Source organism: Pseudomonas sp. TKO26, from assembly GCF_003225665.1.
In the GTDB taxonomy this organism is placed as follows: Bacteria; Pseudomonadota; Gammaproteobacteria; order Pseudomonadales; family Pseudomonadaceae; genus Aquipseudomonas; species Aquipseudomonas saponiphila.
On record NZ_QKLN01000012.1, the window covers coordinates 1 to 57,671 of the forward strand.

Consider the following 57,671-nt stretch of genomic DNA (forward strand, 5'->3'; position numbering starts at 1 on the left):
TCGAGGTAAGCCGAAGAAATTGGCGTTGGTTGCAGCCATGCGCAAGCTCATCACCATTTTGAACGCGCGAATGCGCGAAGCCTTACAGGCTTCGGCGCAAATCGCGTGAGGAACACAGTTGCTACAAGTGGCTGTTTTCCGGCAGCAGGGCCCCGCCATCCACCACCAGGGTCTGGCCGGTGATGTAGCTCGCGTGCCGGGACGCCAGGAACAGCATGGCCCAGGCGATGTCCTCCGGCGCGCCCAGGCGCTGCAGGGGGATGCCCCGGGACAGCGTCGAGCCATGCCCCAGGTTGGCCGTGGCCTGGGTGGCAATCAGCCCTGGTTCGACACCATTGACGGTGATGGCGTATTCCGCCAGTTCCAGTGCCGCGGCGCGGATGAAACCGTTGACCCCGGCCTTGGACGCGGCGTAATGGGCCAGCCCGGGAATCGCCGTATGGGGGCCGGTCACCGAGGAAGTCACGACAATCCGCGCCTGTTGGGCCCGGCGCAACGCCGGCAGGGCGGCTTGGGTCAGCCAGAAGCAGCTTTTCAGATTCACCGCCAGGGTGTGCTCCAGGGTCTGTTCCTCAAGCTCGGCCAGTTTCTGCATCGGGAAGACCCCGGCGTTGTGCAACAGCAGGTCCAGCCCGCCAAAGCTTTCCAGGGTGGCCGCCACGGCTTGTTCGGCCGCTGCGCGGCTGGCCAGGTCCAGCGTCAGCAACTCGGCGGTTCCACCGGCCTGGCGGATCAGGCGCAGGGTTTCGTTGCCGTTTTCAGCGCTGCGGGTCGCCAGCATGACCTTGGCGCCCTGGGCGGCAAATAGCTGGGCGATGGCCCGGCCAATGCCCTGGCCGGAGCCGGTGACCAGGGCGATGCGTCCGCGCTGCTCCAGGCTCATGACAGAGCACCTTGCAGGACCTGGCTCAGGCATTGATCCAGCAGCCGGTTGTGCAGGTCGACCTGTTCCTCGCTGGCGTCCGGGCAGAGCAGGGCCATGTTGTGGAATGGCGTCAGCAATACCCCGCGATTGAGCAGGTACAGGTGCAGATAGGCCTCGATCAGCCCGTGGCGGGCGTGATGGGCTTCGCCGCCGTTGCGCGGTGCCTGCTGCATGAACAGGTACTCGACCCGGGCGCCGATGCGGGTCACGTGCCAGGGCAGGCGGTGCTTGCCGATGATGGCTTCGACCCCGGCCCGCAGGCGTTCGGCCAGCTGGAACATGCGCGCGTAGTTCTGCGCGGTCATCACTTCGCTGAAGGTAGCGCGCATGGCGGCCATCTGCAGGGCGTTGCCGGCCAGGGTGCCGCCGAAGCCGAAGTGGTTGATGGCCTGGCCCGGCTGAAAATGCGGCAGCACCTGCCAGATCCGCTCGGCCATGGCCCGGCTGCTGCCCCACACGGCCGTGGGAATGCCCCCGGCGATGGACTTGCCGAGGACGAAGAAGTCCGGCTCCAACCCTTGTTCGCCGCAATAGCCTCCCGGTCCGCAGGACAGGGTATGGGTTTCGTCGATGATCAGTGGCACGTCGAAGCGCCGGGTCAATTCCCGCAGGCCATCATGAAAGCCCGCGGCCGGTGGCACCATGCCGACGTTGGTCATGAAGGGTTCGGTAAGGACTGCGGCCACGTCGCCATGGGCCAGGGCCGCTTCCAGGGCCGGCAGGTCATTGAACTCCACCAGCCGGGTGGTGGCCTGGTGCTGCAGGCCGTTGGCGTGCACGCCGTCGCGGGGAATCATCCGCCCCTGGGCGTCGAACTCCACCTGGGATTCGTCGACGCTGCCGTGGTAGTTGCAGTTGAACACCAGGACCTTCTGCCGCCCGGTGATCATCCGGCACAGGCGCAGAACAAAGCGGTTGGCGTCGGTGGCCGAGGTGGTGACCTGCCAGTAAGGCAGGCCAAAGCGCCGGCTCAGCTCCTTGCCGACCCACAGGCTGTCGGCCGTGGGCAGCATCAGGGTCGAGCCATGCAGCGCCTGTTCGGCGATGGCCGCGGCCACGGCCGGCTGGGCATGACCGAACATGGCGCCGGTGTCGCCCAGGGCAAAGTCCACGTATTCATGGCCGTCGCAGTCGGTCAGGGTGGCGCCCCGGGCATCGGCCACCATGATCGGGTAGGCGCCGGGCCATTGCTGCATCCAATGCAATGGCGCGCCGTACAGCCAATGCTGGAGGTTTTCCTGGTAGAAGGCGCCGCAGCGCGGGTGTTGTTCGGCAAACAGCTGCAGTTCGGACTGATAGCAGCTGGCGACACGTTGCAGGTCAAGGCCCAGAGTCATGGAAGTATCCTGTGAAAAGCGCTGCAGGCTGGCGCTAGGACAAGCCGGCAGCGGTGCGGGATCAGGGGTGCAGGGTTCGGTTGAGTACCTGGGCCAGAGCGCCCACCGGGAAATTGGCGGCATGGCTGAAGTCCGCACCCTGGTAGCCGAATATCTTGCCGTCGCTACGCCCGGCCTTGAGGTCGATCAGCACCAGGCCCAGGGTCGGGACGATCTTCTCGCGCCAGACAAACAGGTACAGCTGCTCGGCGATCTTGTAGTAGTGACAGCGGTCGGTGTCCGCCAGGCCTTGTTCGACCCCTCTGAGGCACTGCCAGCTGTAGAAGTTGGTATTCAGATAAATGTGCTCGTAGGCCTCGCTGGCGCTGTAGACATACTGGTTGCGCAGGCCGATCAGTTCGGTGGTGGGCGCATGTCGCGCGGTATCGGCCGCGGCCAAGGCATCGATTGCGCCGTGGAGAAACTGCGCCTTGACCGAGGTCAGCTCGCCGCCGGCCAGGGCCCGGCTGAACAGGTCGACAGCGCATTCGGCCTGGCTCGGCATCTGGCCGATCACGGCAGTGAAGCACTGCTGCTCCAGGTCGAGGATCAGGCTTACCGAGTGGGACTGGCCTTGCTCCTGCTTGAGAAAGTCCACCAGGTAGATACCGGGGCGTATCGAGGTCGCGCGATAGGGCAGGTCGTCACTGGCGGGCTGGCCGAGGCTGTTCCAGCGCAGGGTGTCGACAGCGAAGTGGTGTTCGATCTGCCAGCCGTTGTCGAAGTACAGGGTCAGGCTGCGGCCGGACAGATCATCCACTTTCGCAAGGATGTGATTGTCGTCTGCAAAACCGTCCGCCAGGGCGCCGACGGTGATCCACTCAGGTTGCTGATTCATGGCAAGGTCCTTGTCCAGGAAAGGAGAGCCCCATGTTCTGCCAGGGCCTCGGCGCTGCCCATCAACCGAATGGTTGAGGCTGTGGCCCGTTACAAGAACAGCGTGCTCACCAGTTCCGTGCGATTGCCCACCCCGACCTTGCGAAACAGGTTGATCAGGTGGGTCTTGACCGTGGGCAGCCCCAGGTCCAGGCGCCTGGCAATGCTTTTGTTGTCGGCACCATCGCGCAACAGCCAGGCGATCTCCCGTTCTCTGGGAGTGAGGTCGGCCAGACGTTCGTCGACCTGGGAGTAGGGGGCCAGGGCAGCGATCTCCAGCAGGCCCTGCAAGGCATGCAGGGTGCCCAGCTCATCGACGCTGAAATGCCCCATGACGCTGTCGCGCAACAGCGACAGGCCGGCGATGGGGCGTTCACCGTCACGGGCGAGAATCTCCACCACATCCAGTACCCCGTGACGTTGCAGGAATCCCTGGTAGACCTCGGTTGCGTGACGGCCCTGCTGGGCCATGCCCATGTGCAGCGACAGCACCGGGCGCCCGGCGGCGGCGCAGTTGCGTGGCTGCAACGGGTCATAGTGGCGGTAGCGTTGCAAGTAGGCCTGGTGCATCTGCTCGGGCATGCGGTACAGCGAGAAGTCCCGGGCCTGCAGGTTTGGATCGATGCGGTAGAAAGCGCAGAGGGTGGCGGGGATCACCCGGGTAAAGGCAGCGATGCAGCGTTGCCCCAGTTCATGGGCCCCGGGCAAGGAAGTGGGCGCAATCATTGGATAGCTCCTGGCTGCCGGTTGGGCAGTGGCTCGGGTGGTTGGGGGCTGCGACGGGTGGCGCTGTCCGTGTCAGGGCAAGTGAAAACCAGGAGCGAGGCGCCTGGCAAGCGGGGATGCAGCGCAGGCTGCGGTCGCTCGACCGCAGCCTGTCGCAACGATCAGCGGTGGGCCTTGCTCAGCCCCTGGGCGAGGGCTTCGACTATGGCATCCGCCTGTTGCTGCTGGATCACCAAAGGCGGTGAGAGAATGATCTTGGTGCCCACCGGGCGCACCATGACGCCGTTGTCCCGGGCAATCTGCGCCACCTGATTGGCGTAGCCGCTCATGGGGTCGATGGGCTCGCGGGTGGTCTTGTCCGCCACCAGGTCCAGGGCCAGCATCAGACCCTGACCGCGCACTTCGCCGACGCTTTCGAAGCGATCAACGAAGGGCCGCAACTTGCCGAGCATGTAGTCGCCCATTTTGGCCGCATTGGCCGGCAAGTCTTCCTTGACCACGATGTCCAGGCAGGCGAGGGCGGCGGCGCAGGCCACCGGGTGTCCGGAGTAGGTGTAGCCGTGCATGATCGCGCCGGTGAAGTTGGCGTTCTTCTCGAAGGCTGCCTCGATCCGGCGGTTGACCACGGTGGCGCCCAGCGGGATGTAGCCCGAGGTGATGCCCTTGGCCAGGCACATGATGTCGGGTTTGACGCCCCACAGGCGGCTGCCGAACATCGAGCCGCTGCGACCGAAACCGGTGACCACTTCATCGGCGATCAGCAGGACTCCGTACTTGTCGCAGACTTCGCGGATCAACGGCCAGTAGTTGGCCGGAGGCACTATGACGCCGCCCGCACCCTGGATGGGCTCGGCAATGAACGCCGCCACGGTGTCCGGGCTCTGGAACTGGATTTCCCGCTCCAGCAGGTCGGCGCAGATCCTGCCCAGCTCCTCCGGATCCTGGCTGTAGGGGTTGCGGTACAGCCAGGGCGTGTCGATGTGGTAGCAACCGGGCAGCAACGGCTCGTAGTTGCGCCGGAACACGGTGTTGCCGTTGACCGAGGCCCCCCCGAAATGGGTGCCGTGATAGCCCTGGCGCAGGGAGATGAACTTGGTGCGATCGGCCTGGCCTTCGAGCTTCCAGTACTGGCGGGCCAGCTTCAGCGCGCTCTCGATGGCGTCCGAGCCGCCGGAACTGAAGGACACCCGTGTCATGTCCTCGGGCTCCAGCAGGTTCATCACCACTCGGGACAGTTCCTCGGCCCGTGGGTGGCTGACCCCGTCGAACAGCTGGAAGTACTCCAGCTCATCGAGCTGCGCGGTGATGGCGGCTTTCACCTCCTGGCGGTTGTGGCCGACGTTGACGTTCCACAGCCCGGCTACGCCATCCACCAGCTGGTGGCCCTTGTCGTCATAGACATAGCAGCCATCGCCGCGAACGATGCGGATCGGCTCGCGTTGCTTCATTTCGTTGGGGTGCAGCATGGGGTGCCAGAAACGGCTTGCTTCGCTCACGTTGAGTCTCCTGAAATCGCACGGACAGCGTGGGGCTATTAGTGCGTCATTTGCCGGCTGCCGGCTTGCCTCTGTGTGCCAGGGCATTTGACCCAGGCTGCCAGTGGCGGTGCAGCCGGCGAGACTGGCAGCCAGGGCCAAGTTTTGCGGCAGCCAGGATCAAGACGGCATGCGGCTTTGGGCTCAAAGTCCAGGTCGAACCAGATCCAACTGCGAGGATTGAAGATGAGCGTTGCCATCGACCCACGTGTCGCTGCATTTATAGACAGTCAGCACGGTCTGCTGATTGACGGTCACAGCCAGCCGGCGCTCTCCGGGGCGCGGATGCCGGTGTACAACCCTGCCAGCGGCGAGCAGTTGACCCAGGTTGCCGCCGCCGACCAGGCCGATATCGATCTGGCGGTGGGCGCCGCGCGCCGGGCCTTCGAGGGCAGCTGGAAGGCGCTGCGCCCGGCGGATCGCGAACGCCTGCTGTTGAGGCTGGCGGACCTGCTGGAGAGCCATGGTGAGGAACTGGCCCAGCTGGAAACCCTCAACAACGGTCAGTCGATTCACCTGGCCCGGGCTCTGGAGGTGGGGGCGGCAGCGGAGTTCACCCGCTACATGGCCGGTTGGGCCACCAAGATCGAAGGCAAGAGCCTGGACGTTTCCATCGCCGCGGTGCCGGGGGCGCAGTACCGCGCCTACACGGTGCCGGAACCGGTGGGGGTGGTCGGTGCCATAGTGCCGTGGAACTTTCCGCTGCTGATGGCCATCTGGAAAATCGTTCCCGCCCTGGCCTGCGGTTGCACCGTGGTGCTCAAGCCTGCGGACGAAACCCCGCTGACCGCGCTGCGTCTGGGCCAGCTGTGCCTGGAGGCGGGGATCGCGCCCGGGGTGGTCAATGTGGTGACCGGCAGTGGCGCCCAGGCCGGTGCGGCGCTGGCCGCCCATCCGGGTATCGACAAGCTGGCGTTCACCGGCTCGACCCAGGTCGGCAAGCTGATTGGCCATGCCGCGGTGGACAACATGACGCGCTTCTCCCTGGAGCTGGGGGGCAAGTCGCCGGTGATCGTCCTTGACGACTGCGATCCGCAGACCGCCGCTGCCGGTGCTGCCGCGGCGATCTTCTTCAACCAGGGCCAGGTCTGCACCGCGGGGTCACGCTTGTACATCCAGCGCGGGATCTATCACGAGGTGCTGGAGCGGCTGGTGGGCATCGCCGACTCCCTGAGCATGGGGCCGGGGCTCGACGAGCAGGCGCAGATCAACCCGCTGATCTCCGCCAAGCAGCAGAAGCGCGTGCTGCAGATGGTCCGGCGCGGAGTCGAAGAGGGGGCCCGGCTGCTGTGTGGCGGTGTCGCCCATGGCGAGCAGGGCTTCTATGTCCGGCCCACGGTGGTCGCGGATGTGCGTGTCGACCAGCAACTGGTGCGCGAGGAGATCTTCGGCCCGGTGGTGGTGGCCACGCCGTTCGACACCCTGGATGAAGTGGTGGGGCTGGCCAACGACAACCAGTACGGGCTGGGGGCGAGCATCTGGTCCAACGACCTGGGGCGGGTCATGCAACTGATTCCGCAGATCAAGGCCGGCACCGTGTGGGTCAACACCCACAACATGCTGGACCCGTCGATGCCTTTCGGCGGCTACAAGCAGTCGGGCATCGGCCGCGAGATGGGCCATGCGGCCATCGAGGCCTACACCGAGAACAAGTCGGTGTGCATCGCCTATTGACATCGCCGCTGCAGGAGCCGGCTCGCTGGCGAACAGCCCCTCGAGTTTTACGTTGCCCTCGAGGATGCCTTCGCTGCCAAGCCCGCTCCCGCGGATCAGGCCGAACCTGTGCCGACAGCTGCGACAGACAGCCAAGCACTGCGCCATCAGGCGTGCCCTTGAAATGCCTAGAACAACAATCATCAACCCATGCTTTCGAGGTTTACCATCATGTCGCTCAACGACAGACTCAAGCGCCACCTGGATCAGGGGGTAGTCGGTTTTCCCACGGCACTGGCCAGCGCCGTGGGGCTGATCATGGCCAGCCCGGTGATCCTCACCGCCACCACTGGGTTCGGGATCGGCGGCGGCGCGTTTGCCGCGGCGATGCTGATCGCCTTGCTGATGATGCTGGCGCAATCCACCACCTTCGCCGAAGCGGCCTGCCTGCTGCCTACCAACGGTTCGGTCTATGACTACCTGGCCTGCGGGCTGGGGCGTTTCTTCGCCATCACCGGCACCTTATCCGCCTACCTGATCGTGCATGTGTTCGCCGGCACCGCGGAAACCATTCTCAGCGGCATCATGGCCCTGGTGAACTTCGAATCCCTCAATACCCTGCTGGAGCAGAGTGGCAGCGCCTGGCTGGTGGGCGTGGGGCTGGTGCTGTTCTTCGGCCTGCTCAACGCGGTGGGGATCACCGCTTTCAGTCGTGCTGAAGTGATCCTGACCTTCGGCATGTGGACCACCCTCATGGTCTTTGGCCTGCTGGGGGTGATCAAGGCGCCGGCGGTGGCGCTCGACGGCTGGTTCGGCGCCTCCATGGTGGGGACCGACCTGCCGACCATCCTGTCCCTGGTGGGCATGGCCATGTTCATGTTCGTCGGTTGCGAGTTCGTCACGCCCCTGACCCCGGATGTACGCAAGGCCGCCAGGACCATTCCCCGCGCCATGGCCCTGGGGCTGGTGGGGGTGGCGCTGTGCATGTTCATCTACGGCGCGGCCATGAAGCGCCAGGTGGAGAACATTGCCCTGAGCGAAGACGGCAGCGTGCACCTGCTGGACACGCCCATGGCCATTCCGCATTTCGCCGAACAGATCATGGGGCCGTTCGGCCGTATCTGGCTGGGTATTGGCCTGCTGTTTGCCGGCGCCGCCACCATCAACACCCTGATGGCCGGGCTGCCGCGAATCCTCTACGGCATGGCGCTGGATGGTGCCTTGCCCAAGGTCTTCACCTATCTGCACCCGCGCTTCAAGACCCCGTTGCTGTGCATCGCCGTGGCGGTGCTGATTCCCTGCCTGCACGCCTGGTGGCTGGGCGGCAGCACGGACAGCATCATGCACCTGGTGCTGGCGGCGGTCTGTGCCTGGAGCACTGCCTATCTGCTGGTGACCCTGTCGGTGGTGGTGCTGCGCATTCGCCGGCCGGATCTGCCCCGGGCCTACAAATCGCCCTGGTTTCCCCTGCCGCAGGTCCTGTCTTCAGTGGGGATCCTGCTGGGCATGTGGTTCATCACGCCACCGGGGATGAACCCGCGGGACATCTATGTGCCCTTCGGCAGCATGCTCGGCCTGACCGCCCTCTATGCCCTGGTCTGGACCCTGCTGGTGCAGAAGGTCAATCCGTTCCGGCCGGTGCCGGTGGAGGAAGTGCTGGAGCAGGCCCTGGGCCTTGCCGCGGATACCGACAACCGTCCTCGGGAGCCTGTGGCCGATGAGTCTTTCAAGCTGGCGACAAAACCTCTTTGATTGGTGGCACCAGGCCCCTTCGGGCTATTGCCCCGGGGTGACCCTGGGGCATTTGCGCAGGGATCTGGCGGGGCTCGACTGCAATCCTTGCGGCGCTGCCGGGGCGACCTTTCGCTGTCCGCAAAGCGGGCTGGAGTTCACCGTGCATGAGCGGGCGCTGGCGCAGTTCCTGATGCATATCGTGGTCTGTGAGTGGCGTTTGCGAATACCCGCCGCAGGAGCCGGGCAAGCGCGAATCAGTCTGCGCCATACCGGGGCGATTCGCCGTCAGGGTGTCGCCGCCCGTTTGCTGGCCGGCGAGGCTGGGCAGTGGACGTCCTTGCTGCAACGGCTGAGCAGTGACCGCAAGTTGCTCGAGAGCTTGCTGCCGCTGGACTTCAAGCGCCTGGAACTGTGGCGGGATGACCAGGGGTGGCAAGTGCGCCTGGAGCATTTCGCCGCCAGCGAGGTGGTCAACCGTTTGCCCGGGTTCCGACGCTATATTCGCTTGAGCGCCGAACAGCGGCAGGCGCTGTTGGGCAGCTTCACCGAGTTGTACAAGCTTCTGCGAGAATTCTGACCGACATAACCGCAAGTACTGGCATACACCCTGCTTAAGCCATAACAGACTATCCATGCTGTCAGGCGCCTTGCCTGGCAAATAGATAACATGTTAATGATATCGCCATAACAACAAAGGCGGTCTGAAACCGGCTTATGGAGGTGCACAGTGCTTGCTTCGCATAGTTTCAGTTCCTGGGTAGGCGCCTTGCAGGGTGTCTGCGGTCGATTCGAGGCCCGCCCGGCGCGCAACCCCGCCCTGTTCATCGGTGAAGTGGGGCTGCAGGATTACGCCGGGCTGGAAGTGGCGCAGATCCGCACCAACGCCGGGCTGATTTCCCGGCAGAGCACCAAGGTCGACCAGGAGGACGACCGTCATTGTTTCCTGATCATCCAGCGCAGTGGTCACGCCCGCCTGAGCCAGGGCGGCGAGAGTGTCGAGCTGGGGCCCGGCGACATGGCCCTGCTGGATTCCGCCGGAGCCTGCGAGATCGTGCCCCACGGTTTGATCGAACATGCTTCGTTCCATCTGTGCCGGGAGGAGGTCTACCGGCATCTGCCGGAGCAGCAACCCAAGTTCGGCAAGCTGTCACAGAACTGCGCCAGTGGTCGCTTGATGCGCTTGCTGGTGGAGCAGATTTGCGCCGGTGATCTGCAGGGGTGCGCCGCGCAGCAGGAGGGGCAGGCCTTGCAGGAAGCCCTGATTGCCTTGCTCGGGCCGACCTTGCGCCAGACCGCCAGCACCCTGGATGGCTTCGACCACGGCCTGCATGGCCAATGCCTGCGTGATCAGGCCCGCCAGCTGATCAATCAATCTCTCAACGAGCCGGGGCTGACCCCGGTATCCCTGGCGGCGCAGTTGAACATTTCGGTGCGCCAGCTGTACCGACTGTTTGAAGAGCAGGGCGATAGCGTGTGCCGATTCATCCAGCGCTCGCGACTCAAGCGCAGCGCCGCCGATCTGAGCAATCCGCAACTGCGCAATGAGTCGATCACCGACATTGCCTTCAAGTGGGGCTTCACGGATTCGGCGCATTTCAGCCGGACCTTCAAGAAGCATTTCGAACAATCGCCCCGCGACTTCCGCGCCCGCTCCCTGAACGCATAGGTCCATGAGCCTGACGCCTGCGCCCGACGCCTTCGCCGGCCCTGTAGGAGCCGGCTTGCCGGCGAAGAGTCCCTTGAATGCTGCAACGCCCTTGAGAACGCCTTCGCTGGCAAGCCAGCTCCTACGGCAGGTAACAAAGCGAGCAGGCATCACTCCAGCCCCCCGAAAACACCGGCAACCGCAACCCCCGCAGGGGCTTCAGGGATTTTCCAGGTCGTGGCCCAGGGATTGGATGAACAACGAAAACAGCTCCGGCTGGCTGGAGATGTCCAGCTTGGCGTACAGGTGGCGGCGGTGGACCTTGATGGTCTCCGGCGAGATCTTCAGGCGCTCGGCCATGGCCTTGGAGGAAAAACCGCGCAGGATCAGGCGGGCGATCTCCAGCTCGCGATCCGACAGCACGGCGCTGCCGAAATGACTCAGGGCGTCGCGAATCTGGCTGGCCATTTCTTCGGCGGCCGGCACCTGAGGGCGCAGCTGGCTGTGCTGCCAGTGCTGCTGCATCAGCGGCAGCACCCAGGCGGCAAAGGTGGTGAGCTGGCCGATTTCCTCGCGGTTGAACACGCGCTGACTGCCCAGTGACAGGGACAGGGTGCCGGTATCGGGCAGTTGCAGGATGAACTGCACTTCGTCTTCCAGAACGTTGTCGTGGAAGTAGCTGAGAAAGTACTCGCTCTGGCGAAAGTGGTCCGGGGCCACTTCTTCCAGGCGATACAGGCCGCTGGGATAGCCCTCGCGGCAGGCCTGGAAGAACGGATCGAGCAGGTACAGGCCGTTCAGGTAGGTGAGCATCGAGGCCGGCTTGCTGCTGGGTTCGGCGTCATATTCCTCCAGTGCCTGGGGCGGGCCTTCTCGCGGGTAGAAGATCGCCAGGGCGTTGTCGAACGGCGTGGCCTGGTGCAGCAGCAACACCAGCTGTTTCCAGAAACGTGGGTTGCCGATCAGCGTGATAGTGCGACCCAGGCCGGCATGCAGGCCGACTTCCCTGAACAGATTACTCAAAGGCCTTGCTCCACTGATTCGGCGAAAATGTCGTGGCAGGGTTTCGTCGATTTGTCGGTCGCCGTCAAGGGGAGTACTCCAATAGGGGAATTGGGCGAGGCGCTGCAACTGCCTAGAGTAGCTGCCACCAAGCGCGTCCCAGAATGCGCCCGCCCGATGGATTTCGTTTCTGCCTCAGACCAACAATAAACACGAGGATAACGATATGAGCTCTCCCGCTGCGCCTGACGGCGCGCTGAAACCAACCTTGAGTGTGTTCGATGTGGTGGCCATCACCGTGTCCGGTGTGACGCCCGCCAGTTCAGTGTTCGTGATTGCGCCCTTTGCCATCCATCAGGCCGGCAGCGGGGTGTTCCTGGCGTTCGTCCTGGCCGGGTTGCTGGCGCTGATGTTTGCCTTCTGCTACGCCGAGCTGGGCCGCGCCCATAACAGCGCGGGGGGCGAATACGTGTATGCCAAGCGGGTATTTGGTGGCATGGCCGGCTATGCCACCTTCCTCACGGTACTGGTGATGCTGCTGTTCATCCCGCCGGTACTGGCCACAGGTGCTGCCACGTACCTGAACAACGCCCTGGGCACGAACTTCGATTCCCAGAGCGTGGCCCTGGTGATCGTGGTCTGCAGTTATCTGCTGGGCATTCTCAATATCAAGCTCAATGCCTGGATTACCGGCACTTGCCTGCTGCTGGAAGTGGCGGCCTTGCTGGTCATCGTCTGGCTGGGCTTTGGCAACGCCTCGCAGCCGCTGGGCATCCTGCTGCAACCGCAGATCGTCGACCATGGCGTGCTGCAGATGGCGCCCTGGGCCCTGGTGATCGGGGCGGTGGGCATCGGCCTGTTTTCCTACAACGGCTACGGACCGGCGGTGCTGCTGGCCGAAGACATGAAGTGCAAGGGGCGCGGCGTGCACAAGGCGGTGCTCTGGTCCCTGGTGCTGGTGGTGATCATCGAGTTGGTGCCGCTCACCGCCTTGCTGATTGGCGCACCGTCCCTGAGCGCGATGCTGGCCAGCCCCGATCCCATCGGCTACATGCTTACCAGCCATGGCAATGAAACCCTCGCCAGGGTGGTCAGTGGCGGGATCTTCCTGTCGGTGTTCAATGCCATCGTCGCCATCGTTATCCAGATCGGCCGCGTGGTGTTCAGCAGCGGCCGGGACGCCCTGTGGACGCCCGGCATCAACCGCCTGTTCACACGGATCCACCCGCGCTGGGACTCGCCATGGCTGGCTACGCTGTTCCTGGCAATACCTTCGGCGGTACTCAGCTTTAGCTCGAATCTGGCGGACCTCACGTCCTTCAGCGTGCTGTTGATCATGCTGGTGTACCTGATCGTCGCCCTCAGCGCATTGGTCAGCCGGGTGCGCCTGCGCAATCGCGAGCATCCCTACCGCATGCCGCTGTGGCCGCTGCCGGCGCTGCTGGCGGTGCTCGGTGCCGGGTACCTGCTGATCACACTGTTGCTTGAGGCATCCCTGCGGGACCTCATGGTGATCATCGGCCTGCTGGCGCTGTCGGTAATTCTCTATGGCACTAATGGCCGGTACAGCCCGGCGTTCCAGAAATTGTAAGGAGTGGATATGCGAGCACGTGAGTTGGGCATCAAGCTGGGGTTGGGGGTGCCGGGGCCGTTCAATGCGATCACCGACGTACCCGGAGTACGGGTAGGGCACAGCACCCTGAAAGCCACCGTGGGTGGCAAACAGGTGCGCACCGGGGTCACGCTGATCCAGCCCCGGGCCGGGCATGCACGGCAACAGCCCTGTTTCGCCGGTTGCCATGTACTCAACGGCAATGGCGACGCCACGGGCCTGGAATGGATTCGCGAGGCGGGCACCCTGACCACGCCGCTGGCCATTACCAATACCCACAGCGTCGGCGTAGTCCGCGACACCCTGATCGCCCTGGAGCGCGAAGCCCTGGCGGACCCGGCCGTGTACTGGTGCATGCCGGTGGTGATGGAAACCTACGACGGCCTGCTCAACGACATCTGGGGTCAGCACGTGGGCCCGCAACAGGTGCGCGAGGCCATGGCCTGCGCCGAATCCGGGCCGGTGGCCGAAGGTGCGGTAGGCGGCGGCACCGGGATGATCTGCCACGAGTTCAAGGGCGGGATCGGCACTGCGTCGCGGCGGCTGACGGCAGAGCAGGGCGGCTACACCGTCGGCGCCCTGGTCCAGGCCAACCACGGCAAGCGTGAAGAACTGCGGGTGGACGGCTACCCGGTGGGGCGGCATCTGGGAGGGATTGCCTCACCTTTTGCCGAGCGCGGCACCCCGGGCATGGGCTCGATCGTGGTGATCCTGGCCACTGATGCGCCGCTGCTGCCCCATCAGTGCCAGCGCTTGGCCCAGCGTGCTTCCATCGGCATTGCCCGCACCGGTGGCGGCACCGAAGATTCCAGTGGCGATATCTTCCTGGCCTTTGCCACGGGAAACCGGGACTTGCCCGCTGCGGATTATGGACGCAAGGACCTGGCGCTCACTGCACCGCTGGCGATGCTCAACAACGATCACATCTCGCCGCTGTTCAGCGCAGCGGCCGAGGCGGTGGAGGAGGCCATCATCAACGCCATGCTGGCAGCCGAGCCAATGACCAGTGCTGACGGGGTACAGGTGCCGGCGCTGACCCCGCAAGTATTGGGCGAAGCATTGGAACTAACTGGTTGGAACATGAAATAACCGACTAAGAAGTGCGAAGCAATCGGCATATTTTTCTACATGGATATTTAATAATTAAATTGTAGATTGTCGGACAATGTCTGCCGCTAATCGGCTGGAAAAGAATCTTTTAACTGCACGGTCATTGTTTGCGGGAGTTTGTCGGAACAGTGGAATTTGACGTCAAAAAAGTAGTGGACGCCTGATTTCAAATTGTGTCAGCTTGCTTTCGCCTGCTTAGGGCGAGTGATAGGACGATCTCGCCAGGGATTGTCGCTATCTGACAAAAACTGTTCCATTGATTACAAGGAAGTGTGTTTATGTCGAAAGTAACAGAGAACGCTATTGCATCTGCTGAACAGCAACTCGTGCCATTGGCCGCAGCAAGTTCGGCGTATAACCAGATCAATAGCTTCAGTCACCAATACGATCGTGGCGGCAATCTCACGCTCAATGGCAAACCTTCGTTTTCGGTCGATCAGGCCGCCACGCAACTGCTGCGTGACGGCGCTGCCTACAAGGACCTGAACGGTAACGGCAAGATCGACCTGACCTATACCTTCCTGACCTCGGCCTCCTCGAGCACCATGAACAAGCATGGCATCACCGGGTTCAGCCAGTTCAGCGCGCAACAGAAGGCCCAGGCGGTGCTGGCCATGCAGTCGTGGGCCGATGTGGCCAACGTGGTATTCACCGAGAAAGCCTCGGGTGGCGATGGTCACATGACCTTCGGCAACTACAGCGGCGGCCAGGACGGCGCGGCGGCCTTCGCCTACCTGCCGGGCACCGGTGCTGGCTACGACGGCACCTCGTGGTACCTGATCAACAGCGGCTACACCCAGAACAAGAACCCCGACCTGAACAACTATGGCCGTCAGACCCTGACCCATGAGATCGGTCACACCCTGGGCCTGGCTCACCCTGGCGACTACAACGCCGGCGAAGGCAACCCAAGCTACAAGGACGCCAGCTACGGCCAGGACACCCGTGGCTACAGCGTCATGAGCTACTGGAGTGAAAGCAACACCGGCCAGAACTTCAGCAAGGGCGGGGTCGAAGCCTATTCGTCCGGTCCGCTGATGGACGACATCGCCGCCATCCAGAAACTCTACGGAGCCAACTACAGCACCCGTGCCGGTGATACCACCTACGGTTTCAACTCCAATACCGGGCGCGATTTCTACAGCGCCAGTTCCTCCGCCGACAAGCTGGTGTTCTCGGTGTGGGACGGTGGCGGCAACGACACCCTGGATTTCTCCGGTTTTACCCAGAACCAGAAGATCAACCTCAATGCCGGGTCGTTCTCCGACGTTGGCGGCATGGTGGGCAACGTTTCCATCGCCCAGGGCGTGACTGTGGAAAACGCCTTCGGTGGCTCGGGCAACGACCTGCTGATCGGTAACGATGCGGCCAACGTGCTCAAGGGCGGTGCCGGCAACGACATCATCTACGGCGCCGGTGGTGCGGATCAGCTATGGGGCGGTGCGGGTGCGGACACCTTCGTGTTCGGCGCCAGCAGCGATTCCAAGCCGGGTGCGGCCGACCAGATCATGGATTTTGTCAGCGGCCTGGACAAGATCGACCTGACCGGGATCACCAAGGGCGCGGGCCTGCACTTCGTCAATGCCTTCACCGGCGCGGCGGGTGACGCGATCCTCAGCACTTCCGGCGGGATCAGCACCTTGTCCGTGGACTTCTCCGGGCATGGCGTGGCGGACTTCCTGGTCAGCACCGTGGGCCAGGCAGCGGTCAGCGATATCATCGCCTGATTGAAACAGGCGCAAGGCAGCGCCCAAGCGCTGCCTTGCGTTGTTGCATTGGGCCCGGGGCTGAGCGAGTCTACCGGGCGGACGGAGCATCCCCCATGACCCCACATAGCTTGAGTCGCAAGGCGGCCACCTGGCTGCTGGCGACGCTGACGATCTTCTACGGAGCAATAACCATGGCAAGCAGCCTGCGCTTGGCGGACCCCTCGGAACTGGTTGGACACTGGCAGTTGCAGCAACAGAGCGAACCTGGCGCCGCCTGCGCCCTGGACCTGTTGCAGAACGCCGCCCTGGGAGACGGCGCCGAGTGCCTGTCGAAGTGGCTCGGCGAGGCGGCGGTAGGCTGGTTTCCTGAGCCTGACGGTATTGCCATCACCGGGCGCGAAGGTTCAAGAATCATCTTTTTCAGTCGACAGAGAGAAGGCCTGTACGAAGCGCGCCTCAAAGGCGACGGTTTGATCGTATTGCAGCGTGCTGGCTAATTAATGCGGCAGGTTGTTCGTTTAATTCTAGGTGGCTTTAATTTCGTCACTCTTTTAATCGACAGGTTTATAACCGGATAGCTATTAAACCAGCTGTCCGGTTCGGGTGTGTCCGCAGAATTCGAGACTAAGGGACGCACATCTTTAGTTGCGCCGTATATGAGGTACTCGCGTTCGGCGCGCAGGGTCGACTCAGGGAAAATGTTGAAGATGCTGAACAATAGTCATCCTGCACCACTGTTTAAGGCATTGGGCGAATATAAGGGCATTCTGATCAGTGTCGGCTGTTTTACCGCCTTGATTAATGTGCTGATGCTGGTGCCTTCCATCTATATGTTGCAGGTCTACGACCGGGTGCTGTCTTCACAGAACGAAACCACCCTGGTGATGCTGTCGCTGATGGTGGTGGGCTTCTTCGTGTTTATCGGGCTCCTGGAAGTGGTGCGCAGCTTTATCGTCATTCGCATCGGCAGCCAGCTGGAGCGGCGTTTCAACCTGCGGGTCTACCAGGCCGCCTTCGAACGCAACCTGGCCCGTGGCGAAGGCCATGCCGGGCAGTCCCTGGGGGACCTGACCCACATTCGCCAGTTCCTCACTGGACCGGCACTGTTCGCCTTCTTCGATGCGCCCTGGTTTCCCATCTATCTGCTGGTGATCTACGCCTTCAACGTCTGGCTCGGCGTGTTCGCCACCGCCGGTGCCTTGTTGCTGATCGCGCTGGCCTGCTTCAACGAAGCCATGACCAAGAAGCCCCTGGCCGAGGCCAGCGGCTATTCGCAGAAATCCACCCAACTGGCCACCAGTCATCTGCACAACGCTGAAACCATCCAGGCCATGGGCATGCTCGGGGCCTTGCGCAAACGCTGGTTCGGGGTGCATTCGCGGTTTCTCGGCAGGCAGAACCAGGCCAGCGACACCGGTTCGGTGATCAGTTCCCTGAGCAAGACCCTGCGCCTGTGCCTGCAATCGCTGGTGCTGGGCCTGGGTGCCTTGCTGGTGATCAAGGGCGACATGACCGCGGGAATGATGATCGCCGGGTCGATCCTCATGGGCCGGGTGCTGAGCCCTATCGACCAGTTGATCGCGGTGTGGAAACAGTGGAGTTCGGCCAAGCTGGCCTACCGACGCCTGGATGCGCTGCTGCGCGAGTTCGCGCCTGGCGACAGCGCCATGTCGCTGCCGCCGCCCAAGGGCCAGGTGAGCTTCGAACAAGTCAGCGCGGGGCCGCCCGGGCGGCGCATGGCCACCCTGCAGCAGGTGACCTTCAACCTCAATGCCGGTGAAGTGCTGGGCGTGCTGGGGGCTTCCGGTTCCGGCAAGTCGACCCTGGCCCGGGTGCTGGTGGGGGTCTGGCCGACCCTGGGCGGCACGGTGCGCCTGGACGGTGCCGACATTCACCGCTGGAATCGCGATGAGCTGGGGCCCTACATCGGTTACTTGCCCCAGGACATCGAACTGTTCAGCGGCAGCATCGCCGAGAACATTGCGCGCTTTCGCGAGGCCGACCCGGAGCAGGTGGTCCAGGCCGCCCAACTGGCCGGGGTGCATGAGCTGATCCTGCGCCTGCCCCAGGGCTACGACACCGTGCTCGGGGACGACGGCAGCGGCCTGTCCGGCGGGCAGAAACAGCGGGTGGCCCTGGCCCGGGCGCTGTATGGCAACCCGAGTCTGGTGGTGCTCGACGAACCCAACTCCAACCTCGACACCGTGGGCGAAAGCGCCCTGGCGGCGGCCATTGCCCAGCTCAAGGCCCGGGGCGCCAGCGTGGTGCTGGTGACCCACCGCTCGTCGGTGCTGGCCCTGGCCGACAAGCTATTGGTGCTCAACGAGGGACGCTTGCAGGCCTTCGGTCCCAGCCAGGAGGTGCTCAAGGCGTTGTCCAGCGGCCAGTCGCCAGCCCCCCAGGAAAGCCCCAAGCCGGTGGCGGCCGCCCCCGGGGGCTTGAGCATGAGCCGCCAGTATCAGGCTCCGACACGGAATAAAGGCGCATGAGCAAGGACCGCGACATGATGATCGAACAGGATTACGCCCCCGAGCGCGTGGAACGCGACGCCGGCTTTTTCGCCCGCCTGGGCTGGCTTCTGGCCCTGGCGGGGGCCGGCAGTTTCTTTGTCTGGGCCGCTCTGGCGCCCCTGGATCAGGGCATCCCGGTGCAGGGCACGGTGGTGGTGTCCGGCAAGCGCAAGGCGGTGCAGTCCATGAGCAGTGGGGTGGTCAGCCGCATCCTGGTGCGTGAAGGCGAAAGCGTGAAACAGGGCCAGCCGCTGTTTCGGCTCGACCAGACCCAGGTGGCGGCGGATGTGCAATCCCTGCAGGCCCAGTACCGCATGGCGGTGGCCAGCCTGGCGCGCTGGCGCAGCGAGCGCGACAACCTCAAGCAGGTGGACTTCCCGTCGCAGCTGAGCAGCAGTGACGACCCGCGCCTGGCCCTGGTGCTGGAAGGTCAGCGCCAGTTGTTCAGCAGTCGGCGCGAGGCATTCTTGCGCGAGCAGGCGGGCATCCGCGCCAACATCGAAGGCGCCACCGCGCAACTGGCGGGCATGCGGCGTGCGCGCACCGACCTGAGCAATCAGGCCGAGTCCCTGCGCCAGCAACTGAGCAACCTGCAGCCTTTGGCGGACAACGGCTATATCCCGCGCAACCGCCTGCTGGAATACCAGCGCCAACTGTCCCAGGTGCAGCAGGAACTGGCACAGAACACCGGCGAAAGCGGGCGCATCGAGCAGGGCATTCTCGAATCCCGGCTCAAGCTGCAGCAGCACAGCGAGGAATATCAGAAAGAGGTGCGCAGCCAGCTGGCCGAGGCCCAGCTCAAGACCCAGACCCTGGAACAGCAGCTGACCTCGGCCGGTTTCGACTTGCAGCACAGCGAGATCATCGCCACCGCCGACGGCATCGCGGTCAACCTCGGGGTGCACACCGAAGGCGCGGTGGTGCGCCAGGGTGAAACCCTGCTGGAAATCGTGCCCCAGGGCACGCACCTGGAAGTGGAAGGGCGCCTGCCGGTGAACCTGGTGGACAAGGTCGGCCCCCATCTGCCGGTGGACATCCTGTTCACCGCCTTCAACCAGAGCCGCACGCCCAGGGTGTCCGGCGAGGTCAGCCTGGTGTCCGCCGACCAGATGGTCGACGAGAAAACCGGCATGCCGTACTACGTGCTGCGCAGCAGCGTCAGCGACCAGGCCATGGAGAAGCTCAACGGGCTGGTGATCAAGCCCGGGATGCCGGCGGAGATGTTCGTGCGCACCGGCGAGCGCTCACTGCTCAATTACCTGTTCAAGCCTCTGCTCGATCGGGCCGGCTCCGCACTGACCGAAGAATAAGGATGTCGCGTCGTATGAGTAAGCTTTCCATTGTCGCGGCGGCCCTGGCGCTGTTCGCCTGCCAGACGGCCCAGGCCGTGGGCCCGTTCCAGATCTACGAACAGGCACTGCGCAACGATCCGGTGTTCCTCGGCGCCATCAAGGAGCGCGACGCCGGCCTGGAGAACCGCGCCATCGGCCGCGCCGGGCTGCTGCCCAAGGTCGGTTACAGCTACAACAAGGGCCACAACAACTCCAAGGTCAGCTACCTGGACACCGTGCGCGGCACCGTCACCGAAAAGCGCAACTACGACAGCTACGGTTCGTCCCTGACCGTGCAGCAGCCGCTGATCGACTATGAGGCCTACGCCAATTACCGCAAGGGCGTGGCCCAGGCCCTGTTCGCCGACGAGAACTTTCGTGGCAAGAGCCAGGAGTTGCTGGTGCGAGTGCTCAGCTACTACACCAAGGCGCTGTTCGCCCAGGACCAGATCGACATTGCCCAGGCCAAGAAAAAGGCCTTCGAGCAGCAGTTCCAGCAGAACCGGCACATGTTCCAGCAGGGCGAGGGCACCCGTACCGACATCCTCGAAGCCGAGTCACGCTATGAACTGGCCACCGCCGAGGAGATCGAGGCCCGCGACGAGCAGGACGCGGCCCTGCGCGAGCTGGGGGCGCTGATTGGCGAACCGACGCTCGATGTGCGCGACCTTGACCCGTTGCAGGAGAACTTCCAGTCGTTCTCCCTGACGCCTGCCAACTACGACACCTGGCACGAGCTGGCCCTGAGCAACAACCCGTTGCTGGCGTCCCAGCGCCAGCGGGTCGAAGTGGCGCGCTACGAGGTGGAGCGTAACCGCGCCGGGCACCTGCCCAAGCTCAACGCCTACGCCACCATGCGCCAGAACGAATCGGAAAGCGGCAACACCTACAACCAGCGCTACGACACCAACACCATTGGCATCGAGGTCAGCCTGCCGCTGTACGCCGGTGGCGGGGTGTCGGCCTCGACCCGCCAGGCCAGCCGCGCCATGGAGCAGGCCGAATACGAACTGGACGGCAAGACTCGGGAAACCCTGATTGAACTTCGCCGACAGTTCAGTGCCTGTCTTTCGGGAGTGAACAAGTTGCGCGCGTACCAGAAGGCCCTGGCCTCGGCCGAGGCCCTGGTGGTGTCGACCAAGCAGAGCATTCTCGGCGGTGAGCGGGTCAACCTCGATGCACTGAATGCCGAGCAGCAGCTGTACACCACGCGCCGCGACCTGGCTCAGGCCCGCTATGACTACTTGATGGCCTGGACCAAATTGCACTACTACGCGGGAACTTTGCGCGAAGAGGATCTGGCCAGGGTCGACGAAGCCTTCGCCGAGCGCGCAAGGCCCTAGGCTGCGTTGCGCAGCCCAGGTACAAGGACAATAAAAAAGAGGAAGGAACATGAGCATCTTCGATTACAAGAATGCCCTTGGCGGTGACGGCAAGACCCTCTATAGCGAGGCCATTACCTTGGCCCTGTACGCCTCCACGCCCACCGGCGAGGCCCTGCCGGGCACTGCCTGGCGGCCGATCAGCGCGAGCCAGCTGGGCTACCAGGGCAATGTCAGCGCCCAGGGCACGATTTCTGGCGAGCAGGCGATCGTCAGCGACGCCCAGGTCGAGGTGCTGGGCAAGTACGACGCCAGTGGCCAGTTGCTTTCCATCGGCATCAGCTTTCGCGGTACCGACAGCCTCAAGGACGGTATCAACGACCTGCAGGCGGCCTTTGTCTCGGGGTTTGCCGACAACTACAGTCGCCTGGCCTTCGACAACCTGCTGGGCAAGGTCGCGGCGTTCGCCACGGCCCGGGGCCTGAGCGGCAGCGATGTGCTGGTCACCGGGCACAGCCTGGGCGGGCTGGGGGTCAACAGCCTGGCGACCATGAGCACGGAGCACTGGGGCGGTTTCTACCAGGACGCCAACTACGTGGCCTTTGCCTCGCCGACCCAGAGCGCCGGCGACAAGGTGCTGAACATCGGCTATGAAAACGACCCGGTGTTCCGCGTTCTGGACGGCACCCACTTCAACGCGTCATCCCTGGGCACCCACGACAAGCCCCAGGAGTCGGCGACCGACAACATCGTCAGCTTCACCGATCACTATTCGTCATTCCTTGGCCAACTGATTCCCCAGAGCATTCTCAACCCCAAGTCCTGGTCGGCCCACAGCGCGGTGGATTATGCCGCCGGCCTCAACCGCCTGATCGGCTCGGACTTCTATGACCTGACCAGCCGCGATTCGACGGTGGTGATCTCCAACCTGTCCGAGGGCCAGCGTGATCAGGTGTGGGTCAAGGATCTCAACCTGTACGCGGAGCAACACACCGGCAGCACCTTGATCATCGGCACCCAGAGCAACGACCTGCTGCACGGCGGCAAGGGCAATGACTACCTGGACGGCGGCGCCGGCGATGACCGTTTCCGCGACGACGGCGGCTACAACATCATCCATGGCGGCCAGGGGCATAACGTCCTGGAGCTGCAACAGCCGCTGCGCAACTTCTCCATTGCCAACGATGGCGACGGCACCCTGTATATCCGCGATGCCTACGGCGGCATCAGCATGACCCGGGATATCGGCGCCCTGGTCAGTCACGAGGCCGGGAGCTGGTGGCAACTGTTCGGCAAGGACGTCAGCTACAACGTGACCGCCGAGGGCCTGCAGCACGGCAACCAGTGGACCGCCTACAACCACTCCCTCAACGGCGATGCCTATGGCAACGCGCTGGTGGCCAGCGTCGACGGCGACTGGCTGTTCGGCCATGGCGGCGACGACCTGCTGAGCAGTGACAAGGCCGACGTGACCTTCGTCGGCGGCGCCGGCAACGACGTCATGCATTCCACCGGGGGCGGCGGCAATACCTTTCTGTTCAGCGGTAATTTCGGGCTCGACCTGATCCAGGGCTACCAGTACAGCGACAAGCTGGTGTTCATGGGCGTGCCCGGCATCGACAGCCAGTACGACTATCGCCAGCACCTGTCCCAGAGCGGCAACGACACCCTGCTCAAGGTGGGCGAGCACTCGGTGACCCTGGTGGGGGTCGGCATGGACGGGTTGAACGGCTCGGGCATCGTGTTCGCCTGATCCGCTTGCGCTCCGGGGCGTGCGCAGGAGGCGCCGCCCCGGGTTCGCAGCCGCCTGAACCGCTGCCTGGCGCCAAGCCGGTGGCGCGTCAGGGCCGGCAGTCGCCCATCAGCGGCGGCCCGCTACAGGACATTTCGCAACACAACTAAGGAAGGTCGTGTGAAACAAAGCAAACGCAAGGATCGCGTTGTGCCAGCGTGTGGCTGGTTCCCTCTGGCTACGGCGCTGTTGGGTTGGGTGGCGCTGCTGGGCTCGGCCCAGGCGGCGCCCTATGTGGAAACCGGCCGCCGGGGCGATGCGGCGAGCTGGCGCAGCAGCGAGTTCAAGGCCGATTGGGGCCTGGGGGCGATACACGCCGACAGCGCCTATGCCGAAGGTTTCAGTGGCAAGGGCATCAAGCTGGGGATCTTCGATCAGCCGGTGTATGCCCTGCATCCGGAGTTCGCCAGCCCGGGCAAGGTGCTGACCCTGGTCACCAGCGGCATTCGCCAATACACCGATCCCTATATCCCGGTGAAGGCCGGCGATGCCTTCGTCTATGACGGCCGACCTTCGGTGGGCTCGGACGGCAAGCTGGGTTCTCACGGTACTCACGTTGGCGGGATCGCCGCCGGCAACCGTGATGGCGGGGCGATGCACGGGGTGGCCTTCGATGCCCAGATCATCAGTGCCGACAACGGCGACCCGGGCCCCGAGGACGGCATCATCCTCGGTAACGATGGCGCGGTGTACAAGGCCGGCTGGGACGGCCTGGTGGCCAGCGGCGCGCGGATCATCAACAACAGCTGGGGCATCGGCATTACCGACCGCTTCAGCAAGGGCGGGCGCGATCCGGCGTTCCCGCACTTCACCCTGGACGATGCCCGGGCGCAGTTCGCGCAGATCCAGCCGTTGCGGGGCAGCTTGCCGGGCGGCGCCTACGATGGCGCCATCGCCGCGGCCCGCAGCGGGGTGCTGACCCTGTTCGCGGCCGGTAACGACTACAACCTGAACAACCCCGACGCGATCGCCGGACTGGCCTACTTCGTACCGGAGATCGCCCCCAACTGGTTGACTGTGGCGGCCTTGCAACAGAACCCCGATACCGCCAGTGCCGACCCCTATGTCATCAGTACCTTCTCTTCACGTTGCGGCTACACCGCGAGCTTTTGCGTGTCGGCCCCCGGCACCCGGATCTACAGCTCGGTGATCGGCGGCACCCGCCTGGAGAACATGACCCTGGGCTATGCCAACAAGAACGGCACCTCCATGGCCGCGCCCCATGCGGCCGGTGCCGCGGCGGTGCTGATGGAGCGCTTTCCCTACATGAGCGCGGCCCAGGTCGCCAGCGTCTTGCGCACCACCGCCACCGACCTCGGCGCGCCGGGCGTGGATGAGCTGTACGGCTGGGGGATGATCAACCTGGACAAGGGCATTCGCGGGCCGGGGATGCTGGTGACCGAGGCGGACATCCCCGAGGCGCTGCGTGTCCAGGGCGGCTACGGCTCGTCCCAGTTCGTCGCCGACCTGCCGGGCTATGGTGCATTGCTCGATGCCGGCAAGCCGACCGAGCGCCGCTGCAATGACCTGGGGTGCGTGCTGGATCTGTGGAGCAACGACATCAGTGGCCACGGCGGCCTGACCAAGCAGGGCGTCGGCACCCTGGTGCTCAGCGGCGCCAATACCTACACCGGGCCGACCCTGGTCAACCAGGGCCGGCTGGCGGTCAATGGCTCGCTGGCGTCGGCGGTGACGGTCAACGATGGCGGCATTCTCGGCGGCACCGGGCGGATTGCCGGGCTCACCGCCAACGCCGGCGCGGTGGTGGCTCCGGGCAACTCCATCGGCACCTTGCACGTCGGCTCGGATGTGACCTTTTTGCCGGGGTCGACCTATGCGGTGGAGGTGTCCCCCAGCGGCAGCGACCGGATTGTCAGCGATGGCCAGGCAAGCCTCGGCGGCGCCGCTCTGGCCCTGGAGCTGGAGAACCCGGGGCTGACCCTCGATGGACAACGGGTGGCCAGCCTGCTGGGGCAACAGCTGGACATTCTGCAGGCGGCCAACGGTATCCAGGGCCGCTTTGGCTCGGTGCTGTCCAACTCGCTGTTCCTCGGCGGCAACCTGGATTACCGCGCCAGCGGGGTGCAACTGACGGTGGCGCGCAATGCTACCTCGTTCAGCAGCATCGGGCAGACCCCCAACCAGCGTTCGGTGGCGGCTGCCGCCGAGCAGCTGGGGGCGGGCAACCCGGTGTACGAAAGCCTGCTGCTGGCCCCCGGCGCAGCCAGTGCGCAAGAGGCCTTCGAGCAACTGTCCGGGGAAATTCATCCGGCTGTTGGCAGTCTGCTGCTCAATGACAGCCGCTACCTGCGCGACGCCGTGGGCGAGCGCCTGCGTCAGCCGGCCCTGGTGGCCGCGCCGGAGCTTGAAGGTCAGGAGCGGGGCCTGTGGTTCAAGACCCTGGGTGCCTGGGGCAAGGCCGATGGCGGCCATGAACGGGCCGGCTACAGCACTTCGGTCGGCGGTCTGCTGGTCGGTGTCGATGGTGTTGCGCAGGATGGCACGCGCCTGGGGCTGTTCACCGGCTACAGCGACAGTTCGTTGAGCATGGGGGATGGGCGCCATTCTTCGGCCAGTGTCGACAGCTACCACCTGGGCGCCTATGCCGCCCGGGAACAGGACGCCATGCGCCTGAGCCTGGGCGGTGCCTACAGCTGGCACCGCATCAGCACCCGGCGCGAACTGCACTATGAGCTGTTTGCCGACCGCCAGAAGAGCAAGCGCGATGCGCAAAGCCTGCAATTGTTCGGCGAGGCGGCCTGGCAGTTGCCATTGCCGGCCCTGACCCTGGAACCCTTTGCCGGGCTGGCCTACGTGCACCTGGGCAGCGAGCGCTTCAAGGAGCAGGGGGGCGCCACTTCACTCAGGGGCGGGGCCGACAATCGCGAGGCCTGGCTCTCGACCCTGGGCATGCGCGCCGGCAAGCAACTGCAGTTCTCGTCCGGGCCGGCGCTGGATCTGTCCGCCAGCCTCGGCTGGCAACACAACCTGCGTACCACGACGGCCGAGCAGCATCTGGCGTTCGTCGCGGGTGAGCAAGACTACAAGGTGCAGAGCCTGTCCCTGGACCGCGATGCCGCGGTGGTCGGGGCGCGGGCGGGCATGACCCTGGGGCGACAGACCCGGGTCAATCTGGATTACCACGGGCTGCTGGGGGGGCGGGAGCGCAATCAGGGGGTCGGCTTGACCCTGGACTGGTCCTTCTAAGACCCAGGCAACGGATGTGCAAGGTGTTGTACAGGTCCTCCGCGAATGTTCTCGGAGGGCTTGAGCTTTCTCTGACAATTCCAACAAAAGAGAGGCAATACCATGGGTGTCTTTGACTACAAGCATTTCGCCGCAGCCGATTCCAAGGCGCTGTTTTCCGATGCGCTGGCGATCACGCTGTACTCCTATCACAACCTCGACAACGGTTTTGCCGTGGGTTACCAGCACAACGGCTTCGGCCTGGGCCTGCCGGCTACCCTGGTCAGCGCCTTGATCGGCAGCAGCGATTCCCAGGGGGTGATCCCCGGCATTCCCTGGAATCCCGACTCGGAAAAGGCCGCCAAGGACGCCTTGCACCAGGCCGGCTGGTCCACCCTTGGCGCCCAGCAACTGGGCTACGGCGGCAAGGTCGACGCCCGTGGCACCTTCTTCGGCGAGAAGGATGGCTACCGCACGGCCCAGGTGGAAATCCTCGGCAAATACGATGCCCAGGGGCATTTGAGCAGCATCGGCATCGCCTTTCGCGGCACCAGCGGGCCACGGGAGTCGCTGATCGGCGACACCCTCGGCGATGTGCTCAACGACCTGCTGGCGGCCCTCGGGCCCAAGGACTATGCCAAGAACTACGCCGGCGAGGCGTTCGGCCAGTTGCTGGGCAAGGTCGCGGCCTTTGCCCAGGCCAATGGCCTGTCCGGCAAGGACATCCTGGTCAGCGGTCACAGCCTCGGCGGGCTCGCAGTCAACAGCCTGGCGGACCTGAGCGGCGAACGCTGGTCCGGGTTCTACAAGGACTCCAACTACATCGCCTATGCCTCGCCGACCCAGAGCGCCAGCGACAAGGTGCTGAACATCGGCTATGAGAACGACCCGGTGTTCCGCGCCCTGGACGGCTCCAGTTTCAACCTGTCGTCCCTCGGCGTGCACGACGCCCACCAGGATTCGGCCACCAACAACATCGTCAACTTCAACGACCACTACGCCTCGTCGCTGTGGAACGTGCTGCCGTTCTCGATCCTCAACATCCCCACCTGGATCTCCCACCTGCCCACCGGCTACGGCGATGGCCTGACCCGGGTCCTGCAATCGCAGTTCTACGACTTCACCAGCAAGGACTCGACCATTGTCGTGGCCAACCTGTCGGACCCGGCCCGGGGCAGCACCTGGGTCCAGGACCTGAACCGCAACGCCGAAACCCACAAGGGCAGCACCTTCATCATCGGCAGCGACGGCAACGACCTGATCCAGGGCGGCCGCGGAAACGATTACCTGGAAGGCCGCGACGGCAATGACACCTTTCGCGACGATGGCGGCTACAACATCATCCTGGGCGGCAAGGGCAGCAACATTCTGGACTTGCAGCATTCGATCAGCGACTACAGCTTCGCCAGCGATGGCGCCGGGACCCTGTACGTGCGCGATGCCAACGGCGGGATCAGCATCACCCGTGACATCGGCGCGATCCAGAGCAAGGAGCCGGGGTTTCTCTGGGGCCTGTTCAAGGACGACGTGCTGCATCAGGTGACCGCCCAGGGCTTGCAGGTGGGGGGGCAACTGACTCACTACGCCTCGTCGGTGAAGGGCGATGCCGGGGACAACCTGCTCAAGGCCGGTGCCGGCGGCGACTGGCTGTTCGGCCTGGACGGCAACGATCACCTGATCGGCGGTCGGGGCAACGACGTGTTTGTCGGCGGCGCCGGCAATGACCTGATGGAGTCGGGAGGGGGCAACGACACCTTCCTGTTCAGCGGTCATTTCGGCCAGGACCGCATCCTCGGCTACCAGAGCGGCGACAAGCTGGTGTTCATGGGGGTGAGCGGGGTGTTGCCGGGCCAGGACTACCGGGCCCACGCCAGCAGCAATGGCCATGACACGCTGCTGACCTTCGGCCAGGACTCGGTGACCCTGGTGGGCGTCAGCCTTGAGCAGCTAAACGGCTCTGGCATCACCATCGCCTGATGCATCCGCGGCGCGGGGTCCGGCATGGGCCCTGCGCTGTCCGGGTGTGACAAAAGTGACCCACAGGTCAAGCGACGACTCCAATACCCATTAAAGCCGCCGCCGGCTGAACCGTTATTTAGAGCAGCCCAAGGTTGTTGGCGGGCCGGACAGCGACGTATTGAGGGCAATGGCAGGAGAGTTTTGACCGTGAGCTACAGCAAGAGATGGGCGAGTGCCGGGGTGCTGATGGCCCTGTGGACGGGGCTGGTCGCCGCCGAGGAGTTGCCTCGCAGCTCGATTCTGCAACGTTACGGGGTGAGCGTGGAGCAGTTGCCGGCCGGTCAGCCGGCGCCTGCCCAGTCGCAGCCGGCGCCTGCCAGCCGCTTCAACCTGCAGCCGGACTCTCCGACGATCAATCTGCGCCTGGGGGATGGCACGGCGCCGCCGAGCACCGGCAACATCAGCATCGACAACGCCGAGGCGCGCGAGCGCGAACGCTGCCAGCAAATGCGTGACCAGTTGTCCAAGCGCGGCAAGCCCCTGGGGATTAGCTGCGCGCGAGGGCAGGGCCCGTTGCCCTGGTCGCCCTGAAGCGCGGGAGCTGCATCATTTTTCCTGGCGGACCGTGGCCACATCGTCCGCCTTGACCCGCACTGTCTTGCCGGAAATGTCCTGGAATTCATAGAAACCATCGGCGGTCTTGGTCTTGGGCTGGTCCCGAGTCAGGTACTGGGTACCGTTCTGCAGGGTCACCACTGTGGGCGAGGCGCAGCCGGCCAGGTTCAGGGCGCCGACGGCGATCAACAGCAATCCCAGGTGCTTCACATTCATACAGACCTCTCATTAGGGGACGTCCCCGTTGTGGCGGACACTATAGTCATGGCCCCTTGGTGTAGTGAAGACGACGAAAGTTCGCCGGGTCATTGGAAAAATCTTCGTCCCGCCATTTATCCAATAGTGTTTGCCAGAGCGGGGCGCTGGCTGTTATCTGTACGCATAACCAGTGTCGATCCAGCCGTGGCGTGTTTGTTCTGTGACTTCCAACCCCCTCGAAAACCCCCTCTATTACCTGTGCAACTTCCAGCAAGTGCTGAGCTGGCTGGAGCAGCGCTATGCCGATGTGCTGAGCCCCGAGGAGCAGCGCTTCATCAGCGATTTCGCCGTCCTGGCCGAGCCGTCCCAGGCTTTGCTGGTGCGCATGGTGATGCGCAAGGGCCGGCATTTTCGCCTGAGCAAGCTGAGCTACCCGGAAATCGCCGACAGCGCCGAGGCCCTGGTGCCGTTACTGGCGCTGGGCTGGGTCGACGAGCAGGCACCACTGAGCCTGGATGAGCTGTTCGGCCTGCTGCAAAAGGCCGAAATTCTGCAGAGCTTCAGCCAGTGGGAATTGCCGGCCAAGGCCAAGAAGGGCCAGTGGCTGGAGGCGCTGCAGGGGTTGGATTCGCAGCCTCAGGCTTTCGGCCAATGGTGCCCGGCATTGGCCGACCGGCTCCTGAGCCTGACGGTCATGCCCTTGTGCGATCGGTTGCGGCTGATGTTCTTCGGCAACCTCTATCAGGACTGGTCGGAGTTCGTGCTCGCGGACCTGGGGATCTACAGCTACGAGAAAGTCGAGATCAGCGCCGATGCCCGGGGCCTGCGCAGTCGCGACGACGTCGACGGCTTCATCTACCTGCAGCAATGCCAAGAGGCCTTCGAGGCCGGCGAGCCGGTGCCTGAGGTGCTGCCGCGCATCGTCGCGTTCAGCAGCGCCAACGCCTGGCTGCAGAAGCGCCGCGCCAAGCTGCTGTTCCAGCTGGGGCAGTATTGCGAACGCCTGGCCGACTGGCCGCTGGCACGGCAGATCTACCAGCAGTGCAGCTACCCCGGGGCGCGCCTGCGGCTGATCCGGGTTCTGGAACTGAGCGCCGAATATCCGGCGGCCCTGACCCTGGCCGAGCAGGCCGCGGCGGCGCCCCAGAGCGCCGCCGAGGCCCAGCAGCTGCTACGGGTGATGCCACGCTTGCGGCGCAAGCTGGGCGGACCGCCAGCGTCCCGGGCGGTCAGCCGCGAGGTGGCGCGACTGGACCTGAGCCTGCCCCGGGACCCCGCCGGGCTGACGGTGGAGCTGCAGGTCCAGGCTCATCTGCATCAGCCCCAGGCACCGGTGCATTACGTGGAAAACAGCCTGATCAACTCGCTGTTCGGGCTGTTGTGCTGGCCGGCGATCTTCGCGCCCTTGCCGGGGGCGTTCTTCCACCCGTTCCAGCGTGGGCCGGTGGATCTGTTGAGCGAGGACTTCCACCCGAGGCGCAGCGAGCTGTTCCAGGCCTGCCTGGAGGAGCTGGAAGATGGCCGCTACCGGGACAGCATTCGTCAGCGCTTCGTCGCCAAATGGGGCCTGCAATCGCCCTTCGTGTTCTGGGGCGCCTTGACTCGGGAACTGCTGGAGCTGGCCCTGGACTGCCTGCCGGCTGAACACCTGAAGCACTGGTTCCAGCGGCTGCTGCTGGACATCAAGGCCAACCGCGCCGGCATGCCGGACCTGATCCAGTTCTGGCCCGAGGAAAAACGCTACCGGATGATCGAGGTCAAGGGCCCGGGGGATCGCCTGCAGGACAACCAGTTGCGCTGGCTGGACTTCTGCGAGGAACACCACATGCCGGTGGTGGTGTGTTACGTGCAATGGCAGGCCCCGTCCTCGTGAGCTATCGCGTCGCGGTGCGTGCCCTGTGTGAGTTCAGTGCCAAGACCGGCGACCTGGATCTGCGCTTCACCCCGTCGCCCAGTGCGCTTGAGGGCATGCTCGGGCACCGTACCGTGGCGGCCCGGCGCAATCCCGACTACCAGAGCGAAGTGCCCCTGGAGGGCCGCTACGGCGAGCTGCTGGTCAAGGGGCGGGCAGACGGCTACGACCCGGCGCAGAACCTGCTGGAAGAGATCAAGACCTACCGTGGCGATCTGGCGCGCATGCCGGACAACCACCGGCAGCTGCATTGGGCCCAGGCCAGGGTCTATGGCTGGCTGTTGTGCCAGAGCCTGCAGTTGCCGAGCCTGCGGGTGTCGCTGGTGTATTTCGACGTGGCCAGCGAACAGGAAACCGCCCTGGTGGAGGAGCACAGTGCCGCGGCACTGGAGGCGTTCTTCGAGCGTCAATGCGCGGTGTTTCTGCAGTGGGCACAGCAGGAGCTGGCCCATCGCCAAGCCCGTGACCAGGCGACCCGCGCCCTGAACTTTCCCCACGCGACTTTTCGCCAGGGCCAGCGGCACCTGGCCGAATCGGTGTACAAGGCGGTCAGCACCGGCCGCTGCCTGCTGGCCCAGGCCCCCACCGGCATCGGCAAGACCCTGGGCACGATCTTTCCCATGCTCAAGGCCATGGCCCCGCAGCAGTTGGACAAGCTGCTGTTTCTCACCGCCAAGACCCCGGGACGGCAGTTGGCCCTGGATGCGGCGCGGGTGCTGTTCGCCGGGCAGGCCGGGCTGGCGCTGCGGGTCCTGGAACTGGTGGCCCGGGACAAGGCTTGCGAACACCCGGACAAAGCCTGTCATGGTGAGTCCTGTCCCTTGGCCAAGGGCTTCTACCAGCGTCTGCCGGCGGCGCGCCAGGCGGCCAGCCGGGTGCCGATGCTCGACCGCCAGGCGCTGCGCCAGGTGGCCCTGGAGCATCAGGTCTGTCCGTACTACCTGAGTCAGGAAATGGCCCGCTGGAGCGATCTGCTGGTGGCCGACTACAACTACTACTTCGACTTCAGCGCCTTGCTGTTCGGCCTGGCCCAGGCCAATCAGTGGCAGCTGGCGGTGCTGGTGGACGAGGCGCACAACCTGGTGGAGCGCGGGCGCGGCATGTACAGCGCGAGCCTGGATCAGCAACAGCTGGCCAGCGTGCGCCAGACTGCGCCCCAGGTGCTGAAGAGTTCCTTGCAACGTCTGAATCGAGAATGGAATGCCCTGCACAAGGAACAACTCGCGCCCTATCAGGCCTATGCCCAGTTACCCACGGCGCTGCTCAAGGCCCTGGCCCTGTGCGTCGCGGCCCTGGGCGCCTATTTCAACGAGCAGCCCCAGGGCCTGGATGCCGGCCTGCAGGGGCTGTACTTCGAGTTGCTGCAATTTGCCCGGGTGGCGGAGCTGTTCGATGAGCGGCAGTTCATCTTTGACATCAGCAAGCGCGCCCTGGGCGCCAAGCGCAGCCTGTCGCGGCTGTGCCTGCGCAATGTGGTGCCGGCGGCGTTGCTTGGCCCGCGACTGAGCGCGGCCCGCAGCACGGTGCTGTTTTCCGCCACCCTCAATCCCGAGCGTTACTACCGTGACTTGCTGGGGCTGCCGGACAACGCGGTGTGGCTGGAGGTGGAGTCACCCTTTGCCGCCGCCCAGTTGCAGGTGCAGATCGTCAGCCGCATCTCCACCCGCTATGTGCACCGGCAGGCGTCGCTGGCACCGATCGTCGAGTTGCTGGCCCGTCAGTTCGCGGCGCGACCGGGCAACTACCTGGCGTTCTTCAGCAGTTTCGATTATCTGCAGCAGGTGGCCGAGCTGCTGGCCCGGGAACACCGGCACATTCCCCTGTGGTTGCAGTCCCGGGGCATGGATGAAGCCTCGCGCCAGGACTTTCTCCAGCAGTTTCGTGCCGAGGGGCAGGGCATCGGTTTTGCCGTTCTGGGCGGGGCGTTCGGGGAAGGCATCGATCTGCCGGGGACCAAGCTGATCGGTGCCTTTGTCGCCACCCTGGGGCTGCCCCAGCTCAACCCGCTGAACGAGCAGATGAAACAGCGTATGGCGGCGTTGTTCGGTTCCGGCTACGACTACACCTACCTGTATCCGGGCTTGCAGAAGGTGGTGCAGGCGGCGGGGCGGGTGATTCGTAGTCAGACTGATCGTGGCGTGCTGATGCTGATTGACGACCGTTTTGCCGAGTCCCGGGTGCGGCAGTTGTTGCCGGGTTGGTGGGCGATCCAGGCCGAGGCGGGTGGGCCGGCCGACGCGGAGCCGGCGGCCGGGTTTGGCGGGGATTGACGATCAGCGACTGGGGCGCGCGTTCACCGGCCCTGGTGGGCGCGGACAAAGCGGCGCAGGGTCTGGCCCGGCCCGGTGCTGAAACGGGTGGGCCGCGGTTGCCCCTCGTCGGCGGCGATGAACACGAACTCATCGGCGCTCAGTTGGTAGCTGGCCGGCAAAGGCTTGCCGGCGTCGGCTCCGATGGAATCGACCCAGGTGATCGACTTGGGCCGGGTGCTGCTGTCGAGGCTGAAGCTCCCCGCCAGCAGGGTATCCCCGGCCACCGTCACCACCCGAAAGCGGTTGCCTTCGATCAGGGTCAGGGCGCCTGGCGCGCTGTGTTCGTCCGGTGGGTCGAGCACGCCGCTGTCTTCCATTGAGATCTGTTCCCAGGCGCCTTGCAGCGCCTTGAGTTCCAGCAGGTCGGCGTGCTTTCGAGGCGACGAACTATCCATTTTCAGGTGCTTCCTTATGACGATCAGTTGAAGATATTGCGGCCAATGCAGTAGGTCAGCAGGTCCTGGTCGCTCTGCACGTCCAGCTTGCGCATGGCGGAGATCTTCTGCGCACTGATGGTTTTGGAGCTGCGGTTCTGGCTGCGGGCAATGTCGCTGACGCTCTTGCCGGAGACGAACAGGCGCAGTATTTCAAATTCCTTGGGCGACAGTGTGGAGATTCGCTCGTCGATCGCCACATTGGATTCCATCACCGAATGGGAGGCCGGCTCCAGGCTGCGGTACACGCCTTTTTGCGCGATGGCCTTGAGGGCGGTCTGGATCTCCTCGTGCAACTGGCTTTTCTGGATCACGCCCACCACCCCCAATTCGCGCAAGCGGGTGAGGATCAGTTGATTGGAAATCATGGTCAGGATCAGGATCTGCAAGTGCGGGAAGTTGCGCTTGAGGTACTCCACCAGCTTCAGGCCGTCGCCGTAAGGCGAGTCTCCGGGCATGTTGTAGTCGGTGATGACAATGTCCACCGGCCTGGATTCCAGCTGCTGGATCAGGCCTTTGGAACATACCGCTTCACCGACAATTTCGAAGCGGTCGTCGCGCTCCATGAGCTCGCGCACGCCGAGCAAAACAATAGGGTGATCGTCAGCAATGACTACTTTCAGTTTTTCCATGGCAAACACACCCGTGTAATACGCAATTTAGTAAAGAAACATAAGACTGACGGTACATTAAACCCTGCCACCCATTATTCAAGGGGCAGCAGAAGTTCAGACAAGTGCTGCATCAGTTGCCTGACTTGGCCCTCCAGAGTCGGGTTCAACGTGTTTTCCAGTAATTGGCACTCCAGTTCGGCGCAGGCCTTGGCGAGGATCCCGGCCTGCACCGCGCCCATGGCCCCGGCAATGCTGTGCAGGCGCTCGGCGGCGGTCTGGCCCGAGCCGGTATCCAGCGCCTTGGCCAGGCGTTGCAGGTCGTCATGCATGGTGCTCAGGAACAGTGGTCGCATTTTCTCCGACACCTGTATGCGCTGCTCGGCTGGCGCCGGCTGGCGGGGCTGGACCGGCACCGCCGGCCTGATGGCCACCGGCGCTGCGGTCCGGGTGTCAGGCTCCGGGCAGAGTTTTTCCAGTTGCCCGCGCAGGGTCTGCAGGGCCATGGGCTTGACGATCCAGGCGCTCATGCCGGCGGCCAGGCAACGGTTGCCTTCCTCGCGCAGGGCATTGGCGGTAACGCCGATGATCGGCAGATTCGGCTCCCGTCGACGCAACTCCCGGGCCAGATCGTAGCCGTTCATGAGCGGCATGTTGACGTCGGTGACGGCAATGTCGAACAGCTGGGGCTGCCATTGTTCCAGGGCCTGTTCGCCGTTGGACGCCAGGGTCACCTGGCAACCCAGGGCTTCGAGTTGCTCCCTGATGATCGTCCGATTGAGCGGGTTGTCTTCCGCCACCAGGACATTGAGCGCCAGGCGGCGCAAGGTGTCGGGGGGGCGTTGCAGCAGATCCAGGGGTTGTCCTTGACGGGCCAGCGCCGCGGCTTGGGCGATGGTGCGGATATCGTGGGCGTCGACCGTCCACTGCGCCAGCCGGTGGTCCCGGTGGCTCACCGCACCGGCAGTGACACAGGGGCCGGGCCAGCCGGGCTGGCTGTCACGGGGCAGCATGTCGATCAACACCGTATTGCGTGGTTTGTCGTCCGCGCCCAGGGGCATCGGATAGGCTTGCAGGCCGAGGCGGTTGAGCCATTCGCAGGTGTTTTTCTGCAGCTCCGGTACCGGTGCCCGGACATACACCGGAGGCCCCTCGGGCACCGGCATGGCGCCGGGCAGGGCTCCCGCCAGGCACTGCAGGTTCAGGCGCAGGGAGAAACTGCTGCCCAGCCCCGGTTCGCTGATCACCTGTATTTGTCCCCCCATCATCTCGCCGAGACGCTGACAGATCGCCAGCCCAAGCCCGGCACCGGCCTCATTGGAGGCATCGCGGACCTGATAGAAAGGAGCGAACAACTGGGGTTGTTGCGACGGCGAGATGCCGATCCCGGTGTCGGTGACCTGCCATTCGATGCTGGCCTGGCTATCCTGCTGCGCCAGCACCCGGACCCGTAGCACCACCCGGCCGCTGTCGGTGAACTTGATGGCGTTGCTCAGCAGGTTGTTGAGGATCTGCCGGATGCGCCCGGCATCCCCGCGCATCAGGTTTGGCAGGCTCGGGTCGATGCAAGCGTAGAGCAGCAGCCCGCGGCGCTCGGCGAAGGCCGCATAGCTGCGCAGCGCCTCTTCCACCATGTCCAGTGGACAGAACTCCACGGGCTCGATATTCATCTGGCCCGACTCGATCTTGGACACGTCGAGCACGTCACTGATCAGTTGGAACAAGTTGCTGGAGGAGCGCTGGATGGTTTGCAGGTATTCGTTCTGGCGCGCGTCGAGCGAGGTCAGGCCCAACAGTTCCAGGGTACCGAGCACGCCATACAGTGGGGTGCGGATCTCGTGGCTCATGGTGGCCAGGAACAGGGTCTTGGCCTGGTTGGCCGCGTCTGCCGCGAGCCGGGCCTGTTCCAGCAGTTGCGCGTCCTGCACGTGGGCGGTGATGTCATTGAAGGTACACAGCAGAACGTCCTGTCCCTGGTAGCGGGTCGCGACCAGTCCCACTTGCAAGTGGCGACCTTCGATCTCCAGGCAGGTTTGGCTGCTGTCGCTCAAGGGCAGGTCGCGCTGCAGCAAGCTCAGCAGTTGGCTGGTGCCTGGCCACTGCACGGCCTGGCGATTTTCCATCAGCACCTTGAAGTCCTCACGGCGCACCACGCACAGTCCGGTGGGCGCGGTATCGAGCACCACGCGGCTGAAGGCCTCGCTCTCGGCAAGGGTCTGGTGCGCCAGCTGCGCCGGTGCCACTACCCGGTCGCGGTACCAGCGGCTGGCGATCCAGCCACAGGCGATCGCGCCCATGGCCAGCGCCAGGAGGCTGAGCAGCAACCACAGGGCATAACCCAGATAACTTCTGTAGCTGATGCTGTAGAGCCCGGTCCAGAGCGCCGGAGTGGGGCTGGTGACCTTGAAGACCATGCCCCGCAAGCCAAAATTCGGTCCTTCGCGCAATGCCTTGGCCGCAGGCGGGGAGCCGCTGAGAACGCTGCCGGAGGGTTCGATGAGGGTGAAGTCGTCATAGAGCGACCTTTCCATGAGGCGCTCGATGTCATTGATCTTGTCCAGATCCAGCAGCGACGCCACCATCATCCAGCTGTTGGCGCCGTGCAGCTGCAACTGCTGCGGTCCGAGGTGCAGATTGATGTAGGCCAGCAGCTTGGGCGCGATGTCCAGTGACGCCGGGAGCCTGTAGGTTTGCCAATGGACCTGTGGGGCCCGCGAGCCGTTGTTCTTCACCCTCAGTTGTTGCAGCACCTGTTCCAACTCGCTGTCATGGGAGCCGTTGCCTTGCCACGGATTGCCTCGCGCGTGGCGTGCCGCCGGCAGGCTGATGTCGTAGTTGCCGAAGCTGTTGAGCAGGAAGGAGCGTGGTGCGTGATAGGGCGACATGGACCAGAAGGCGTTGTAGAAGGTCGACAGCTGCAGGCCCAGGGCGAAGGTCTTGGGCAACACGTCGGTGGCCTGCGGTTGGGCGCCGAAGCTCAGGCCCAGGGGCGTCAGCAGCAACTGCAAGTGGTTCTGGGAGACGTCACTGACGTCACGGCGCGCGGGGAGGGCGGCCGCCAGCAGCGCTGCGCTCGATTGACGGGAGGCCAGCTTCTGCAGAAACCGTTCCTGCTCCTGGATGTTTTCCATCAGCCGCGTGAAGTGCAGCCTGACCTTGTTGTTCTGCTCATCGATCAGGCGCTGGGTGGTCCAGAACAGTATGGCGAACAGCAGCAGCACAAGGCCCGCCAGAATCAGCAGGCCCCTGTTCAGGTGAATCGAACTGCGAGTCAGATTCTCCATCAAGGTATTGCGGTATTTCATCACTGAATTCCCTGATACGTAGAAGGGCCCTGCGTTCGAGATTCCTCTCTCGGAAGCAAGGCGGTCAGCGATGAGTGGCTGTTGCGGAGCAGGGCAATGGATTCATCGGCTAGTACACCGTCGCCGGTCCATCCTGGGCCAGCAGTTGCTGAAACTGTTGCGAAGACACCGCGTGGGATATCAGGAAGCCCTGCACCTGGGTGCAGTCGATCTTTCTCAGCAAGGCCAGCTCCTGAGCGCTTTCCACGCCCTCGGCGACCACCGTCAGGCCCAACTGCCGGCCCAGCGCGATGATGCTGGTCAGGGCCTGGGCCAGCTCTTCGTTGGCGTGGCAGCCCTGGACCAGGGCCCGGTCGATCTTCAGTTCGGTGAAGGGTGTGGACACCAGGTTCATGTAGGAGCTGTAGCCTTTGCCGAAATCGTCCTGGGACAGGCCGAAACCCTTGATGCGCAGGCGGCAGGCCCCCGCGTAGAAGTTGCTGATGTGTTCCGGGGTCGAGCATTCCATGAGTTCGAAGCAGATCTTTCCCGGTATGCCTTTGCGCTGGATCACGAAGTCATACAGGCGGTCGGCCAGGTCGGCGCTGTTGAGCAGGTGGGTCGGCAGATTGATCGATACCGGGATGTCATAACCGTCCTCGCGCCAGCACACCTGGGCTGCCAGGGCCTGATCGAGGATCAGCCACAGCAGTTCTTCCTCCAGGCCGGCATCGGTGAGCTCCGGCAAAAAGTCGCAAGGCAGCAACATGCCGTGCTGCGGGTGCATCCAGCGCACCAGGGCCTCGGCGGCAACAATGCGCCCGTTGTTCAGGGCCTTCTTGGGTTGAAACCAGGCTTGAATCTGCGCATCGCGCAGGGCGTGCTGGAGGGTTTCACGGCTGCACTCGACCCACACCGCCGGCGTCGGTTCGCCGCTGGCCAGCCCCGGCAGTTGCGCCGTGATGCTGCGCAGGGCGGCCAGGTTGACCGGTTTGGAGATCAGCCCGACCACTCGCAGGCCCAGGTTGCGGGCCACCAGGCTGGCGCCCATCAGCATGCGCCGCGAAGAGGCGCTCATGATTGCCAGGGCCGGGCGCACACGATGGGTGGCCAGGCCCTGGATGAACTGCACACCGTCCATGCCGGGCATCAGCAGATCCGTCAGAACCAGATCGAAATGCCGCTGCTTGAGACGCTCCAGGGCCTCCCTGCCGTTGCTTGCGACCTCAAGCTGGTACGGACCCAGCTCGTTGAACAAGTGTTGCAGGTACATGTACTGAAACGGCTGATCTTCAACGATCAAAATGCTACAGGACTTCATGAGGGGCTCTTTCATAGGGCGCCAGATAGTTGAACAACGCTCTTAATGCAAACGGCTTGACCAGGCAGTGGTTCATCCCGGCTGCAAGACAGAGCTCTTCTTCTCCGCGCATTGCATTGGCCGTCGCCCCGATGATCGGGATCGAACAGCCCTGACGCCGAAGCTCTTTGGCCAGTTCATAGCCATTGAGCTTGGGCATGTTGACATCGGTCAGGATCACGTCGAAGTGCCCGGCCCTCCAGATGCAGAGGGCCTCTTCGCCGTTTGACGCCAATTCCACGCTACAACCCAGCTCTTCCAGCTGATCCTTGAGAATCAACTGGTTGATCACGTTGTCCTCGGCCACCAGGACATGCAGGCTGAGTTTTTTCAGTTCACGGCTGTCGGGGTGCTCCTCGCTCGCGACCACCCAGACGCCCTGTGCCTGGCTGACGGCCTGGTGAATGGCTCGCAGGTTGTTGGTGTTGACATGCCAGCTGCCGCCGCGAATCCGCGGTTCGTTGTGGCCGTCGCCGCTGGCCAGCACCAGGGGGCCTTGCCAATCCGGCTCCAGGCGCTGCTCCATGGTGCCGGGATGCAATTCGATCAGTACATGGCCGCGGTTGCGATCCGCCTGGGTCGGCAGGCTGAACTGGGCCCGGGCACCCCAGCGGCGCAACCAGCCGGCCACGGATTCCGCCAGTTCGCGCACGGGCGACACCACGTAGATCATCTCCGGCAGCAGCGGGCTGATCAGTGGCGCACTGGCCCCCAGGGAGGAGGCCTCCAGCGGCAGGGTCAGGGTGAAACTGCTGCCCAGGCCGAGCTCGCTGACCATGCGGATGTTGCCGTTCATCAACTGCGTCAGGCGCTGGCAGATCGGCAGGCCCAGCCCGGTGCCGGCGATCACGTTGGTGTTGCCCTCGGTCTGGTAGAAGGGTTCGAAGATCAGGGCCTGGTCGTCCTGGGCAATACCGCGGCCGGTGTCGGAAACCTGCCAGAGGATATTGCTGCGCTCGCCGTCCCGGCTGTCCACCCGGACCCGCAGGACGATGCGCCCGGAGTCGGTGAACTTGACCGCGTTGTTCAGCAGGTTGCTGAGGATCTGGCGGATGCGCGTGACGTCGCCGAGCAGCACTTCGGGCAGCTGCGGATCCACGCACGCGTAGAACTGCAAGCCCTTGGCCTGGGCCGCGGCGGCATAACCCTGAATGATCTCGTGCACCAGATCCAGGGAGGAGAATTCGCTGAGTTCCAGGGCCAGTTGGCCCGCCTCGATCTTGGATACATCCAGCACGTCACAAATCAATTGCAGCAGGGTGCCGGACGAGCCCTCGATGGCCCGCAGGTAGTCTTTCTGCTGGTTGTCCAGTTGGGTACGCGAGAGCAGCTCCAGGGTGCCGAGCACGCCGTACAGTGGTGTGCGGATTTCATGGCTCATGGTGGCCAGGAACAGGGTCTTGGCTTCGTTGGCGGTATCGGCCAGGCGCTTGGCTTCCTCCAGCGCCGCTTCGATCTGCTTGCGCGCGCTGATGTCGCTGAAGGCACAGAACAGCACGTCCTCGCCGTTGTAGCGGGTCGGCGCCGAACTGAGGTACAGATGGCGTCCGGCTGCGGTTTCGAAGTAGTCCGAGCTGTTGGGACGGTTGGGGTCGAAAGCCTGCTCGATCCAGCCGGCACACAGCTGGTCGCGTTCGGTGCCGTTGCCCAGCCACTGCTGGGACAGGGTATTTTCCAGCACCACCCGGCCATCGCTGCGGCGCAGCACGCAGAGCGCCACCGGGGCGATCTGGATCACGTCGCGGCTGAACGCCTCGCTCTCGATCAGGGCCTGGATCCGGTGTAGCGCCGGAGCGATCAGGCGCACCTCGACCCAGTGGCTCAGGAAGCCGATCAGGGCCATGCCGAACAGGCTGATCAGCAAGGCCGCAAGCAATTGCGGCCAGAGGCTCTTGAGCAGATTGTGCAAATCGAAGGCATAGGCCAGTTGCCAGTCCGATGACCCCAGCTGTTTGCGGATCACCAGGTGATCGGGCCACCAGCGGCCGCCGAGAAACCCGAAGAAGCTGTCGCCCTGGACTTGCCGGAGCTCCTCGCTCAACTGGGCGCTGGGAGCGCTGCTGAAGATCAGTCCACCCTGGGAGTTGAACATCATGAAGTCCCCGGCGCTCTGATCGCTGAGGGCCGCGGATACGCTCTGGCCTTCCATTTCCAGGCCCAGCCAGCCGGAATTTAGGTAGCGTTCGTCGAGGCGAGTGAAAATGTACAGGCGGGCGTTGCTCGAGGAGTGATCCATCAACCACAGTTGCTGTCCCGTCGGGATCTGCGAGGGGTTCAGGCTGGCCAGCTTGGCCAGCATCAGTGCGGGCAGGTAGGCGGCTTCGGGCTGGGTGCTGAACAGACGTTGTACAAGTGGTTGCTCGCCGTCGTGGATGTAGAGCAGGTTCAGCTGCTTGCTTTTCAGGTAGTCGCGCATGCGCTGGGTGAGCCAGACCCCCCATTGATGCTCTCCGGGGGCGCCCAGTTGCAGGTGGATTTCCTCCTCTGGGTCGCTGTTGGGTTGAAAGTTGGGGTTTTGCCGGGATTTGTGCACGGCCGACAGGCTCAGGCTTTCCAGCAAGGCTTCGCGACTGGTGAAGAACGTCTGCGCTTCGGCAATGGCGCTGCTCATGTAACTGCGGCGTTGCGACAGTTCGTTGTTGATGCTTGAACGCAGGAAGTTGTAGACCGCGCCGAGCAGGCCGATCAAGAAAATCAGCGCGACGACACGAAGCAGCCGACGGGCTGCTTCAGGACTGGAAAAAAGGGGATTGATCTGATGCAGGTAGCTTTTTAATCTCATCCGCCAACTGTAATTGGGGGCATGCCAAGCAGGGATCAGACAATTCTTAAATGGCTGGGTGCAAAGGATTTTTATAACGTTGATACTTTTCCGAGCACTTAGTTAATTGTCTGAAAGAGCAACTTTTGCTTGTCGTCAATTTCTCGCAATCAATCTCTTGTAACTTCGCCTGCAATCGAACATTCCTCATTCCGCTATAACGTTTAAACCATCTCCAGGCGCTGTTTGCGTCGTGGCGGAGCAAACACCTGATCCAGTGCCAGCAGGTCCCGCGGCTGCAATTGCAGTTCGCCGGCCTGGGCATTGAGGCGCACGTGTTCCGGATGCACCGCCTTGGGAATCACCAGCACCCCGTCCTGACGCAACAGCCAGGCCAGGGCCACCTGCGCCGGGGTCGCCGCATGTTCCCGGGCAATCCGCTGCAACTGCGGTTCGGCCAGCAAGGCGCCGCCCTGGCCGATCGGGCAATAGGCCATGATCGGCATCCGGCGCTGTTGACAGGCGGGCAGCAGGTCGAACTCGATGCCCCGGGATTCCAGGTTGTACAGCACCTGATTGGTGGCGCAGGCCGGCGCGTCGAGTTCATCGAGATCCGCCAGATCGAAGTTGGACACCCCCCAGCGGCGAACCTTGCCGGCTTCCCGCAGACGCTCGAATGCCTCGACGGTTTCCGCCAGAGGGTAGTGCCCGCGCCAGTGCAGCAGGTACAGGTCGATGACCTCGGTGCCCAGGCGCCGCAGGCTGCGCTCGCAGGCCAGGGGCAGGCCTTGGCGACTGGCATTGTGGGGATAGACCTTGCTCACCAGGAACACCTGATCGCGGCGCCCGGCAATGGCCTGGCCGACCACTTCCTCGGCGCCGCCTTCGCCGTACATCTCCGCGGTGTCGATCAGGGTCATGCCCAGCTCGATCCCGCTGCGCAGCGCGGCGATTTCCCGATCCCGCAGTCGACGATCCTCCCCCATGCGCCAGGTGCCCTGGCCAATGACCGGAACCTGAGTGTCCGCGAGCTCAAGCTTGCGCATGCTGCCTCCTGGGATCTGTGGCGAGTCGGATGGGGAGGGCACAGGGAAACAAAGCCATGGGCGGTGGTCAAGTCCTGCTGGAAGGGCATCGGACCCCGCCAAGGCCTGGGCGATGATGGAGATCGTATATTTCCAAAGGGCATAAAATACTAATTATTTATTCCTTTGAAGGCTTTGGCCAAAGGTGCATGTTTGTCACCAGCCGCTCAATTCCTGAGTCCGGTGCCTGCAGAGGATTTGCCCGCATGACCATTCAAGCCATCAACGTACGCAACCAGTTCAAAGGCGTGATCAAGGAGATCCACGAAGGCCAGGTGGTGTCGGAAATCGACGTGCAGACCGCTTCGGGCATCGTCACCTCGGTGATCACCACCCGCTCGGTGCGCGACCTGGAACTGAAGGTCGGCAGCGAAGTGATCGCCTTCGTCAAATCCACCGAAGTGTCCATTGCCAAGCTCTGAGCCCGACTTTCCCGGACATCGTCAACTCACAGGGGAGTGAACCATGCCGCACTCGTTGGATATCACCGCATTGCCGATTCTGGACCTGAGCCAACTGGAGGCGAGCCAGGAACAGCGCCAGGCGTTTTTGCTCAACCTGCGCCAGGCCGCGCGGGACGTCGGCTTCTTCTACCTCACCGGGCACGGCATCGACGGCGATCTGCTGCGCCGGGTGCAGGAGCAGGCCCGGGCATTCTTCGCCTTGCCCGAGGCCGACAAGGCGGCGGTGGCAATGATCCACTCGCCGCATTTTCGCGGCTACAACCGCGCGGCTTCGGAGATCACCCGCGGCCAGCCGGACCTGCGCGAGCAGTTCGACCTGGGAGCCGAACGCCAGGCCCTGCCGCTGGACCCCGACAGCCCGCCCTGGGCGCGCCTGCAAGGGCCTAACCAGTGGCCGGCGCAGTTGCCGCAACTCAAGCCGCTGCTGCTGGAGTGGCAGCAGGCAATGACCCGCATGTCCCTGCGGCTGCTGCGCGCTTTCGCCCAGGCCCTGTCGCTGCCGGAGCAGGCGTTCGATCCTCTGTACGGCGCACGGCCCAATGAACACATCAAGCTGATCCGCTACCCCGGCCGTGCTGTGGGGCAAAGCAACCAGGGCGTCGGCGCGCACAAGGACTCCGGGTTTCTCAGCTTTCTGCTGCAGGACCAGCAGGCCGGCCTGCAGGTGGAAGTGGAAGAGGGCCGCTGGATCGATGCGCCACCCCGGGACAACACCCTGGTGGTGAACATCGGCGAGTTGCTGGAACTGGCCACCCACGGCTACCTGCGCGCCACGGTGCACCGGGTGCTGTCGCCACCGGCGGATCGCGAGCGGCTGTCCATCGCCTTCTTTCTGGGGGCCCAACTGGACGCCCGGGTGCCGCTGTACCCCTTGCCCGAGGCGCTGCGGCAAGAGGCCCGGGGCCCGGCCAGCGATCCGCACAATCCGCTGTTTCGCGACGTCGGCTGGAACTACCTCAAGGGCCGCCTGCGCTCGCACCCCGACGTGGCCCAGCGTTTCTACGCCGATGTCCTGATACCCAAGGCCCTGAGCGCCTGACCCTCATTCGCCGAACCAAGGATGCTTGCCATGCCCAAGACCCCCCTGTTTGCCCTGGCGCTGCTGGCCAGCCTGGGACACGCCCTGCCGGCCAGCGCCGCGCAACCGTTGCGGGTGGCCGCCGATCCGGTGCCCCACGCGCAGATCCTCGCCTATGTGCAGAAGATCGACCCGCAACTGCAATTGCAGATCATCGAGATCCCCAACGGCGTGAACTCCAACGAGCTGCTGGCCCACGGCGACGTGGACGCCAACTACTTCCAGCACCTGCCGTACCTCAAGTCCCAGGAACAGGCGCTGGGCCAGCCGTTCGCGGTGGCCGCCAGCGTGCACATCGAACCTCTGGGCATCTACTCCCGGCGGCACCAGGGCTTCGATCAGGTGCCTCAGGGCGGCAGCGTGGCAGTGCCCAACAATGTCACCAACCTCAGCCGTGCCCTGTACCTGCTGCAGAGTTACCAACTGATCCGCCTCAAGCCCGGCTTCAACGACCCGGCCCGGGACCAGGCCACCCCCAAGGACATCGCCGACAACCCGAAGCAGCTGAAAATCCTCGAAATCGAATCGCCGCAGATACCCCGGGCCCTGGAGGACGTGGATCTGGCCGTGATCAACGGCAACTACGCCCTGGAAGCCGGACTGGTGCCGGCCAAGGACGCCCTGGGTCTGGAGAAGGCCGAGCACAACCCATACGCCAACATCCTGGTGACCACCCCCAAACTGCAGGACGACCCGCGCATCCGCCAGTTGGCCGAGGACCTCAAGTCAGCACAAGTGGCCCGATACATCAGCGAAACCTACTCGGGCTCGGTGATCCCGGTTGCGGGCCTCCAGCCATGATCCAGGTGGAGCAGGTCAGCAAAGTCTATGGCCAGGGCCAGCCTTCGGCCCTGGATCGGGTTTCACTGACGGTTCCCGATGGCGCGGTGTACGGCATTCTCGGGCGCAGCGGGGCCGGCAAGTCGACCCTGCTGCGTTGCCTGAACCTGCTGGAACGACCCAGCTCCGGGCGCATCCTGATCGACGGTCAGGACCTCGGCGCCTTGTCCGCGAGCGAGTTGCGACGCCAGCGCCAGGGCATCGGCATGATCTTCCAGGGCTTCAACCTGCTGCATTCGCGCACGGTCGAGGACAACGTCGCGGTGCCCCTGGAAATCGCCGGCCTGGGACGGCCGCAACGCCAGGCCCGGGTCCTGGAGCTGCTGGACCTGGTGGGCTTGAGCGACAAGGCCCGGGCCTTTCCTTCGCAGTTGTCCGGCGGCCAGAAGCAGCGGGTCGGGATTGCCCGGGCCCTGGCGGCGCGGCCTCGCTATCTGCTGTCGGATGAAGCCACCAGCGCCCTGGACCCGGAAACCACCGCCTCGATCCTGCAACTGCTGACGCACATCAACCGCGAACTGGGGCTGACCATCGTGCTGATCACCCACGAACTGGCGGTGGTCAAGGCCATCTGCAGCCACGCCGCTTCCCTGGCCCAGGGCCGGTTGCTGGAGAGTGGCCCGATCGGCCAATTGCTCGCGGATCCGCATTCGGCCCTGGGCCGCGACTTGCTGCCGGGCTACAACCTGCCGTTCAACGGTGGCCAGCCCGAAGCCGAACTGACCTTTTTCGACAACCAGCGCGCCGCGCCACTGTTGCAGCAACTGAGTCGTCAGCAAGGGCTGCCGCTCAAGGTCCTGGCCGGCGGTGTCGAGGCCGTGGGCGGCCAGCGGGTAGGGCGCCTGCGCATCGCGGCCGCCAGCGCCGACGCCGGCAAATTCCAGCAACTGCTGAGCGCCCTGGCCCGGCGCGGCGTGCGGAGTGAGCGCCTGTGAACCGCAGTCTCGATTGGTCGGAACTGGCGCAACTGCTGCTCACCGCCACCGGCGAAACCCTGTACATGGTGTTCCTCGCCTCGCTGTTCACCCTGTTGATCGGCCTGCCCCTGGGGGTGTTGCTGTTCATCAGCCGTCCGGGCGGGCTGCGGCCGATGCCCCGGCTCAATCGGCTGTTGGGCGCCCTGGTCAACCTGGGGCGCTCACTGCCTTTCGTGGTGCTGCTGATTGCCCTGATCCCCCTGACCCGGCTGGTGGTGGGCACGACCCTGGGCAGCACCGCGGCGGTGGTGCCAATCACCATCGGCGCCTTTCCGTTCTTTGCACGGATCGTCGAGAACGCCCTGGATGAAGTGGACAAGGGCCGGATCGAGGCGATCCTGGCCATGGGCGGACATATCGGCCACGTGATCTTCAAGGCGCTGCTGCCGGAAGCCCTGCCGGCGCTGCTAGCGGGATTGACCCTGACCCTGGTGATGCTGATCGGCTTCTCTTCCATGGCCGGGGTGATCGGCGGCGGAGGCCTGGGGGATCTGGCGATCCGCTACGGCTATCAGCGCTTCAACAACCAGATCATGGTGGCCACGGTGCTGATCCTGGTGCTGCTGGTCCAGGGGGTGCAGAGCGCCGGCGACCGACTGGTTCGGGCCCTGGCCCATCGGCGCTGAGTCCGCCGCGGGAGGGCGCTTCAGCGCCCTTCATGCTGCTTGCGATAGGCCCCCGGCTGCAGCCCCACCGCCTTGGTGAAGGCCCGGGTGAACGCGGCAATCGACTGATAGCCCACCGCGACCGCCACTTGCTCCACCGTCTGCTTGGCCTTGAGCAACTGGCAGGCATGGCGCATGCGCAGGGCCAGCAGCACCTGTCCCGGCGACTGCCCGGCCAGTTCATTGAAACGCTTGAAAAACGCCGAGCGCGACAGCCCGGTGCACGCCGCCATGCTTTCCAGGGACCAGGCCTGGCCGGGGTGCTGGATCAACTGCTCCAGCAGCGGGGCGAACCCCGGATGCCGGGCCAGGGCCACCAGGCCGCCCAGGTCCTGGTTGTCACTGACCTGCTGGCGCAGCACATAGAGAAACAGCAGGTGGCTGAGGCGCTCCAGCAGTGCCGACGAGGGCGCGGGCGCGCGCTGGCACTCATCGAGAATCAGCTGGAACAGCGCCCGGGCAGCGCTCAGGGACGGATCGCCGGCCCGCAGCACCAGCCAGTCCGGCAGCCCCTCGATGATCAGCGACGACAACCCCGACTTGAAATGGAAGAAGCCGCACACCAGCCCGACCCCATCCTGGGCACCGGCATCCAGGGCGCTCATGGCGACGCGCGGCAGCTGCTGCGCTACCTCGGGCTGCTGGGCGCTGGACAGTCGATAGCCCAGATCCCGCAGCAGGAAAACCGCATCTCCGGCGTTCAGGCGCAGGGCTTCGGGCACGCCGTCGATGTGCAGCCAGCAATGGCCCTGCACGATCAGGTGGAAACTGGCCCGGGCCAGCCCCTGGGTGCTGGCGTGCCAGCCACCGCAGTAACGCCCGACATGAAACAGGCTGGCGTCCAGTTCCAGGCCTTCTAATAACCAATCAACCAAGGGGCTTGATGAAATCATCTAAGGGAAACACTCAGGAGCAAGTAATCGCTACTTTAGAATATGGATCGGAATTCTTATAACCAACAGACTTGGCGCCCACCTACACAGCAGGAGCCCATTCCATGTCCCGCGTCACTCTACACACCTTGCACAGCGCCCCAGAAGCGGCCCGGCCATTTCTTGAAAACGCCCTGAAAAATTCAGGCTTCATCCCCAATCTGCTGGGCATCCTGGCCAACGCCCCGGCGGCCCTGGAAACCTACGTCACGGTGTCCGCGCTCAACGGCAAGGCCGAGCTGAGCCTGGCGGAGCGTGAAGTGGTGCAGTTGGTGGCCGCCACCACCCATGGCTGCGATTTCTGTGTCGCAGGTCATACCGCGGTGGCCCTGAACAAGGCCAAACTCTCCGATCCGGTGGTCAGCGCCCTGCGCGAGCAGAGCACCTTGCCCGAAGCCCGGCTGCAGGCCCTGGCGGCCTTTGCCCGGGAAGTGATCGCCACCCGGGGCAAGGTCAGTGACGCCGGCTATGCGCAGTTCAAGGCCGCAGGATACAGCGAAGGCAACGCTCTGGAGGTGATCCTGGGCATCAGCCTGGCTACTCTGTGCAACTTCGCCAACGTGTTCGCCGGCACCGAACTGAACCCCGAGCTGGCCAAGTATCGCTGGTCAGTACAAGGTCAATGAGTCAGGGCGCCGGCGCTTGTACGGCGCCCCCTTCAAGGAGAAAACGACATGCTCGATGCGCAATTGAGTGAATGGCTGGATGCCCAGGCCCAGGCGCTCGACCAGGGTCAGTGCGACCCGCAGCAGGTACTCGCGCGGCTGGCCGACGCCCAGGTGCTGCGGGTCGGCATCGACCCGGCCCTGGGCGGCAGCGGCGGTGACTTGACCGACGCCCTGGAGGTCATGGCCAGCGTGGCCAGCCACTCGCTGGCGGCGGCTTTCGTCTGCTGGGGGCAGCGGGCCTTCATCGAGTACCTGCTGCACAGCCCCAACGGCGCGTTGCGGCAGCGCCTGCTGCCGTCGCTGCTGGGCGGCGAGCTGGCCGGGGCCACCGGGCTGTCCAACGCCATGAAGTACCTGTCAGGGATCGAGGCCCTACAGGTCAAGGCGCAGGAGCAGGATCACGGCTGGAGCCTCACCGGCCGCTTGCATTGGGTCACCAACCTGCGCCAGAGCGGTTTCGTGGTGGCGGCGGCCATTGAGCGCGAGGAGGGCGGTGCGCCGTTCATCCTGGCGATTCCCGATGCCTTGTCGGGGTTGCAGCGTTCCGAAGATCTGCAACTGATGGGCCTGCAATCGAGCAACACCGCCGCCCTGGAGCTGAACCAGGTGCTGGTGGCACGGGACTGGCTGCTGCACGAGGACGCCCGGGCCTTCCTGCCGGCGGTGCGCCCGGCCTTTCTCGGCCTGCAATGCGCACTGGCCATCGGCCTGGCGCGTCGCGCCCTGAGCGAAGTGGAGCAGCATGTCGAGGGGGCCCGCTCGATCCTCCAGGAGCCTTTGCTGGAACAACGCCAGCACCTGGAACAGACCGTCAGCGAACTCAAGAGCGGCCTGCTCGACGGGCGTTTCCTCGGTCAGCCGGCGGCCCTGTTCCGGGTCCGCATCTCTCTGGCCGAAGCCACCGCCAACGCAGTGCAACTGGAGTTGCAGGCCAGTGGCGGCAAGGCTTACCTCAGCGAATTCGGCAGCGGTTTTGCCCGGCGCTGGCGTGAATCGGCGTTCGTGCCCATCGTCACCCCGAGCCTGGTGCAACTGCGCGCCGAACTGCAGCGCCAGGCGCGGAACGCGGCAGCATGAGCGGCCTGTTGAATGCCCAGGCAATCAGCCTTGGCTACCCCGCGGCGGATGGTTGGCACAGCGTGCTGGAAGACTTCGAGTTGCATCTGCAAGCCGGGGAAGTGGTGTCCATCCTCGGCCCCAGCGGGGTCGGCAAATCCAGCCTGCTGCGGGTCCTGGCCGGCCTGCAGAAGCCCCGTACGGGGCAGGTCAGCCTGAACGGCGAAGTCCTCGACGGCCCCCATCCGCGGGTTGCCGTGGCGTTCCAGGACCCCAGCCTGCTGCCCTGGCTGAACCTGGAGCATAACGTCGCCTTCGGCCTGGATTTCGCCCGCCAGCCCCATCTGAGCCCGGCACAGCGCAAGCAGCGCATCGACCAGGCGATTGCCGCGGTGGGCCTGGAGCACGCCCGCCAGCGTTATCCGGCGCAGTTGTCCGGCGGCATGGCCCAGCGCACCGCGCTGGCCCGTTGCCTGGCCCGCCAGCCCCAGGTGTTGCTGCTGGACGAACCCTTCGGCGCGCTGGACGAAGTGACCCGGGCCGACATGCAGCAACTGCTGCTGCAGATCATCGGTCGGCAGCGCACTGCGGCGTTGCTGATCACCCATGACATCGACGAAGCCCTGCTGCTGTCCGATCGGGTCCTGCTACTGGGTCACAGCCCGGCGCGCACCCTCGGCCAGTGGTCGATCGACCTGCCGGCGCCGCGCGCCGAGCGGATCGAGGAACTGGGCGCCCTGCGTATCGAGATTCTCAAGACCCTTCGGCGGGCGAGCCGCAACCCCTCAACTTCCCCATTGCCTGCACCGTCGGAGATTGACCATGTGCCTGGACGACTTCACTCACACTCGGCGTGATTTTCTCAAGCTCAGCGCGCTGCTGACCGCCGGCGGCGCCATGCCGCTGCTCAACAGCCTGCAGGCCCGCGCCGCCCAGGAGCCGGATGCGCCGGTGCGCATCGGCTACCTGCCGATCACCGACGCCACGCCGTTGCTGGTGGCCCACAACAATGGCCTGTTCGAGGCCGAAGGCATCAAGGCCGAGCGCCCGGTGTTGCTGCGCAGCTGGGCCCAGGTGATCGAGGCGTTCATTTCCGGGCAGGTCAACGTGATTCACCTGCTGTCGCCGATGACCGTCTGGGCCCGCTACGGCAGCCGGGTGCCGGCCAAGGTGGTGGCCTGGAACCACGTCGGCGGCTCCGGCCTGACCGTGGCCCCGGGCATCACCGAGGTCAGGCAATTGGCGGGGCAGTCGGTGGCGATTCCGTTCTGGTATTCGATCCATAACGTGGTGGTGCAGCAATTGTTCCGCGACAACGGCCTGGTGCCGGTGAGCAAGGCCGCCGGCAGCGCCCTGGGGGCCAACGAGGTCAACCTGCTGGTGCTGCCGCCGTCGGACATGCCGCCGGCCCTGGCCAGCCAGCGAATCGCCGGCTACATCGTCGCCGAGCCGTTCAACGCCCTGGCCGAGGAACTCAAGGTCGGCCGGGTGCAGCGCTTTACCGGCGACGTCTGGCGCAATCACGCCTGTTGCGTGGTGTTCATGCACGAGCACGACCTGAACAACCGCCCCGAGTGGTCGCAGAAGGTGGTCAACGCCATCGTCAAGGCTCAGCTGTGGACCCGCGACCACCGCGCCGAGGCCGCCCAGCTGCTGTCCAAGGACGGCGCCAATCGCTACACGCCCCATGCGCCGCAGGTGCTCAACCGGGTACTGGCCCCGGCGGCGTCGGATCGCGAAGGCTCCCTGGCCAGCGGCGCGATCCGCCACAGCCACTGGGACGAGCAGCGCATCGACTTCCAGCCGTATCCGTTCCCCAGCTACACCCAGGAGTTGGTCAAGCGCCTCAAGGACACCCTGATCGAGGGCGACAAGGGCTTTCTCGCCGACCTGGATCCGGCGCACACCGCCCAGGATCTGGTGGACGAGCGCTTTGTGCGCAATGCCATCGCCGCGGTGGGCGGGCTCAAGGCCTTCGGCCTGGCGGACAGCTTCGAACGCAGCGAGGAGTTCGGTCTTTGATGGGCAAGCAACCTTCCTCCCTGAACCACTGGCTCCTGGGGCTGGCTGGGCTGCTGAGCCTGCTGCTGGCCTGGTGGCTGGGGGTGCACCTGCTGGGCAGCGGCGACGGCCTGGCGGCGCGTTTCTCCCCCGAAGCCACCTTCGCCAGCCTGGTGGAACTGCTGGGGCGTGGCGAGCTGTATGAGCACGTGTGGGTCAGCCTCAAGCGGATCCTGGTCGGGCTGTTTCTGGCGTTGCTGATCGGCGTGCCCCTGGGCCTGCTGGTGGGCAGCTACCGGCACCTGGAGGCGGCCACCACCCCGGCGTTCCAGTTCTTGCGGATGATCTCGCCGCTGTCCTGGATGCCGGTGGTGGTGATGCTGATGGGCGTGGGCGACCAGCCGATCTACTTCCTCCTGGCGTTTGCCGCGCTGTGGCCGATCCTGCTCAACACCGCGGCTGGCGTGCGCCAACTGGACCCGCGCTGGCTGCAACTGAGCCGCAGCCTCAGCGCCACCCGCTGGGAGACCCTGCGCAAAGTGATATTGCCCGGCGTGCTCGGGCACGTACTGACTGGCGTGCGGTTGTCGATTGGCATTCTGTGGATCGTCCTGGTGCCCTGCGAAATGCTTGGGGTCAGCGCCGGCCTGGGCTACTTCATCCTCGACACCCGCGACCGCCTGGCCTATTCGGAACTGATGGCCATGGTCCTGTTGATTGGTGTTCTGGGCTTTGCCCTCGATGCCCTGGCCCGCGGCCTGCATCGCCGCTGGTCCCACGCTTGAGCCCTGCGGCAGGTGCAAGCGGACTGGCGAAGAGGTCCCCTTGAAGCGGCAGCGCTCGCGCTCAGGCCTTCAAACCTGGTTTTGTTCAGGCTGAGCCTGCCGGGCCTGTTGCAGCAGGGTCACCCATTCATTGGCGAAGCGGTGACAGTCCCCCGGCCAGCGCGCAGTCAGTAGATTGCGGTCGCGCACCACAAAGCCGCGCTCGGGGTGCTGCGCCGAATCCCGGCGCGGCAGCCAGGGCCCGGAAATGAAATCCGCCGGGCTGGCCAGTACCTGCTTGATCTCTTGCTCGACGCTGTGGTCGTAGGTGCGGTAATAACGCCCCAGCCACGGCGCGGTGACGATCCAGGCCGCCAGTTCCATGGGCCCGGCCAGCAGCGCGGTGACCTTGCGCCCATGGAGCACGGAGCGCCCGGTGTCGGGATCGATGCAGCGGGCCAGGGCCAGGGGACCATGACACACCGCGGCCAGCGGTTTGTCGGCCTTGAAGAAGGCCAGGATGATCCGCTGCACCTCTGCGGACTCCAGCAGGCTGCGCATGCCCCGGGCATGGCCGCCGGGAATCAGCAGGCCCTCGAAGGCCTGCGGATCGACCTCGGCGTAGTTCAATGGGCGGCGGAAGGCCGGATCCCGGGTCATGTCGTGGTAATGCTGCAGGTCCGCCGCCGGGGTCATCAACAGCGGATTGAGCGGGCCGAAGCCCAGGCTCACCAGGCGTGAATCGGCATAGGCCGGCATCCCTTGCGGTGTGGCGAATTGCGCCTGGAACCCGGCGTCTCGGGCGGCCTGCCAGGGCAGGCTGCTTTCCGTGGGGTCGTAGTCGGCGTGGGGCAGCAGGATCAGGATCATGGCGCGGGCTCGCAGCACAAAAGGGTGCGCTGCAGATTAGCAGCCCCTGACGCGTACGGGCGGCCATGGCACGCCGCAGTCGCAGCGTGCCATGGCCGCTCACTTGGCCGCGGCGTTGCGGGTGCGCTGGATATCCCGTACCAGGCCGTCGATGCGTTGCAGTTGCTCGCGGTTGTCGTGGTCCCAGGGGTGGAAGCCCGGCTTGAAGAACTGCAGCCAGGGCAGGGCGATGCGCGGCAGCACGCCCTTGGGGCCGTAGAGGTACTTGAGCACTCGCCACAGGCCGCGCCAGTGGCCGCCGCGACGGCGGTCGGCGATCAGCATGCGCACATGGAAGTCGAACACCACCAGCCAGAAGGTCAGGGTGGTGAAGAGCATGGCTGTGCTGCGCAGCAGGTAGCGTTTGGGCCCGGGGCGGATCACCTGGTTGAAGACGTCGAAGGACACCGACTTGTGTTCGGTTTCCTCCAGGGCATGCCACAGCCACATCTGCCGGTAGCCTTCCACCGAATCGCCGAAACGGCTGGGGTCGCGCAGCAGCAGGTCGGCGAGGATCGCCGTGTAGTGTTCCAGGGCCACGGTGATGGCCAGGTTGAAAGCTGGCGGCAAGTGTTTCTTCTGGAAGTCGAGGATGATCCGCAGCCGCCGGTCCAGCAAATGGGCTGGCAGCCCGGCGTCTTGCAACAGGTCGTTGTAGTGCAGGTGCTCGCGGCTGTGCATGGCTTCCTGGCCGATGAAGCCCTGGATCTGGCGCTTGAGCTCGGGGTCGTGGATCTGCTCGCGGTAGTGGCGCACGCTGTCCATGAAAAACAGCTCGCCGGCGGGAAACAGCAGGGACAGCGCGTTGAAGAAGTGGCTGACGTGACTGCCTTGTTCGTGCCAGTCGCAGGCACGTTCGGCAGGCAGTTCGACCTTGATGTCACGGCGGATGGGCAGCATGGCTGGCGCTCCTCTAGACACTGGGTGGTGAAGGTGGCGGCCTCAGAGGCCGCGTTCGTCCTGGGGTTTGTAGAGCGGCGGCCGCTCCCGGCCCGGCTTGGGCGCCAGGCGCCGGCTGAGCCACACCACCAGTCCCTGATAGGCACTGGGCAGCAGGCGCACGAACAGGTCGAGCAGGTGCGCGTCGCGACCGATCAGCACCCGGCGCTTGTTCTTGCGCACCCCGTGCAGGATCACCTTGGCGGCGGTTTCGGCGCTGGTGATGAAGAGTTTTTCGAAGTCGTCCCGGGCTTGCTGTTCGTTGTCGATCAAAAAGCCTTTGACGTTGTCGCTGATGCGGCTGGTGCGGGCGATGTCGGTGCGGATGCCCCCCGGGTGCACGCAGGTGGCGGATACTCCGTGGCCTTGCATGTCCAGTTCCTGGCGCAGGGATTCGGTGAAGCCGCGCACGGCGAACTTGGTGGCGTTGTAGCCGCTCATGCCCGGCTGGGAGAACAGCCCGAACACGCTGGAGGTGTTGATGATGTGTCCTTCGCCGGACTGCTTGAGGTAGGGCAGGAAGGCTTGGGTGCCGTGGACCACGCCCCAGAAGTTGACGTCGACGATCCATTCCAGGTCCGCCAGGCTGGAGCCTTCCACGGTGCTGGACAGGGCGACCCCGGCGTTGTTGAAGATCAGGTTGATCTGGCCATGTTCGGCGGCGCTGGCGGCGGCCCAGGCGAACATCGCCTGGCGATCGCCGACGTCCAGTTCCTGGCTGCTGATGCGCAGCGGCAACAGCGTGGCGGCCCGGGCCTGGGCCACGGTCTGGGCCAGCCCCTGGGGGTTCTTGTCGGCCAGGGCCAAGTGGCAGCCCTCGCGGGCCAGGGCGATGGCCAGGGCCCGGCCCATGCCGGAGGCGGCGCCGGTGATGGCGGCGACTTTACCGTTAAAGTTGTTCATCGGACGGCCTCTTCAAGGTTCTGTGGGCGCGCCGCGGCTTCGGCGGCGATGTTTCCGGGCTGCGGCAAGGGGGTGCTCAGGTAGTCCTGGAGCCGGAAGTGCTGCACGGTCTTGCGAAAACTCCAGGTGGAGCCGGGCCACAGGGTGGTGTTCTTGCCGCTGCGCGGGTCCAGGTACCAGCTGCGACAACCGCCGGTGCTCCAGATGGCGCCGGCCAGGCGCTGCTGCAGGCGCTGGTTGTACTGGTGCTCTACTTCGGGGCGTACCTCGATACTGGCGAGGCGGTCCCGGCGCATCCGTTCCAGGGCCTTGAGGATGTACGCCACCTGGGCCTCGATCATCAGGATCATCGAGTTGTGGCCCAGGCCGGTGTTGGGGCCGACGATCATGAACAGGTTGGGAAAACCCGGCAGGCAGGTGCCGAGGTAGGCATGGGCGCCCTGTGCCCAGCTGTCCACCAGGTCCTGGCCCTGGCGGCCGAAGAGCAGGCCCCGGGGCAACGGGTCGGTGGCCTGGAAGCCGGTGCCGAAGATGATGCAGTCCACCGCATGGCGGCTGCCGTCGGCGGTGATCACGGCGTCGCCGTCGATGCGCAGGATGGGCTCGCTGATGACCCCGACATTGCCCCGGGACAGGGCCGGGTAGTAGTCGTTGGAGATCAGGATGCGCTTGCAGCCGATGCGGTAGTCAGGGGTCAGCTTCTGGCGCAACAGCGGGTCGGGCACTTGCTTGCGCAGGTGACGCAGGGCGACGCGTTGCACCAGCTTCATCAGCTGCGGTCGCCGGGCAAAGGCAATGACCCGGCTTTCCAGGGCCCAGTACAGCGCTGAGCGCACCAGATGCTGGGTGAACGGCAGGTGCTTGAAGGCCCAGCGCTCCAGGGCGCCAAGTTCGCGGTCGGGCTTGGGCATGATCCAGGGCGGGGTGCGCTGGAACAGTTTGAGCTGGGCCACCCGTGGGGCGATTTTCGGTACGAACTGGATGGCGCTGGCGCCGGTGCCGATCACCGCCACGCGCTTGCCTTGCAGGGAATAGCGATGGTCCCACTGCTGGGAGTGGAAGCGCTTGCCGGTGAAGGTGTCCAGCCCGGTGATCTCCGGAAGCGCCGGGCGCGACAGGCCGCCCATGCCGGACACCAGCACCCGGGCACTGACCTGGCGGCCGTTGCCGAAACGCAGCTGCCAGCGCTCGCTGGCCTCGTCGAACCGCGCCTGTTCCAGGCCCATGTTGAAGCGCAGCCAGGGGGCCAGGGCGAAATCCCGGGCGCAGTTTTCCAGGTATTCGCGGATTTCCGCCTGGGGCGCGAACTGCCGCGTCCAGTGCGGATTGGGCGCAAAGGAAAAGGAATAGACATGGGATTGCACGTCGCAGGCGCAGCCGGGGTAGTGATTGTCGCGCCAGGTGCCCCCCAGGGACGCAGCTTGTTCGGCGACAAAGAAATCCACTAGCCCGGCTTCTTTGAGCTTGATCGCCATGCACAGCCCGGCAAAGCCGGCGCCGATGATGGCGATGTCCACGACCTCGGGGTCGTCGGGTGGCGAGTACGCATTCATGGTGTGTACCTCGATTGTTGGGTGACGCTTGGGGTGACTTTCGTCGGTGAGTGAAATCTCAGGATTGCACAATTTAAAATAATGTTTTAAAAATTAATTTAAATAAATCACCTGGAAATGTCACCTACGCCATCGGCTTGTGGATCTTTACCGGGCGCCTGCGCACTGCGCCGGCGACGCCACAGGCGGCACCAGGCCAAGGCGACAGCCATGCAGCCGGATCATCCAGGTCCTGGCGCGCGGCGCAGGGAAGCTCGGGGGGCGGGTTATGGAGTGGCTAGTGGCGGCGGCAGTCTTCCTGGTGGTCAGTGCGCTGCTCTGGGGCGTGAGCGCCCGCATCAACCGCAGGATCGAGCGCCAGGTTCCGATCAACGGGCGTTTTCTGGAGGTTGGCGGCGAGCGCATTCACTACACCGATGAAGGCCGTGGTCCGGCATTGCTGATGATCCATGGCCTGTCCGGCTGCGGGCGCAACCTGACTCACTCCCTGGCGCCGGCATTGCGCGAGCGGTTTCGGGTCATCACCCTCGATCGCCCCGGTTCCGGCTATTCCACCCGGGCCCGGGGGGCCGCGGCGGACCTGTCGGCCCAGGCCGCCCTGGTGGCCAAATTCATTCACACCCTGGATCTGCGGCAGCCTCTGGTACTGGGGCATTCCCTAGGGGGAGCGGTGGCGCTGTCGTTGGCGCTGGATCATCCGCAATCGGTGTCCGGGCTGATCCTCGTGGCGCCGCTGACTCACCCGCAGCGCATGCTGCCGCTGGTGTTCCTGTCCCTGGGCGTGCGCCCGGCCCTGCTGCGCCGCTGGATGGCCCTGACCCTGGCGGCGCCCATGGCCATGCTCGGCCGGCGTGGGCTGGTCAAGGCGATATTCGCCCCGGATCCGGTTCCCGAGGATTTCGCCGAACGCGGCGGAGGCTTGCTGGGCATGCGTTCGCAGAACTTCTACAACGCCTCAAGCGAGATCGCCGTGGTCAACCGTTCCTTGTCCGAGATGGTCAAGCGCTACCCCAGCCTGAAGCTGCCGGTCGGGCTGATCTATGGCTCGGTGGACCCGGTGCTCAACTGCCGCAAGCATGGGCAGGCAATGGTCGGCAAGGTGCCGGGGCTGTCCTTGGAGATTGTCCAGGACCGGGGGCACATGCTGCCCATCAGCGCCGTCGAACGGGTGGTGGCGCTGGTTGAGCAGGTCGCTTCCCAGGCGACACCGCAACGCAGCGCCACGGTGCTGCGCCCGCCGTTCGCGGCATCACGAGCAAGCTAGAGAGGGCGGCTTCGAGCGTCACGCAACCCCTCTGCAAACCGCTGTAAATGCGTCACGGGCGACATTCAAGACAAGCCGAGAAA

General features: G+C 64.6%; 46 protein-coding genes. 28 read left to right on the top strand and 18 right to left on the bottom strand.

Going from position 1 to position 57,671, the window contains the following annotated elements; genetic code table 11:
• Positions 1-121: 121 nt before the first annotated feature.
• The 5 genes from DNK59_RS18010 to DNK59_RS18030 form a co-directional block, all read right to left on the bottom strand.
• A complete protein-coding gene (locus DNK59_RS18010) occupies positions 122-883 on the bottom strand; it encodes an SDR family oxidoreductase (protein ID WP_110725384.1) in 762 nt (253 codons plus the stop codon).
• Positions 880-2,262 (bottom strand): aspartate aminotransferase family protein, encoded by a 1,383-nt coding sequence (locus DNK59_RS18015; RefSeq protein WP_110725385.1) that lies wholly within the window; start codon positions 2,260-2,262, stop codon positions 880-882. Before DNK59_RS18015 ends, DNK59_RS18010 begins: the two co-directional genes overlap by 4 nt.
• Before the next feature lie 61 nt (positions 2,263-2,323).
• On the bottom strand, positions 2,324-3,139 hold the full coding sequence (locus DNK59_RS18020; protein WP_110725386.1) for a molybdenum cofactor biosynthesis F family protein: 816 nt from the start codon (positions 3,137-3,139) through the stop codon (positions 2,324-2,326).
• 89 nt (positions 3,140-3,228) lie between these two features.
• Positions 3,229-3,903: a helix-turn-helix transcriptional regulator gene (locus DNK59_RS18025; protein ID WP_110725387.1), complete on the bottom strand. Its 675-nt coding sequence runs from the start codon at positions 3,901-3,903 to the stop codon at positions 3,229-3,231.
• Between the two features lie 161 nt (positions 3,904-4,064).
• Entirely contained in the window at positions 4,065-5,399 is a 1,335-nt protein-coding gene (locus DNK59_RS18030; protein ID WP_110725388.1) for an aspartate aminotransferase family protein, read from the bottom strand.
• Positions 5,400-5,624: 225 nt separating this feature from the next.
• Here DNK59_RS18030 and DNK59_RS18035 point away from each other — a divergent pair, with 225 nt between their 5' ends.
• From DNK59_RS18035 to feaR, 4 genes are all read left to right on the top strand, one after another.
• Positions 5,625-7,112 (top strand): aldehyde dehydrogenase, encoded by a 1,488-nt coding sequence (locus tag DNK59_RS18035; protein ID WP_110725389.1) that lies wholly within the window; start codon positions 5,625-5,627, stop codon positions 7,110-7,112.
• Between the two features lie 210 nt (positions 7,113-7,322).
• Entirely contained in the window at positions 7,323-8,843 is a 1,521-nt protein-coding gene (locus tag DNK59_RS18040) for an APC family permease (protein ID WP_110725390.1), read from the top strand.
• Positions 8,809-9,402: a DUF3156 family protein gene (locus DNK59_RS18045; RefSeq protein ID WP_110725391.1), complete on the top strand. Its 594-nt coding sequence runs from the start codon at positions 8,809-8,811 to the stop codon at positions 9,400-9,402. Before DNK59_RS18040 ends, DNK59_RS18045 begins: the two co-directional genes overlap by 35 nt.
• 150 nt (positions 9,403-9,552) lie before the next feature.
• Complete coding sequence (gene feaR, locus DNK59_RS18050; protein WP_110725392.1) at positions 9,553-10,491, top strand: transcriptional regulator FeaR; 939 nt, start codon at positions 9,553-9,555, stop codon at positions 10,489-10,491.
• A gap of 198 nt (positions 10,492-10,689) precedes the next feature.
• On the opposite strand, the gene DNK59_RS18055 is transcribed toward feaR, so the two are convergent.
• The gene (locus DNK59_RS18055) at positions 10,690-11,493 is read right to left on the bottom strand and encodes a helix-turn-helix transcriptional regulator (RefSeq protein ID WP_110725393.1); all 804 of its coding nucleotides are present in this window, start codon (positions 11,491-11,493) and stop codon (positions 10,690-10,692) included.
• A 205-nt stretch (positions 11,494-11,698) separates the two neighbouring features.
• Between DNK59_RS18055 and DNK59_RS18060 the strand changes: the two genes are divergently transcribed.
• The 11 genes from DNK59_RS18060 (at position 11,699) to DNK59_RS18110 (ending at position 28,594) form a co-directional block, all read left to right on the top strand.
• Positions 11,699-13,063 carry an APC family permease gene (locus DNK59_RS18060; RefSeq protein WP_110725394.1) on the top strand — a complete coding sequence of 455 codons (1,365 nt, stop codon included), beginning with the start codon at positions 11,699-11,701 and terminating at the stop codon, positions 13,061-13,063.
• 9 nt (positions 13,064-13,072) lie between these two features.
• Positions 13,073-14,173, top strand: coding sequence for a P1 family peptidase (locus DNK59_RS18065; RefSeq protein ID WP_110725395.1), 1,101 nt, complete (start codon positions 13,073-13,075; stop codon positions 14,171-14,173).
• Between the two features lie 299 nt (positions 14,174-14,472).
• Positions 14,473-15,921 (top strand): serralysin family metalloprotease, encoded by a 1,449-nt coding sequence (locus DNK59_RS18070; RefSeq protein ID WP_110725396.1) that lies wholly within the window; start codon positions 14,473-14,475, stop codon positions 15,919-15,921.
• Positions 15,922-16,016: 95 nt separating this feature from the next.
• The gene (locus tag DNK59_RS18075; RefSeq protein ID WP_110725397.1) at positions 16,017-16,400 is read left to right on the top strand and encodes an AprI/Inh family metalloprotease inhibitor; all 384 of its coding nucleotides are present in this window, start codon (positions 16,017-16,019) and stop codon (positions 16,398-16,400) included.
• Positions 16,401-16,610: 210 nt separating this feature from the next.
• Positions 16,611-18,392: a type I secretion system permease/ATPase gene (locus tag DNK59_RS18080; protein WP_110725494.1), complete on the top strand. Its 1,782-nt coding sequence runs from the start codon at positions 16,611-16,613 to the stop codon at positions 18,390-18,392.
• A complete protein-coding gene (locus DNK59_RS18085) occupies positions 18,389-19,723 on the top strand; it encodes an HlyD family type I secretion periplasmic adaptor subunit (protein ID WP_110725398.1) in 1,335 nt (444 codons plus the stop codon). The genes DNK59_RS18080 and DNK59_RS18085 overlap by 4 nt, the downstream gene beginning before the upstream one ends.
• A 14-nt stretch (positions 19,724-19,737) precedes the next feature.
• Positions 19,738-21,087 (top strand): TolC family outer membrane protein, encoded by a 1,350-nt coding sequence (locus DNK59_RS18090; protein WP_371920304.1) that lies wholly within the window; start codon positions 19,738-19,740, stop codon positions 21,085-21,087.
• A gap of 49 nt (positions 21,088-21,136) precedes the next feature.
• Positions 21,137-22,819 carry a polyurethanase gene (locus DNK59_RS18095; RefSeq protein ID WP_110725400.1) on the top strand — a complete coding sequence of 561 codons (1,683 nt, stop codon included), beginning with the start codon at positions 21,137-21,139 and terminating at the stop codon, positions 22,817-22,819.
• Between the two features lie 189 nt (positions 22,820-23,008).
• The gene (locus DNK59_RS18100; protein ID WP_256596455.1) at positions 23,009-26,065 is read left to right on the top strand and encodes an autotransporter domain-containing protein; all 3,057 of its coding nucleotides are present in this window, start codon (positions 23,009-23,011) and stop codon (positions 26,063-26,065) included.
• 102 nt (positions 26,066-26,167) lie between these two features.
• A complete protein-coding gene (locus tag DNK59_RS18105) occupies positions 26,168-28,021 on the top strand; it encodes a polyurethanase (protein ID WP_110725402.1) in 1,854 nt (617 codons plus the stop codon).
• Positions 28,022-28,210: 189 nt separating this feature from the next.
• Complete coding sequence (locus DNK59_RS18110) at positions 28,211-28,594, top strand: hypothetical protein (protein ID WP_110725495.1); 384 nt, start codon at positions 28,211-28,213, stop codon at positions 28,592-28,594.
• Between the two features lie 15 nt (positions 28,595-28,609).
• On the opposite strand, the gene DNK59_RS18115 is transcribed toward DNK59_RS18110, so the two are convergent.
• Complete coding sequence (locus DNK59_RS18115; RefSeq protein ID WP_110725403.1) at positions 28,610-28,834, bottom strand: YgdI/YgdR family lipoprotein; 225 nt, start codon at positions 28,832-28,834, stop codon at positions 28,610-28,612.
• Positions 28,835-29,036: 202 nt separating this feature from the next.
• Between DNK59_RS18115 and DNK59_RS18120 the strand changes: the two genes are divergently transcribed.
• Positions 29,037-30,689 (top strand): VRR-NUC domain-containing protein, encoded by a 1,653-nt coding sequence (locus DNK59_RS18120; protein ID WP_110725404.1) that lies wholly within the window; start codon positions 29,037-29,039, stop codon positions 30,687-30,689.
• A complete protein-coding gene (locus DNK59_RS18125) occupies positions 30,686-32,998 on the top strand; it encodes an ATP-dependent DNA helicase (RefSeq protein WP_110725496.1) in 2,313 nt (770 codons plus the stop codon). The genes DNK59_RS18120 and DNK59_RS18125 overlap by 4 nt, the downstream gene beginning before the upstream one ends.
• A 23-nt stretch (positions 32,999-33,021) precedes the next feature.
• On the opposite strand, the gene DNK59_RS18130 is transcribed toward DNK59_RS18125, so the two are convergent.
• The 6 genes from DNK59_RS18130 to DNK59_RS18155 all read right to left on the bottom strand — a co-directional run bounded on the left by DNK59_RS18130 (position 33,022) and on the right by DNK59_RS18155 (position 42,536).
• Complete coding sequence (locus DNK59_RS18130) at positions 33,022-33,435, bottom strand: TIGR03067 domain-containing protein (protein WP_110725405.1); 414 nt, start codon at positions 33,433-33,435, stop codon at positions 33,022-33,024.
• Positions 33,436-33,458: 23 nt separating this feature from the next.
• Positions 33,459-34,106 (bottom strand): response regulator, encoded by a 648-nt coding sequence (locus tag DNK59_RS18135; RefSeq protein WP_060839156.1) that lies wholly within the window; start codon positions 34,104-34,106, stop codon positions 33,459-33,461.
• A gap of 74 nt (positions 34,107-34,180) precedes the next feature.
• The gene (locus DNK59_RS18140; RefSeq protein WP_110725406.1) at positions 34,181-37,390 is read right to left on the bottom strand and encodes a hybrid sensor histidine kinase/response regulator; all 3,210 of its coding nucleotides are present in this window, start codon (positions 37,388-37,390) and stop codon (positions 34,181-34,183) included.
• A gap of 109 nt (positions 37,391-37,499) precedes the next feature.
• Positions 37,500-38,690, bottom strand: a complete 1,191-nt coding sequence (locus DNK59_RS18145; RefSeq protein WP_110725407.1) for an EAL domain-containing protein — start codon at positions 38,688-38,690, stop codon at positions 37,500-37,502.
• Positions 38,677-41,511: an ATP-binding protein gene (locus DNK59_RS18150; protein WP_110725408.1), complete on the bottom strand. Its 2,835-nt coding sequence runs from the start codon at positions 41,509-41,511 to the stop codon at positions 38,677-38,679. Before DNK59_RS18150 ends, DNK59_RS18145 begins: the two co-directional genes overlap by 14 nt.
• 203 nt (positions 41,512-41,714) lie before the next feature.
• Entirely contained in the window at positions 41,715-42,536 is an 822-nt protein-coding gene (locus DNK59_RS18155) for an aldo/keto reductase (RefSeq protein WP_110725409.1), read from the bottom strand.
• A 245-nt stretch (positions 42,537-42,781) separates the two neighbouring features.
• On the opposite strand from DNK59_RS18155, the gene DNK59_RS18160 reads away from it, so the two are divergent.
• From DNK59_RS18160 to DNK59_RS18180, 5 genes are read left to right on the top strand one after another with little or no spacing between them, the layout of a single operon-like run.
• A complete protein-coding gene (locus DNK59_RS18160; protein ID WP_011061476.1) occupies positions 42,782-42,997 on the top strand; it encodes a molybdopterin-binding protein in 216 nt (71 codons plus the stop codon).
• Between the two features lie 43 nt (positions 42,998-43,040).
• Positions 43,041-44,078: an isopenicillin N synthase family oxygenase gene (locus DNK59_RS18165; protein ID WP_110725410.1), complete on the top strand. Its 1,038-nt coding sequence runs from the start codon at positions 43,041-43,043 to the stop codon at positions 44,076-44,078.
• Positions 44,079-44,108: 30 nt separating this feature from the next.
• Complete coding sequence (locus DNK59_RS18170) at positions 44,109-44,918, top strand: MetQ/NlpA family ABC transporter substrate-binding protein (protein ID WP_110725411.1); 810 nt, start codon at positions 44,109-44,111, stop codon at positions 44,916-44,918.
• Positions 44,915-45,892 (top strand): methionine ABC transporter ATP-binding protein, encoded by a 978-nt coding sequence (locus DNK59_RS18175; RefSeq protein ID WP_110725412.1) that lies wholly within the window; start codon positions 44,915-44,917, stop codon positions 45,890-45,892. Before DNK59_RS18170 ends, DNK59_RS18175 begins: the two co-directional genes overlap by 4 nt.
• Positions 45,889-46,560: a methionine ABC transporter permease gene (locus DNK59_RS18180; RefSeq protein WP_110725413.1), complete on the top strand. Its 672-nt coding sequence runs from the start codon at positions 45,889-45,891 to the stop codon at positions 46,558-46,560. Before DNK59_RS18175 ends, DNK59_RS18180 begins: the two co-directional genes overlap by 4 nt.
• 20 nt (positions 46,561-46,580) lie before the next feature.
• Here DNK59_RS18180 and DNK59_RS18185 read toward each other — a convergent pair whose 3' ends face one another.
• Positions 46,581-47,492 (bottom strand): AraC family transcriptional regulator, encoded by a 912-nt coding sequence (locus DNK59_RS18185; RefSeq protein WP_110725414.1) that lies wholly within the window; start codon positions 47,490-47,492, stop codon positions 46,581-46,583.
• Positions 47,493-47,596: 104 nt separating this feature from the next.
• Between DNK59_RS18185 and DNK59_RS18190 the strand changes: the two genes are divergently transcribed.
• From DNK59_RS18190 to DNK59_RS18210, 5 genes are read left to right on the top strand one after another with little or no spacing between them, the layout of a single operon-like run.
• Positions 47,597-48,157, top strand: a complete 561-nt coding sequence (locus DNK59_RS18190) for a carboxymuconolactone decarboxylase family protein (RefSeq protein WP_110725415.1) — start codon at positions 47,597-47,599, stop codon at positions 48,155-48,157.
• Positions 48,158-48,205: 48 nt separating this feature from the next.
• Positions 48,206-49,276: an acyl-CoA dehydrogenase family protein gene (locus DNK59_RS18195; RefSeq protein WP_110725416.1), complete on the top strand. Its 1,071-nt coding sequence runs from the start codon at positions 48,206-48,208 to the stop codon at positions 49,274-49,276.
• On the top strand, positions 49,273-50,112 hold the full coding sequence (locus tag DNK59_RS18200) for an ABC transporter ATP-binding protein (RefSeq protein ID WP_110725417.1): 840 nt from the start codon (positions 49,273-49,275) through the stop codon (positions 50,110-50,112). Before DNK59_RS18195 ends, DNK59_RS18200 begins: the two co-directional genes overlap by 4 nt.
• On the top strand, positions 50,078-51,277 hold the full coding sequence (locus tag DNK59_RS18205; protein ID WP_110725418.1) for an ABC transporter substrate-binding protein: 1,200 nt from the start codon (positions 50,078-50,080) through the stop codon (positions 51,275-51,277). The genes DNK59_RS18200 and DNK59_RS18205 overlap by 35 nt, the downstream gene beginning before the upstream one ends.
• Complete coding sequence (locus DNK59_RS18210; RefSeq protein WP_110725419.1) at positions 51,277-52,041, top strand: ABC transporter permease; 765 nt, start codon at positions 51,277-51,279, stop codon at positions 52,039-52,041. Before DNK59_RS18205 ends, DNK59_RS18210 begins: the two co-directional genes overlap by 1 nt.
• A 69-nt stretch (positions 52,042-52,110) precedes the next feature.
• Here DNK59_RS18210 and DNK59_RS18215 read toward each other — a convergent pair whose 3' ends face one another.
• The 4 genes from DNK59_RS18215 to DNK59_RS18230 all read right to left on the bottom strand — a co-directional run bounded on the left by DNK59_RS18215 (position 52,111) and on the right by DNK59_RS18230 (position 56,324).
• Positions 52,111-52,890, bottom strand: coding sequence for a type 1 glutamine amidotransferase domain-containing protein (locus DNK59_RS18215; RefSeq protein ID WP_110725420.1), 780 nt, complete (start codon positions 52,888-52,890; stop codon positions 52,111-52,113).
• Between the two features lie 99 nt (positions 52,891-52,989).
• Complete coding sequence (locus tag DNK59_RS18220; RefSeq protein WP_110725421.1) at positions 52,990-53,829, bottom strand: metal-dependent hydrolase; 840 nt, start codon at positions 53,827-53,829, stop codon at positions 52,990-52,992.
• A 42-nt stretch (positions 53,830-53,871) separates the two neighbouring features.
• Positions 53,872-54,771, bottom strand: a complete 900-nt coding sequence (locus tag DNK59_RS18225; RefSeq protein ID WP_110725422.1) for an SDR family oxidoreductase — start codon at positions 54,769-54,771, stop codon at positions 53,872-53,874.
• Positions 54,768-56,324: an NAD(P)/FAD-dependent oxidoreductase gene (locus DNK59_RS18230; RefSeq protein ID WP_110725423.1), complete on the bottom strand. Its 1,557-nt coding sequence runs from the start codon at positions 56,322-56,324 to the stop codon at positions 54,768-54,770. The genes DNK59_RS18225 and DNK59_RS18230 overlap by 4 nt, the downstream gene beginning before the upstream one ends.
• Before the next feature lie 268 nt (positions 56,325-56,592).
• Between DNK59_RS18230 and DNK59_RS18235 the strand changes: the two genes are divergently transcribed.
• Positions 56,593-57,588, top strand: a complete 996-nt coding sequence (locus DNK59_RS18235; RefSeq protein WP_110725424.1) for an alpha/beta fold hydrolase — start codon at positions 56,593-56,595, stop codon at positions 57,586-57,588.
• Positions 57,589-57,671: the final 83 nt, after the last annotated feature.

What these genes read in the sequence shown, in the direction of transcription:
- DNK59_RS18010 (WP_110725384.1), bottom strand. Translation starts at nt 883, where the DNA reads ATGAGCCTGGAGCAGCGCGGACGCATCGCCCTGGTCACCGGCTCCGGC.
- DNK59_RS18015 (WP_110725385.1), bottom strand. Translation starts at nt 2,262, where the DNA reads ATGACTCTGGGCCTTGACCTGCAACGTGTCGCCAGCTGCTATCAGTCC.
- DNK59_RS18020 (WP_110725386.1), bottom strand. Translation starts at nt 3,139, where the DNA reads ATGAATCAGCAACCTGAGTGGATCACCGTCGGCGCCCTGGCGGACGGT.
- DNK59_RS18025 (WP_110725387.1), bottom strand. Translation starts at nt 3,903, where the DNA reads ATGATTGCGCCCACTTCCTTGCCCGGGGCCCATGAACTGGGGCAACGC.
- DNK59_RS18035 (WP_110725389.1), top strand. Translation starts at nt 5,625, where the DNA reads ATGAGCGTTGCCATCGACCCACGTGTCGCTGCATTTATAGACAGTCAG.
- DNK59_RS18040 (WP_110725390.1), top strand. Translation starts at nt 7,323, where the DNA reads ATGTCGCTCAACGACAGACTCAAGCGCCACCTGGATCAGGGGGTAGTC.
- DNK59_RS18045 (WP_110725391.1), top strand. Translation starts at nt 8,809, where the DNA reads ATGAGTCTTTCAAGCTGGCGACAAAACCTCTTTGATTGGTGGCACCAG.
- DNK59_RS18060 (WP_110725394.1), top strand. Translation starts at nt 11,699, where the DNA reads ATGAGCTCTCCCGCTGCGCCTGACGGCGCGCTGAAACCAACCTTGAGT.
- DNK59_RS18065 (WP_110725395.1), top strand. Translation starts at nt 13,073, where the DNA reads ATGCGAGCACGTGAGTTGGGCATCAAGCTGGGGTTGGGGGTGCCGGGG.
- DNK59_RS18070 (WP_110725396.1), top strand. Translation starts at nt 14,473, where the DNA reads ATGTCGAAAGTAACAGAGAACGCTATTGCATCTGCTGAACAGCAACTC.
- DNK59_RS18075 (WP_110725397.1), top strand. Translation starts at nt 16,017, where the DNA reads ATGACCCCACATAGCTTGAGTCGCAAGGCGGCCACCTGGCTGCTGGCG.
- DNK59_RS18080 (WP_110725494.1), top strand. Translation starts at nt 16,611, where the DNA reads ATGCTGAACAATAGTCATCCTGCACCACTGTTTAAGGCATTGGGCGAA.
- DNK59_RS18085 (WP_110725398.1), top strand. Translation starts at nt 18,389, where the DNA reads ATGAGCAAGGACCGCGACATGATGATCGAACAGGATTACGCCCCCGAG.
- DNK59_RS18090 (WP_371920304.1), top strand. Translation starts at nt 19,738, where the DNA reads ATGAGTAAGCTTTCCATTGTCGCGGCGGCCCTGGCGCTGTTCGCCTGC.
- DNK59_RS18095 (WP_110725400.1), top strand. Translation starts at nt 21,137, where the DNA reads ATGAGCATCTTCGATTACAAGAATGCCCTTGGCGGTGACGGCAAGACC.
- DNK59_RS18105 (WP_110725402.1), top strand. Translation starts at nt 26,168, where the DNA reads ATGGGTGTCTTTGACTACAAGCATTTCGCCGCAGCCGATTCCAAGGCG.
- DNK59_RS18115 (WP_110725403.1), bottom strand. Translation starts at nt 28,834, where the DNA reads ATGAATGTGAAGCACCTGGGATTGCTGTTGATCGCCGTCGGCGCCCTG.
- DNK59_RS18130 (WP_110725405.1), bottom strand. Translation starts at nt 33,435, where the DNA reads ATGGATAGTTCGTCGCCTCGAAAGCACGCCGACCTGCTGGAACTCAAG.
- DNK59_RS18135 (WP_060839156.1), bottom strand. Translation starts at nt 34,106, where the DNA reads ATGGAAAAACTGAAAGTAGTCATTGCTGACGATCACCCTATTGTTTTG.
- DNK59_RS18140 (WP_110725406.1), bottom strand. Translation starts at nt 37,390, where the DNA reads ATGAAATACCGCAATACCTTGATGGAGAATCTGACTCGCAGTTCGATT.
- DNK59_RS18145 (WP_110725407.1), bottom strand. Translation starts at nt 38,690, where the DNA reads ATGAAGTCCTGTAGCATTTTGATCGTTGAAGATCAGCCGTTTCAGTAC.
- DNK59_RS18150 (WP_110725408.1), bottom strand. Translation starts at nt 41,511, where the DNA reads ATGAGATTAAAAAGCTACCTGCATCAGATCAATCCCCTTTTTTCCAGT.
- DNK59_RS18155 (WP_110725409.1), bottom strand. Translation starts at nt 42,536, where the DNA reads ATGCGCAAGCTTGAGCTCGCGGACACTCAGGTTCCGGTCATTGGCCAG.
- DNK59_RS18160 (WP_011061476.1), top strand. Translation starts at nt 42,782, where the DNA reads ATGACCATTCAAGCCATCAACGTACGCAACCAGTTCAAAGGCGTGATC.
- DNK59_RS18165 (WP_110725410.1), top strand. Translation starts at nt 43,041, where the DNA reads ATGCCGCACTCGTTGGATATCACCGCATTGCCGATTCTGGACCTGAGC.
- DNK59_RS18170 (WP_110725411.1), top strand. Translation starts at nt 44,109, where the DNA reads ATGCCCAAGACCCCCCTGTTTGCCCTGGCGCTGCTGGCCAGCCTGGGA.
- DNK59_RS18175 (WP_110725412.1), top strand. Translation starts at nt 44,915, where the DNA reads ATGATCCAGGTGGAGCAGGTCAGCAAAGTCTATGGCCAGGGCCAGCCT.
- DNK59_RS18185 (WP_110725414.1), bottom strand. Translation starts at nt 47,492, where the DNA reads ATGATTTCATCAAGCCCCTTGGTTGATTGGTTATTAGAAGGCCTGGAA.
- DNK59_RS18190 (WP_110725415.1), top strand. Translation starts at nt 47,597, where the DNA reads ATGTCCCGCGTCACTCTACACACCTTGCACAGCGCCCCAGAAGCGGCC.
- DNK59_RS18195 (WP_110725416.1), top strand. Translation starts at nt 48,206, where the DNA reads ATGCTCGATGCGCAATTGAGTGAATGGCTGGATGCCCAGGCCCAGGCG.
- DNK59_RS18200 (WP_110725417.1), top strand. Translation starts at nt 49,273, where the DNA reads ATGAGCGGCCTGTTGAATGCCCAGGCAATCAGCCTTGGCTACCCCGCG.
- DNK59_RS18205 (WP_110725418.1), top strand. Translation starts at nt 50,078, where the DNA reads ATGTGCCTGGACGACTTCACTCACACTCGGCGTGATTTTCTCAAGCTC.
- DNK59_RS18210 (WP_110725419.1), top strand. Translation starts at nt 51,277, where the DNA reads ATGGGCAAGCAACCTTCCTCCCTGAACCACTGGCTCCTGGGGCTGGCT.
- DNK59_RS18215 (WP_110725420.1), bottom strand. Translation starts at nt 52,890, where the DNA reads ATGATCCTGATCCTGCTGCCCCACGCCGACTACGACCCCACGGAAAGC.
- DNK59_RS18220 (WP_110725421.1), bottom strand. Translation starts at nt 53,829, where the DNA reads ATGCTGCCCATCCGCCGTGACATCAAGGTCGAACTGCCTGCCGAACGT.
- DNK59_RS18225 (WP_110725422.1), bottom strand. Translation starts at nt 54,771, where the DNA reads ATGAACAACTTTAACGGTAAAGTCGCCGCCATCACCGGCGCCGCCTCC.
- DNK59_RS18230 (WP_110725423.1), bottom strand. Translation starts at nt 56,324, where the DNA reads ATGAATGCGTACTCGCCACCCGACGACCCCGAGGTCGTGGACATCGCC.
- DNK59_RS18235 (WP_110725424.1), top strand. Translation starts at nt 56,593, where the DNA reads ATGGAGTGGCTAGTGGCGGCGGCAGTCTTCCTGGTGGTCAGTGCGCTG.